Source organism: Shewanella sp. DNRA4 (genome assembly GCF_012843185.1).
In the GTDB taxonomy this organism is placed as follows: Bacteria; Pseudomonadota; Gammaproteobacteria; order Enterobacterales; family Shewanellaceae; genus Shewanella; species Shewanella xiamenensis.
This window is the reverse complement of the sequence record NZ_JABAIP010000003.1, coordinates 1-57,671: the sequence shown is the minus strand read 5'-3', so window position 1 is coordinate 57,671 and position 57,671 is coordinate 1. Positions and strand designations below refer to the sequence as shown.

Here is a 57,671-nt window from a genome sequence, read left to right as displayed (position 1 = left end):
AGGCACAGCCTAAATAAAAAGCGCAGGCAATATACAGATACAAATTAGCAGGCAAACTCCTTAAGTTAGCTGAATTTTCAAGATAACCCACTCAGTCTGACACAAAGGGATAGCCCTCTTGGCTTAAATTGATTAAAACCCGCAGCAACATCGCTGAAATTGTCGACTAACTGAGTTATTATTCGCGGCAAATAATGAAATTGACCTCAATGTTGAACCCCTAAAGGACCTAACATGCAGACTCTTGCCCAGCACTTAACCTCAAAGGCAGTGAACGAATCCCTCACGCAACTGATTTTGACCTTAGCCGACACCTCAAAAGCCATCAGCCATGCCGTGCGCCACGGGGCCTTAGCCGGTGTGTTAGGCGCGACCGAACAAGAAAACGTCCAAGGTGAAACCCAGAAGAAACTGGATATCATCACCAACGATATGCTCAAAGATGCATTAAAAGCCGACGGAACAGTGCGCGGCCTCGCCTCTGAGGAAGAAGATCATGTGGTTGAAGTCAGCGCCAATGGTCAATATCTGGTATGTTTCGACCCTTTAGATGGTTCATCGAATATCGATATCAACTCACTGGTCGGCACCATTTTCTCTGTCCTGCCCGCCTCTGCTGGCGAGCTAACTGAAACAAGCTTTTTGCAATCGGGCCGCCATCAGTTAGCCGCAGGTTATGTGCTCTACGGCCCATCAACCATGCTCGCCCTCACCACAGGCCAAGGCGTGCAACTCTTTACCCTACACCCAGAAACCAACGAATTTTTACTGACCAACGCGGCCATGAGCATCAGCCCAGACACCCAAGAATTCGCCATTAACATGTCGAACCAACGTTTTTGGGAAGCGCCAATGCAGACCTATATCGCCGATTTACTGCTAGGCAAAATTGGCCCGCGCGAAAAATCCTTCAACATGCGCTGGATTGCCGCCATGGTGGGCGACGTGCACCGCGTACTGTCTCGCGGCGGTATTTTTACTTATCCAACCGACAATAAAGATCCGAAAAAGCCATACAAACTGCGTTTAATGTACGAAGCCAACCCAATGGCCTTGTTAGTCGAGCAAGCTGGCGGTAAAGCCTCTACCGGTTATGAAACCATTTTGGATATTCAACCAACGCAAATTCACCAACGCGTTGCGGTTATCCTAGGTAGCGCTAATGAAGTGGACGTTTGCCTAAGCTACCATGGTTCGGATTCTCGTAAATAAAGAGCGCGAAGAACCTGATTTAGACTAAGCCGAATCGCTTAGATTTTGATTTTTATGATAAAAGCCACTAACCACAGTGGCTTTTTTATTGTCGCGGAATGCGACATTTTGGTTTTTTATGCGGCTTTACCGCTGGATAAATTGCGGCCTGACGGCCGAGGTGAATCAAAGTCGTGGGGCTTCACCCCACACCCGACCAAGGAGGACTGCTCGTCCTATCCTCCTTGGATTCTCCAAGACGCCCCTAACGGAGTTGAAAGCCCCTTGGGCATTTGGCGTCCTTATGCTATCGCGTCAGACGCTCGTCCCTGATTCGACTGACGCTATCTCGGCCTCCATGCCTCGCTCACGCAACGAACGCAAATGCCCTGCGGCAACTCCGAGGGGATGGTAAACTCCTGCCGATACTGTATGGACTGTAAATTCAGAAAGAATTATGCCTGTCCGAACTTTCCTACTTATCAACTAAACTGCCAGCATCTGTCTTGTAAATCTTCCCAGACGTTAGACCTTTTTTATAATAATCATTCATAATTTTTAAAAAGTCTCTTGCATCAGACTCTGCATTTTCAGAAGAAAACTTAATTTTTCCATTTTCGATTTCAAAAGGGTCTTTTTTCATCTGTTCTGTGCGAACACGGTTAACCTCTTCGATATGAATATCCTGATGATTATTTTTTTCAGTGATACTAATCAACTGTTTTCTAATTGATGGCTTATGGGTAATAAGATTATCAAGAATACCCATACCATGCTCATCAATGACATTAGATGACTGAATTGTCTTCAATGTCTTTTTAGATACCTCAAGAAACTCCTCATCCATACCAAGGATACTTTCAAATGATTTTTTATGAAAAACATAAAATCTATCTTTTATGCATACACAATCAATTTTATCGTCAAAATTAATTAAGTTTCCATCAAAAGCCTTCAACTCTTTATGATTAATATCAAAAAGTGCCGAAACCCTATCTCTAATACTTTGATCGCTTGTAATTAATTTTCCATCAGCAATCTTTCTGAATGAGTAAAAAATCTCACTATTATTTATATTTTCCACACGTAAACAATATGCCCATAATTTAGGCCCAGCAGTCGAACTAGTGCTACTTTTTAGATCTGTAAGACTTTTAACTATTGAATACTTAGTATCATCTTCAATTTTATTGGTTACCACATCCGAAAATGATAAAGCATTATTTAACGCATAAGAGTAAATTTTATCCCCAGAGTCATCATCAATAACCCTATACTCACTAATTTCAACTTCATCCTTTGCAGAATGTTTCTCAATCTGAGTAGCAAGCAACCCCCTGAAGTGTCCAATCAATTCATCAGTCAAAGATGCTTTTACTAAGTTGAAGTTGTATTTATCCATCACTGGATCATTGGGTTTCACCCCTGCTTTTAGTTCACGCATTACAAAAAACAATGACAATTTTAGTGATTTACCCTTGTCATTTAGCAATTCAGTGTACTCAAGTAACTCTTCAGGCTTTAATACATCTAACGTTGCGATCCCACTATCCATTTGCTACCTCAACATAAAATAAGTTCTTATCTAAATCCAACATATTCAAACAAACATTTATATTCAAATCACTAGAAGAAGTTATGACCATCCCTTTTCTTGCAACTCCATTATTTTCATAAGAAACTTGGTAAATACTATATTTAAAAAAGCCCAGTACCGGATTAACAATTAACATATTAGAATTAACATAAATACGATAAGTAATAATCAAAAACGTAGATAAAATAACTACATTATCAGTTTTAGACATATCAGAGAATGAAAGTAAAGCAAGATATGTAAACAAATACAAAATCACATCACTATTTTTATTTTCAATTTCTATAATCTTACCTGTGAACCCATCCTTGAAAACTCGCCTCTTCATATTATTAATAGTTAAGAACAACCCTAAAACACCAACCAAACTCACCAGCAACAAAACCGATGAAAATATTTGAGGCAACAAAAACGACCCGCATAGTTCAGGATGTGAAATATTTATATTACCTCTATAAAACTGCAAAAAAACAAGCAATAAAAATAGAGGTAAGAATGAAACAACAAACAATGAAAACTTAGCTCCAATGTTTAGTTTTGTTGAATTCATAATCTTCCCCATTATAAATATCCATTTTCGCATTATACAGCATTCAATGATTTTAAAAAGAGAATAAACCACCTGATATTATTAGAAATTTATAACCTCTAAAGAAAATCTCACTCCACTCGTCACAGCCAATACAGGTAAGATTTTTTGAGTCGAAACCCACCAATGAAAGATAGAAGTGGGGTAACTCTTTTGAGATGAACAGCCAACACTGGGAACTAAAGAAGTTCACCTTCCCCGGCGAAGTTGCTGAAGGGCGTTGAAGACTCTTTATTAAAAGGATAGCGCGAGACGCAGACAGGATGTCTGCGTAGCTTTCGGGGAAGGGAAAGATGGGGCAGGCGCAACTCTTTCGAGACTAACAGCAAACGCCGAGTTCACAGAAGTTCACCCTCCCCTCGGAGTTGCCGCAGGGCGAATAGACAAATTGCGTGAGTCTCGCCATGGATGGCGAGCTAGCTTTCGCAGGTGCAGGGATGCATCCTTCGGAAGCGATAGCAAATTTGGCTATGAGCACAAGGGGCTTTCAACTCCGCTGGGGGCGGCAAGGGAGATCCAAGAGGGAATTGCTGTTGATCCCCTCTTGGTCGGGTGTGGGGTGAAGCCCCACGACTTTGATTTACCTCGGCCGTTAGGCCGCAATCACTAAACTTCTACATAAGGTATGGGTTAAAGACCCACGACTTTAATCTACCTCGGCCGAAGGCCGTATTGCTCTTCTACACGTCAGTGGAAACTGAAACGCCCAACTAACTTGCAACACAAAGATTTTGCTGAATCTTCCAACGACGTTCCATGAGTGGAATCGAGAACCCATAACATACCACCACAATCAAAGGTTGAAGCTGAAAACTCAACTCAGGCCACAACATAAAGGCAGCCACGCAAGCCACAGTGCGCACAATTGCATGTACAATCGCCACCTTTTGCGCCGCTAACACGCCGAAAACCAACCACATTAATCCTGTTTGCACTGCAAGGGCGAAGGGCAAGGCTAAATAGTTTTCCATAAAAAAGGGAATACTGATGCTAAAGGTTAAAAAACTCATCCCCATGGCAGCCAAAAACACAGTCTCAAACCAATTACGATCAGTGCTTTTCTTGAAGGAGATATTTTCACCCGTGAGACGCGAGACTCCCATAGCAAGATAGACAATAGAACCTGTGCCGATAAATGTTGCCATCACCATTTGCGATGCTGACAGAATAAAACTCAAGATAAACAATAGCGTCCATACAATCATGCCTGATAAGGGCATAGCTAAAGCACGTTTTTGGCGGTATTCGATAAGTTGTTGATCCAGTGATTGATGTTGCATGATTAAGCCTCCTTGTTGGTATGGCTTAAGTATCCCTGCATCTGCTAAATCACGGCAGTGTGAGTTGTCAGCAATTACGGATGACAAATGTCATCAATGGCAAATTTCTTAGGAAAGTGAGAAGAAAGAATCTCACAGGCATAACTTTTTTGGGATTAACAGCCAACACCGAAGTTACAGAATACACCATCCCCTCGGAGTTGCCGCAGGGCATTTGTGTTCGTTGCGTGAGCGAGGCATGGAGGCCGAGATAGCGTCAGTCGAATCAGGGACGAGCGTCTGACGCGGTAGCATAAGGACGCTAAATGCCCAAGGGGCTTTCAACTCCGTTGGGGACGCCGGGGGATATCCAAAAGGGGAACAGGCGTTTTTCCCCTTTTGGTCGGGTGTGGGTTGAAGACCCACGACTTTGATTCACCTCGGCTGTAAGGCCGCAAAACCAAATCAGCTATGACCCGAACCTTGGGCTTAGCCGCATATACCTCACGCCTTTGCGATTGGCTGATAGCGCGGCGTTAACCCAGTATGTTATTGTTTTAGCATCATAGATTCTATTTTTGTGCTTTAACCACTAAGGGTTTACTCCAAATGGAAAAAATATTTGAAAGACTCATGTATGCATCACGCTGGATTATGGCGCCGATCTATTTAGGGCTGAGTCTAGTGCTATTGGGCTTAGGCATTAAATTCTTCCAAGAAATCTTCCATATTCTGCCAATCATTTTTACGATGACTGAAGTTGATCTGGTGCTGGTGACCCTGTCTTTAATTGATATCACCCTCGTGGGCGGCTTGATTGTGATGGTGATGTTTTCTGGCTATGAGAATTTTGTCTCGCAACTGGATGTGGGCGAAGACAGTGAGAAGCTCAGTTGGCTGGGTAAATTAGATTCAGGCTCACTGAAAAACAAAGTGGCGGCGTCAATTGTGGCGATTTCGTCGATCCATCTGCTGAAAATCTTTATGGATGTGAAGAACATCGATAACGACAAAATCATGTGGTATCTGTTAATCCACATCACCTTTGTGTTATCCGCCTTTGCCATGGGCTATTTGGATAAAATGACGCGCAAATAAGCATGCAATACGGGCGGGAAGTGAACATCAGTTCCCGCCCCTTTCACTCCAGCCTAGGTAAAACCTAGTATTAACTTAGCAGCACCATCAACATTTATAGTTATCAGCCCTTTATAACCTAAAACGACTCAGAGATATTTTCATCTCATTAGCCATTTTCCGTAGTTGATGGCTAGCAGTCGATAATTCTGAAGATTTGATATTGGTGTTTTCTACCGCCTGCGCAATATTTTCCATATTCTGATTAATCGTCCCCGACACAACGGCCAGTTGTTCTGTTGCGCTAGCAAGTTGGTCATTCACATCGGTAATGCTCGACACTGCGGCGTTAATACGCGTTAGTGCCTCATTGGCCCGTTGAGAACAGGCAATTGTTTGTTCTGTTTCGGTTCGGCTTTGCGCCATTGATTGCACAGCGTTGACTGAGTCTTGCTGAATACCTTGAATACGCCTATTAATGTCCTGAGTTGACGCTTGAGAGCGGCTAGCAAGGGTGCGAACTTCATCTGCCACCACCGCAAAACCCCGCCCCATTTCGCCTGCACGTGCCGCTTCTATCGCAGCATTTAAAGCCAATAGATTGGTCTGTTCCGCAATAGCACCAATCACATCGGTGACCGCGCCGATTTCATCACCACGTTTAGATAACTGCCCGATCACATCAGAGACTTGCTCCAGTTTCAGTTTAAGCGCATCAATCGCTGTTATCGTTTGCCCGACGGACATTACCCCATTTTGAGCTTCATTGTCGGCGTCCCTTGTCGCTTTAGCGGCCATAGTCGCGCTGCGAGCCATGTCCTCACAGGTCGAGGTCATTTCATTTACCGCGGTGGCGACTTGGGCAGTTTGATCCATCACATTTTGTAAAATGTGCTGTGTCTGTTGGCTGGTATGATCTAGCGCTTCAGATTGCTCGACCAATTGCTCTGCCATCGACGACTGTTGACCGATAATATTGCGTAATTGCTTGATAAGACCACTTAATGCCGCTAACAGGCTATCGTGATCTCCCGCTTTCAAGCCAAAGTTCACCGAAAAATCCCCTGCTGCAACCTGCTGTACCAGTGCTTTTGTTGTCGCCAGTTCTCCGCCGAGTGCCTGTAATAACCAGCGACGGATAAATAACGACACACCTATGGTCAGCGCCATAATAACCACGACAACTAATCCAACTCGGATAGCCACCGCCCAAAAGGCCTCCTTAACATCATCAATATAAAGACCAGAACCCAGCACCCAACCCCATTTATCATCCTTAGCCACGTAAGACAACTTAGCGTAGCGCTCCTCGGTTACTCCCCCGCCTTTTATGGGTTTAGGCCATTGGTATTCAACAAAGCCATTGCCATAACGGGTAATCACGTCAACAAAACTGACGAACAAGTTAGCATTATTGAGGGGCTGTTGTTGGCTGCCATCACGGTTACGCATTAAAGTGGCGTGATAAAAGTTGGGCCGATCCAATACGGTACCGTCCAGAGCCGATACCGTTGGATGCATAACCATTTTGGGTATAGGGCGACCGGTATCGTTAATCCAAATATATTCCGCGCCATCATAACGAATGGCCTTAATGGTCGCCATGGCCTGCTGCTGCGCCTGTTCAGTGCTTAACGAACCGCTTTGCTCCAGAGCTTGATAATGTTTAACGACGCTCAGGCCACTATCAATAATCGCCACAACACGATCTTCCCTCCCCTTAATCAAACTCTGGTTAAGGGTATTTAGCTCCATTAGACCCAATACCACAAAGCCCAACAATGCGAGTAACGGAATGCTGAGTAATCGGCCTCCAACTGTCTGCCAAAATCCAGCCATGGTGCCTCCTAATATTCCAAGTGATTCAAACTTATAAATCAGTATGGTTGAAGTTTCATTTATTTAGCCACTTTTAATTTGATAAAAGAACTCTATGGATTTGTAACAACTCACCTTGGGACTAGCTACTTTTTAGCTCAAATAAAGGCCGTATTTAGGCTGAACAAGCTCAGGGGATTGATTGTTGTCGCAACGACAAAAGGCAAGTAATAGACCAATATAAACCCTGATTTATTTAACAAAAAAGCCACTTTAATCAGTGGCTTTTAGTATTTAGGAAGATGCTTGAGGACGTTAATTCTTGGCTAACTCAAGCTCATGCACTTTTTCGGTTTGATCGACTATGGTCAATACCGCAGTATCGCCAACTACGTTGCAGGACGTCAGCACCATATCGATGATACGATCCAGCGCCGCCACTATCGCAAAGGCTTCAATCGGCAAGCCCATTTGATGGATTAACACCCCAATCATCACCATGCCGCCACCGGGTACACCACCCGCGCCCACCGATAATAAAAAGATACTAAATAGCAGCGATGGCAGTTGCTCGCTGGTGATTGGCATACCGAAGGCATTGGCGACAAAGAAAATCGCAATGGTGATATAAATCGCCACGCCGCCCATATTCATGGTCGCACCGAGCGGTACGCCAAAGCCTGCCACAGCGCGGTTAACCCCGAGTTTTTCAGTCAAGGTACGCATAGTCACAGGAATCGTGGCATTGGAGCTGGCGGTAGACAGTGAAAACAGCACTTGCTCCTGCGTCTTCGCCCGAAAGGTCTTGGCCGAAATCGGTGTAAACATACCGACCGCCAACGGATACACCACAAAAATCCACAGTAATAACAACGCTAAAATCAGCACTAGGTATTCGAGCACACTCATAAATACCGCTGCATCTAAGGTGGCGCCCAACTTAAACATCAGCGCAAACACCCCGTAAGGCGCGAGACTCATCACCACAGAAATCAGTTTCATCATGATTTTATTGGCAGTTTGAAAGCCCTGAACCGCACCAGCCACATGCTCACCGAGGGATTTCATCACTCCACCGAGCATCAGTGCCATAAAGATCACCTGCAACATATTACCCGACATAAATGCCGCTACTGGGTTGCGCGGCACTATATCAATCAGCAGCGCCATTAAGCTGGGGAGTTCAGTCGCGGTAATGGCGACACCATCGGTGCTACTCATATCGACACCTTTACCAGGGTCGAGCAATAGCACCACTAACAGGGCGGTTGAGATAGCGACCACGGTATTAACGATGTAAAAGCCGAAGGTTTTGCCGCCAAGGCGCCCAAAGCTTTTTAAGTCCTGCAGCTCACACACGCCGCAAACGATACTGACAAACACCAGCGGTACGACCAACATCATAATCATATTGACGAACATAGTGCCGACACCGCCAGCCAGTTCGACTAAATTGCCAGAAAAGAAGCCAATATCGTTTAAAAAATATTGCACTAAGGTGCCAAGAATAAGTCCCGCAAATAGACCGATAAAGATCCGTGTCGAAAGTGATTTCATCATGCTGATCGTTTTCCCAGATAGCTCATCTTTTGATATTCATCTTCCCTAATGAGCAACATCGCCATTCCCTTTTAAGTTCAGGCGGGGATAGTGAAACATGCTGGCAGCAAATTCAATGAATAAATTTACTTATTTCATTTTCAATTAAGCCAAACTCATCACAAAAATTTTGTATTATTATGATTTATATCAAAAATAAAATCACCGATTAATAATCACGCTATTAATACATAAGTTAAAAAAATCAAAAATTAAACACTATTTAAACCAAAAAAACACAATTAATCGATTGATATCGAATAAGGCTAGATTTAAAAACTGAATAAATGCTTTAAATAGTATTAAAAACTACAGATATCGAACTTAACAGAGAGATGGGGAAGGATAACGACTAACAATATGCCAGTAGCACTAGCTCAAGCCGATGCGACAGCAGGTGCTGCTGTTTAATGCTAATTCGTTGCTGAGTTAACCAACGGCTTAATTGCCGCCAATTTTTTAAATCGGCTGACTGTAAATATTTAGTCTGAGACGCTTGTTTGGCAAAGTCATCAGCGGAATTAATCTGTGGGATAGCGAGTAACTCGCTGGGCGCAAAAAGCGCTAACTGCGGCACGATACAATGGGTCATGCCCGTTAAGGTATGGGCAATTTGCAGCCCTGCGGGGTCGAGATCGGTAAAGGCAATAATCGGCATTTTACCCGCCATCGCCTTCAAAAACTGCCGCACACCAATGGGGGAATGGTGGCCGCTACCACGGTAAATCACCATAATGCGGCTAAGCTCTTCAGGTAAGCGCGCTTGGGTTATTGCATCGAATATATCTAGGTTTTCAACCACTAAGATGGCGTTAACATCAAGCTCATCGCAATGGCTTTGCGCCTCATCTAAGGGAGTACGTAACGAGGCCCGTGCAGACATTCCCAAGGGCGGCGATTCAAAACCGAGATACTTCAACAAAACATACTCGGCTTCGGGGCGGATGTTCGCCAGCTTTTCATTCTGGCTTTGGGCGGACATGGTGATGCGGTCTAGATTAAAGTCCAGTGCCTGTAAATCCACGCCCTCTTTTGCCAATACGCCTTGGCGCAGCAACTCAAAATCCCTTGGCGCAAAACACAAATATTTTTCCGCACCATCCAGCTCGCCCACTTCTAACTCACGGTAAATCGTTCGCCAATTCGGGCTAAGTTTTACCCTTGAAGAGCGATTAAGATAAACGCTCTCCAAGAGTTGCAACTGCTGTTTACCTAGGCGAGCCATAATTCCACGTCGCGGATAATAAAGTTACCGCTGTAGATGGGGTGAGGTTCGCCTAAGGGCTCTAACTCGAAGTAAGCCTTATGCTCATCGGGCAGGCCTTCGTAGCCGCCAATCACTTGATAAATCCAGCTTTCGGCATCCCACGGCAGGGCTTTTTCGACTAAGTAATCGAGCGCCGATTGACGTAAGCCCGACTCAATCACATCGACAAAGTAAGTATCGACCGCTTGCTTGAGTGGATTATCAGGAATATCAAAGTCTTCGCTTTGGGTAAGCGATACACTGACATCATGCTCGCGCACAGTCTCAACTATGCCCTGACGACTAATCGACTTGATATGGGCGACGATATTCATCAGCTCAAGCTCTTGGCTGGCGTTATGCACATCCACAGACGCTGGTGCCAATAACACTTCGGCGCGATTGAAAAGACTCGGGATTTCCTTGTGGGACACATGGTCCGCAGGGCGGTAATCCGGATGCAAATCGGTGTACAGTAACCAGCCCTTAAGCAAGCGGGTACGACCACGAATTTGCCTAAAGCGACCGAGAAGTTCCAGCAACCGTCCCTGCACCACACTGAGCTCCTGGGCGCAGTCGCTCATGGTTTCCTGCAAGGTGGTCACCAGCAGCTTACGCAGCTCACGAATATCACCGGCGATTTCGCCTAATTCGCTAAACTGGAACATCTCCAAACCATTAAGTAATTCAGACACTTGGCTCTGGGCGAGTTCGTTTTCGCGGATCTTAGCGTTAATGGTACCGACATAACCGAACTCGTTGTTGATCCGCCCCCACAACACGCGGATCGAATAGCGCAAACTGTCGGCAAAGCTATACACATGCTCACTTAAATCAGACAGATACGCCTCGGCAGCGCTGTAATCTGAGCTGTGGCGCGCTTCTTTATAATGGTCGGCCAAGGTTTTAATGGTGGCGAGCGCCGAGCCGACGTTGGAGTCGATTTGGCGATTGCGCTCATCACTTAAACCTTCTTCGAGCAAGGCACGCACCGAGCGTTTAAGGCGCAGCTCTTGGTCTGGCTCTGGGCGCCATAAAATCCCTGCCTGTTTGAGTTTTTCAACCACGGCAGGATCATGGGCATCTTCATTGAGCGAGCCCGCTAAATAGGCGTCCATAATGATGTCAGCATGGCGGCCTAACTGCTTGAGTAGCTTAACCCCAGCCTGATGTAAGTTACTGCTCATCATGGCCTCCTTGGTTTACACCGCGGATGATTGTCCAAAGCATCATAGTAAATCCCGCTGGGTCGCCGTTTCCGCCTGCGCCTCTAGGCTTAGGCCTTCAGTTTCGTCAATAAAACGGATCACTTCGTACAGATAATCCAGCTTGCCCGTCGCGATATAAATTTGCTTTTCAACGTTAGGGCGCACTATATAGCCAAGCTCCACTAAGCGTTTGAACACTAACTTAATTTGCGCATCACTATTGGTACTGGTTGAGCCGAATAAGCGGTATTGGCTGAGTTTGGCCAACTGCTCACGAAACGCGGGCGTATCTTCAATTCGGCTTTGCAGCTCGGTTAACCGTACTGGCGCACCTTCGCTTAAGGGGGCATCTTGGCCGCTGGCTTCCTGCACTAATACCAGCCACTCCACCATGGGGATAAGTGCCTGACAAATATCCTTAAACTGCGATGAAATCACCTTACGCTCGCTCTCGCCTAACTGCAAATAACCGCAGAAAAACACATCGCCCTCGGCGGCCGAAGCCACGGTGCGGTTGATTTGGTTCAGATAGGCTTCAACCCGCTCTCGAGTGCTGTTATTTTTCAATGCGCGCCAGCCATCTTCATTGGTGGTGCGGCAAATAAATTCGCCCTTGAGCAAGAGTTCGATAATGGCGCCAGTGCCGACTAAGACGGTTTGGTTAGATTCGTTCATGGCACTCATTAGATGGCCTCCTTGCTCAGGCGTTTACTCAACAAATCGGCAATCGGATTGGCTTTGGGCTTCACCACCTGCAACTTCTTAGTTTGTTTATTAATAATGTAACGGTGCTCAAACAGGTTCAGCACTTCTGACTCTGGGTTCGGGAAAGCGCCTAACACGCTGATATTGTTGTTACCACAGGCATCGAAAATCTTCTTCACGTTGGTGTGGTGCAGCGTGCCAAGTTCGTCGATCGGCCAGTGAATGGTCACATCGGCACGGCCACGTAACAAGCGCGTAAATGCCAACAGGAACTTACATAAAATCAGGTAAGCCATACCGTGGCTCGAGGATTCGTTCAGCTGTCTGTCGGTGCGGATAATCAAATCGCTATTACCCTCTTTGAGGCGCAGCTCGATTTCAAGCAGCTTTGAAATGCCACCCGTCAGTGCCGCGCGGCCAATAATATCCAAGGCGCGGCGCATGCTGTTGGTGTATTCCTCATCGGGCAGACCATTAAAGCCGTCGGCTTTCCAATTTTTGAAGGCTTTAACAAACTGCTCAAGCTCGGGCCAAAACTCTAATTCGCTGATCTTAGAACGAATACGAACCGCAGATTCCGATACGCCATCGAGGAATAACTCCTCGCCCACTTCGCGGGTAATGCGCGCACTTTGCGAAGCGATACGACGGTCGATATCGGCCAGCACATCGTAAAAGGCGGTTAAATCAACACCGAAGATCCGCCCCTGTTCACGCAGCGCCATAATGGATTGCGGCACAATCACATTGAGTAGCTGTTCAAGCTGCGGCACAAGCTTGCGGTAATCCAGCAGACGAATACCTTTATCGTTGATAAAGCTCGACTCTTCGCGGGCACGCTCCCAGGTTTCGGCTAAGCCTGAACCTGACTTGCTGGCAATCACAGAGTCGAAATGCTCCACATATTGCTTAACCGAGCCCATCAGATAATCGCGTTTTAGCAGTAAATCTTCGCCCTGACGCAAACGCTCGCCGAGGCTACCTTGGGCTTCTTCATTGTTGGCGGGCAGTTTCAGCTCCGCCAACTTACGCATCACGGCGCGCAGTTTAGTTAAGTTTTCAGAGGCTTCAATCTGCGCCGCATCCGAGGCCTTACGCTCGGTCTCGAGTTGTTGGCGACGGGTTTTCACCTCTTGGGTCTTGGCTTTAAGCTGCTGATCGATTTCCGAGGCGGCGCGTTTAACGTCGCTTAACTGGGTTTGCAGCTTGGGCTTACGGATAAGCCAAGTGTGTTGATACCAATCGTCAAAGCGCAATACTTCGCTGCGGCGCTGCTCGGCGCGGCTGATTTTGGTTTCAAACTCACGGATTTGTTGCTTGAGTTTAAGGATATTGTCCTCATCCACACCGCGGGATTTAAGCTCGTTTTTGTACCAGGTTTCACAGGCTTTTTGCTCGGCCTTAGCGCTTTCGCGGCGAGCGTCGATAGTCGCCTTGATTTGCCCCAGTTGATTGTCGAGCGCGCCAATGACTTCCTGCCAGTAGGCTTGTTTTTCCATCCGCGCTTCGAGCGCCTGCTCTTTTTGCTCTTCGAGCCAGAGCTGATGTTGATGCTTAAGCTGCTTTAACTCGCCATCGAGTTGAGTTAAGCGCTGCTGGGCAAAGGCTTTACGCTCGGCCAGCGCCTTGTTGATTTTATCCTGCTCACCGCGTTTTTCATCGAACAGACGACGTAAATCATCGCGGCTATTTTTATAAGCCGTGCGGGCAAAGGTGAGTTCGCGGCTGAGTTTATCTAGCTCACCGTTAATCGCCACCAGCTGTGATTCGGCCTCGGCCTGTAATTCCTGCGCGCTTTGCAGCGCTTCTTCGGCCTTGCTTAAACGAATACGTAGCTCCTGCTCGGAGGCGGCATATTCAGGCACATCAATGGCTTTAAGATCTAAATGCACCCCAAACACAGTGTCGCTCTCGCCCATCACACTTGGGTGTAAATCGGTGCGATGAAGTAACTCTGGCGCAATCACTTTACCCAGACTTTGCTCCCAACCTTGGGCTTCCTTACGCAGGAACTCAAGTAAAGTATGGGACTGCGGGAACAGCATATGGTGCAGTTCATCGAGCGCAGTTTGGCGCTCGTTAACCCGCAGGCTGGCGATACGCAGTGCTTCGTTGGCTTGGTCGCGTTTGGCGCGCAGCTTACGCTCATCGCTAGTTAAGCGCTCCACCTTGGCATTGCAGCTTTCTTGCTCTTCATCGGCGCGGTGAATCCGCTCGTCGAAAATCGCAAGGCTTAACTTTTCTTCCTCGGTGTAGGTTACGCCATCGACACGTAACTTAAGCTCGGCGGCATTGAGTTTGAATTGATATTCCTGCTCGCTAAAGCTCGCCTTGCCCGCATCCATTTGGCGGCGCCATTGGGCTTCGAGGGCATCGAGATCGGCTCTTGCCACTTCACGCTGCTTATCGCGCGCTTCGCGCTGTTTGTCCTGTTCGGCGTGCAAACCTTCAAGCTCGCGGTTTAACTGCTCGCCAATTTTGCTGCGACGGGCATTGTAAGCCGCTTCAATATCTTGGTGTTTTTCGGTTTGTAACTTATGGCGCTCGCTTAAGTTTTCCATGTCAGCGCGCCAGTTTGGCAGCATATCCAGGTCGGCCTTAGCTTGCTCGATATTGGCATCTAAAAAGGCGCCGTGCTGATCTTCAATGGCATCTAACTCGTACTCGCACTTAGCCACGTCACCCTTGGCAGCGGATAAGTCGAGGTTTAACTCATCACGCACTTCTTTCCATTCGTCATCCAACATTCGAAGCTTTAAATTCAGCTCCTTAGACAGAGTTTGTTGGATCTCTAACCGATCGGCCTCTAGGGTTTCGTCATTGCGATAGCCACGGGACAGGCTCGATAGGCGCATCTCGGCGCTGAGCAGTTGGTTAAATTCCTGCTCGAGCTTTTCAAACTCGGGGCGGATCACTTCAAAGCCTTGGATTAACTGGCTTTCGCGGATCCACGCCTCAACGCGTTGTGGGTTTAAGCGCGAGCTGGGCGGATTCACCCCGTCTTCTTCTAAAATGGCGGCGATCATGGATTTGACCGTTTCCATTTTGCCTTCTTTGGAGTGCACCGCTTTAGCGAGTTTTTCGATATGGCGCAGTGAATGCTCACCTTCACACAGGGCAAATTGGCGCGCATAGGCTCGCAGTTCGCTGCGGTTGCTGCCGGTGCTTAACAGGGTGCGATCGTTTTGGATAATGGCGCGGTATTCGCGGGTGTTGAGCAAGTTGGTGGTGGCAATACCTTGACGTTTTAAATCGCGGCCAAGTTCCGCCATGGTGTGGCAGAGAATAGTGTCACCATTTTGCGATTTAATATAATCACTTAACTCAAAACCCTTGGCGATAAAGCGGTAGTTCACGCCTTTGCCATCGCCCGCCGAGGCGAGCACGGCTTGATAGAGCAAGCCATCGGCCTTTTGGTATTCGTAAATGATGTAGCTTGAATCGTGTGGCAAGTACCAACGCTCGAAACTATCGCGGGTTGAAGGCACCACGCGGCTAGGATATTCGCCATAAAATACTGGCACTAAACGTTGCAGCGTGGTTTTACCCGAAGCGTTAGTGCCACAAATATTGGTATGGCCATTGAGGGCGAGTTCCACAACGCCCGGAAGGTGCGTATCAATCAGCACAATACGAATCAAGCTTGGCATTTCTTTCCTTATCCAAACGGGAGCTCCTTCTGTAAAAACAAACAACAAGGTCATCCCAAAGCGGCATTCGACTTCAAAAAACGTGATGTTAAAAGTCTTGGCCTTAAAAGTAAGCCCCTAAAATAAGGCAATCGTCGAGCCTTGGCAATTAAGCACCTAGGGCTGAATGCGTTAGCTCACATCAAACGACCAAGGATACGCCAATTCGCCCTAACAAAGAGTAGTTTTATGCGGGGGGAAGGCGATCGGCAATCCGGCCGTAGATTAACATCATCTCGGCGAGCGAGCTGACCTGCATGCCTTTCATCAAGTTCGCACGGTGAATTTCGACTGTGCGCATGGCGATGCACAGCGTATCGGCGATCTCCTGATTCTTATAGCCTTTGGCGATCAGAGTGAGGATTTCCCGCTCCCGCGGTGTGAGCGACTGATAAGTCTGAAGATATTGATTATTTTGATAATGCTCCTTAGCATTCGCCAAGGCTTTTACCACAGCGTCCGCGAGCTTAGCACCATCGGCGGGCTTTTGGAAAAAATCCACCGCCCCGAGTTTTAGCGCCTCCACCGCCATGGGCACATCGCCATGGCCAGTCAAATAAATTACCGCCAGCGGACTATTGTGCTGCACTAATTGCGCATGTAACTGCGGCCCACTTAAACCCGGCATACGTACATCGACTAAGGCGCAACCCGGCTGGCTTAAATCGATGGCAGCAAAAAACGCCTCGGCGCTATCAAAGTCACGGATATTCAAGCCATAGCTTTCGAGCATAAACCGCAGCGAGCGGCGCACCGACTCATCATCATCGATTAAATACACGGGCAATTCGTGGCTCATGCTGGTGCTCCATCAAACTTACGGGGTAAGGATACCTGCGCTTGGCAGCCGCCACTTAAAGCGGTTTCTAGGCTAAAGCGGCCACCATGACTCTCGGCGATATCACGGCAAATCACCAGCCCTAGCCCTAAGCCCTCCGACTTAGTCGAATAAAAGGCTTGCATCAGCAGATTGGCATCCTCAGTTAAACCTGTGCCATTGTCTGTGACCGTGAGCAGTAGCTTGTGTTCTTGGTAACGCAGGTCGATATCAATCGTGGGCTGATAGGGTTTCGACGCATCGACCTCGCTCTGTTGGCGCTGCACACAGGCATCGGCGGCATTTTTCAAAAGGTTGAGCAATAGTTGCTGCATGCCCACTTCATCTAAAGGCAATTGATAGGCTTCGCCGCTCACATTGGTTGAAAGCTGGATATGGTGCTGCTCCAGCTCATAGGCGAGCAGCGGCGCAGTATCATTCACTAACTGATGTAAATATAAAGGCTGTTTAGACACAGGCCGCTTTTTCAATAAATTACGTAAACGGCTGATAATACTATCGGCGCGGCTGACTTCTTGCTGGATTAAAGTCAGCACGGATTGTAATTCTTCAGGGCTGGTCCCACGCTGTAAACGTACCTCGGCGCCATGGCAATAATGGCCAATAGCGGCAAGGGGTTGATTGAGTTCGTGGGAGAGGCTCGCCCCAAGCTCCCCCGCAATCGCAATGCGCTGAGCGTGCTCCAACAGGGCTCGGTTTTCACTGAGTTGCCTCTGGGTATTGATTAACTCTCGGCCGCGGCGGCTAAAGCGGTATTCGAGCCAGAAATGGTAGACATTGAGCAATACCAATATGGTCAACGCAAACCAAGCCCAATGTTGATGCAGTTTTACCCATTGCCATGCCCGCTGCCACCAAGGCGCTTGCAGTGGATGCATATCCAGATCTTTAAGCAGTTGATCTATCGCCAATTGACTCACGGCCGTGGTCCAACCCGCAGATTCGGCGGCTTTAGCGGCGGGACTGTCTTCGGGTAATGCGAGTAGGGCTTGAGTCACCTGTTTTGCGAGGGATTGGGTCGCACGGTTGGTTTTAGCCATAGACCAGTTGGGATATAACCGACTCGAGACTTGGCAATGAAACCCCGCAGGCGCCTGATTATCGAGCACCCGATAATCTTGCAGCTTGATCAAACCTTCGGCCTGCATTTGCTCAAGCTGACATACGGGCACAATTGCCGCATCTAAACTTGGGGATTTATCGCTTGGCTTATCTGTCGCACCGAGCTGATAAATAAGGTTATCGAGTGGAAAACCTAAGGGGATAATTTCTCCTACAAAATGGGGTAAATCTACCCCCTTAAGCTGCGCCTCATAAACTAAAGTGAGATAACCGCCGAAGGCATTTTTAGAGACAATCCCGAGTCGCTTGTCCTTAAGATCTTTTAAGGTCTGATAGGGCGAATCGGCTCTGACCACCAGCGCAGACCCCACCTGCATCGCAGCACCATTATTGATTGGGCTTCGAAGGGTTGCGAGCCAAGACAGGGAAAATTGCCGCGCCAACATTACCGACTGCCCAGGGTTAGTGATAACAAAGTCAAGAGCTTCGGTTTCAACGCCTTTGGCTAATTCTTCAAGGCTTAAGGGATGCAATCTAAAGTAACTGTTAGGTATTTGCGACTCTAGCCAGCCCATCAAAGGTTGCCAACGATTGACTGTGCTCTTATAGCCCCGTATTGCCAATACGCCGACATCGACCACTTGATAGTTAGCGCCAGCTTCATCCATCAACTCTCCCGCAGGAGCAACAGTTAATGCGCCTACAGTTTTATCTTGAGTGGCCAAAACTTCTGCCATGGCTGAGATACTCAGTAGGCTAAACAGTACGATGACGAGTTTCACCGCCATTCGCCAGCCATTGGTTGATACGACAAAACCCAACACTGTATCCATTCTCCTAAGCTTTAAGATTCAATCCTAAACAATAACCCCTAAACTCTTAAAGGTCATTCTAACTGATATTTATTGCGCTAGATCAAGTCCCTATCCGATATGTGGAAAACCACTATAGAGATGCCGCCTCCCCTTTTACAGAATGCGCTTAACGCTAAACCCGCGGTCTTCGACCCGTTTTATCTGTAAGAGTGAAGGAAATCCTATGGACAAGAGTAAACGTCAGTTTCTCGGAAAAATGGCCAGCGTGAGTGTCGGCGCCGCGCTCATTCCCGTCGTGCAAGTGCAGGCACAACAGACTGAACCTGCACCTACAGGCAAACGCTACGGTATGGTCATCGATTTGCGCCGCTGCGTCGGCTGCCAAGCCTGCACCGTGGCGTGCACCTTCGAAAACCTGCCACCCTTGGGGCAATTTCGTACCACGGTACAGCAATACGAAGTGTCACAACAGGATGCTACCACGCCACCCGCATTTTTAATGCTGCCAAGACTTTGTAATCACTGTGAGAACCCGCCTTGCATTCCTATTTGTCCCACGGGAGCCACTTTCCAACGCCCAGATGGCATTGTGGTCGTCAACAACGAATGGTGCGTCGGTTGCGGATACTGTGTGCAGGCTTGCCCCTACGATGCCCGCTTTATCAACCATGAGACCAACAGTGCCGATAAATGCACCTTCTGCGCCCATAGGCTCGAAGCTGGACTACTGCCCGCCTGTGTCGAAACCTGCGTTGGTGAAGCGAGGGTGATTGGCGATCTAAACGATCCTAATAGTCAAATCAGTCAGTTACTCACAGCCAATAAGACAGATATCAAGGTACTCAAGCCCGATGCCAATACGGCCCCCAGAGTATTTTATATCGGCATGAACAGCGCCTTTGAAGATCGGATCAACGGCCAAGCCCCCGTTCGCACCCTACTGACTGACACTGGCGAGGAGATCCACCATGGTCATTAAAGAAATCTTTACCCCCGATATTGCCATCACTTGGCTGCCTTGGGCGGTGCAATACTTTTTTCTGATGGGTTTGGCCTACGCCAGTGTGTGGGTGGCGACCATCCATTTATTCAGTGCGAAACAAACCGATGCCAGACTGCTCAAACTCTGCGCCTGTTTGATACTTACCGCCGGCATAGTCGCGCCGATTGCGCTACTTGCTGACCTGCACCAACCGCTGCGGGCATGGCATTTCTATGCTCAAATCAGACCGCATTCGTGGATGTGGTACGGCGCTTTTTTACTGCCGATATTTTCGGGCACGAGTCTAGTGTTTGCTTGGTTGTTACTGCGGCCCTACTTGCCTCAGGCACACTCTTCTCTGGCAAACTCTGCTCAAGAAGCGGATTGGTTAAGCCGTATCGGTCAATGGCTCAGGTTCGGTAATTGGAGCAGTGATAAATGGCTGAAACCCATTGCGCTAATCGCCACATTAAGTGCGTGTTCCATTGCGCTTTATACCGGAATGGAAACCATGGCGATCAAAGCACGGCCGCTCTGGCACACCTATTGGTTGCCGCCATTGATGGCGACCAGCGCCCTGCTCGCCGCCTGCGGCACACTCGCCCTGCTCAATCGTGTTTTGCATGGTTATCAAGCCAGCACCCAAGACAGATTGTTGCAATGGGTTAGGGCAAGCTTTGGTCTCTTCGCCCTGTGTCTTATCGGCTGGGCCTTATTCGATAACGGCTCGGCGCACGAAGCGGCGCTGTTATTAGACACCAGCCCAAGCTGGCAACTCGCCGCTATCTGGGTATTGGTTACCCTAGCTCTGCTGGCATTGGTATTGGCGCTGCGCCATTTACCACAAACGCTGATGCTCCTCGTTAGCCTCACAGCGGTGCATCTGGCATGGGGATTTCGCTGGATTGTACTTATCCAAGCGCAAACCGACCCCAAATACGGCGCGGGCACTTATTTCTATCAATTGCCTTGGGGGCCAGAGGGGCTATTAGGTATTGCGGGCACCTTTGGTCTCTGGATCGCATTGATGGTGTTAGTGTCTGAATTTATTCGCCATCAACCTCGCTCAGCCCATCAGGCCTTGTGAGCCACAGCACCGTTCATATTAAGAGAAGTTACCGCATTAAGGAGTCCATAATGGATAAGAGTAAACGTCGTTTTATCAAAGGCGCAGCTGTGACGGGTGGCGTGGGATTATTTGCCGCAGGTTACAGCCATACCTTAGCGCAAATGGGCAAAGGGGTCGTGAATGGCAGTTCGGGAAAAACCACCCAAGATCCCATCCATGGCAATTCGCTAGCCCCTGAATATAAAGTAGATCTAACCTCAGGCCAGTTGATTGGCAACGATGAACAACGCATCGCCAATACCATGTGTCTCGGTTGCTGGACCAAGTGTGGCGTGCGCGCCCGTATCGATAATAAGACAGATAAAATTCTCCGCATCAGCGGCAATCCCTATCATCCGCTCTCGGCGCGGGAACATATCGACTTCGATACCCCGATCAAAACCGCCTTAGTCGGCTTAAGCGCCTATCAAGAGCAGGGCTTACAAGGGCGTTCCACCGCCTGCGCCCGTGGCAATGCCATGTTAGAACAACTAGATAGTCCCTATCGCGTCACCCAATGCCTTAAACGAGTAGGGCCGCGCGGCAGTGGGCAATGGCAAAGCATTAGTTTCGAGCAACTGCTGACCGAGGTTGTCGATGGCGGTGACTTATTTGGTGAGGGGTATGTCGAAGGCTTAAGGGCAATTCGCGATATCAGTACGCCACTCGATGCCAATAATCCTGAATATGGCCCCAAGGCCAACCAGCTATTGGTATCGAATGCCTCGGATGAAGGCCGAGATGTGATCATTAAACGCTTTACCTTCAATAGCTTCGGCACGCGAAATTTTGCCAACCACGGCGCCTATTGCGGCTTTACCTATCGCGCAGGTGCGGGTGCCCTGCTCAACGATTTAAAAAAGTACGCTCACCTTAAACCCGATTGGGACAATAGCGAGTTTTTGCTGTTTATCGGTACTTCACCGCAGCAGTCGGGCAACCCTTTTAAACGCCAAGCACGGCAGTTGGCCAACGCTCGGGTCAATGGGCGAGAATTTAGTTATGTGGTGGTATCGCCCATGCTGCCCAACACCTCGAACCAACCCTGTGCAGGTAACAATACTTGGCTGCCAATCCGCCCCGCGACCGACTCCGCCCTCGCCATGGGCATGCTGCGCTGGATTATCGATAACCAGCGCTACGCCAGTGCCTTTTTAACCGCGCCCAATGCCGAGGCGGCGAAAGCAGCAGGCTACCGAGGCTTTAGTAATGCCAGCTTCCTAATCATCAGCACGCCAAATCACCCCAGATATGGCCAATATTTGTATGCCAGCGATCTCGGCCTGCCCTTCGAAGGTAAAGCCTATGGCGAGCAGGACTCTCCACTGGTTGTCGATGCCGCTACTGGGCAGATTCTACCACCGGGACAATGCGCCAAGGCGCAACTTGAGGTTGAGCAAAGCGTGAATACGCCAAAGGGTGAGCTGAGCGTGAAATCCAGTTTTCAGCTACTCAGTGAAGCCGCGCGCAGTGTCGAGATGGCCGACTACGCCAAGGAGTGCGATATCAGCGAGGCGCAAATTGCCGCACTCGCCCACAAGTTTACTAGCCATGGCACTAAGGCAGCGGTGATCTCCCACGGCGGCACTATGAGTGCAAACGGTTTTTACAGCGCATGGGCGATCATGATGCTTAACGCCATGATTGGTAACCTAAATCTTAAGGGCGGCGCGATAGCTAAGGGCGGCACCTTCCCCGCCTTTGGAGCTGGCCCAAGGTACAATTTGCAGGACTTTGACGGCATGGTCGAACCTAAGGGCGTATTCCTTTCCCGCTCTAAGTTCCCCTACGAGAAAACCTCTGAGTACCGCCGTAAAGTCGAGGCAGGAGAATCACCCTATCCGTCGAAGGAGCCTTGGTTCCCCATCTCATCGCCCCTGCTGGGCGAACATTTAACCGCGGCGGTGCACGGTTATCCCTATCGACTCAAGGCGTGGATCAACCATATGGGCAACCCCATTTATGGTCAGGCGGGTCTCGGCGAAGCCATTGGTGAACAATTAAAAGATCCCAAAGTATTACCGCTATTTATCAGCATCGACAGCTTTATCAATGAGACCTCTGCGCTGTCGGACTACATAGTGCCCGACACCTTAACCTATGAATCTTGGGGCTGGAGCGCCGCGTGGCATGGCACGCTCACCAAAGAAGCCACCGGCCGCTGGCCGATTGTCGAGCCGAGGGTCGCCAAAACCGCCGACGGCGATGTGATTTGTATGGAGTCTTTCCTGAGCCAAGTGGCGATAAAACTTAATCTGCCCGGCTTTGGCCACAATGCGGTCAAGGCCGCCGATGGCAGCTTGCATCCCCTTAGCCGCGCGGCTGACTTTTCGCTCTACGGCGCGGCAAACGTGGCTTACCTGGGTAAACCAGTTGCCGATATCACTGCCGAAGATATGTACTTCAGTGGTGTTGGGCGCATTCAAGCGGAACTCAATGCCAGACTCAAACCCGAAGAGGTCAAAAAAGTCAGTTACTTATTTGCCCGTGGCGGCCGCTTTGAGAATATCAGCGCGGGTCGCGACGAGGCGGGCAACCCCAGCAAGGTGTGGCCAAAACCCTTAATGCTGTGGAACCCAGAGGTAGGCAGTCGGCGCAACAGCTTGAGCGGCGAATATATGAGCGGCTGTCCACGGCGTTATCACCCTGCGCTCGCCAACGGCACGCCCTTGGAGCAAGCATTCGATAAGTCACAGTGGCCGCTGCTGATCAGCAGTTATAAGTCGCACACCATGAGTTCGATGAGTATAGGTTCGGACCGTTTACGCCAAGTGCACCCCAATAATCCGGTGCGCATCAATGAGCAAACCGCCAAGCGCTTTGGTATCAAGACCGGGGATACGGTCAAGATCAGTACGCCTAATGGCAGTGTGGTGGCTTTGGTGGAATGTGTGGCGGGCGTACATCCCGACTGCATTGCCATCGAGCACGGTTATGGCCATAAGGAGTTAGGCGCGCGGGATATAGTCATCGATGATAAAAAGATTGCCGCCAATCCGCTGATCCGCGTCGGAGTCAATATGAACGACTTGAATCTGTTCGACCCAAGCCGCCATGGGCGCTATCCGCTGGTGGACTGGGCCAGCGGCGCCTCGGCGCGGCAAGGACTCCCAGCCAAAATAGACAAAATCGCTTAACCCCTAAGCCAAGGTAACAAGGAGGTTATCTTGGCTATCAATTTATCCTGCCCCGTTTTATAAAAAATGATCTAACCCAACTCTTTGGGAGTATTCTACTTGTTAATAAATGACTCAGAAATCAAGCAACGACTAAAATCCTAGCTATATTTAACACTATCCATGTGGTTCAGATTTTTGGGCATTATGTCGCATAGCCGTTTTTGAGTTTGCCAAACTCATTAGGAGTACTTCAGTGTTTAATTCTTCATTACGTAAAAGCCTTGAAATCAGTGAAACTAAACGCAAGGAAGCTGAAGCCACTATTGACTCAATAAAGGATTGTATTGCCACTATCGAATTCTCGCCAGAAGGCGTTGTTATTGATGCTAACCATATATTTTTGAATGAAATAGGTTATAGCCTGCATGAGATCGTCGGCAAACACCATAGATTATTCTGCTCCTCAGAATTAGCCAATTCACCTAGCTACCAGCAGTTTTGGACAAGCCTAAAATCAGGCCAACCTAAAGAAGGCAATTTTCAACGGTTCCGTAAAGATGGCGAAGAGGTCTGGTTAAGGGCAACTTATTTTCCGATCAAGATGGACGGTAAAGTCATCAAAATTATGAAAATTGCCTCTGACATCACCCAAGATAAACACAAACTCGATGATCAAATGGCCATTTTTACTGCGCTTAATCGTGCCCAAGCCATTATTGAATTTAAACCCGATGGCACCATTTTGCAGGCTAATGAAAAATTCTTAAAAACCATGGGATATCAAGCTGCGCAAATCGTAGGAAAACACCATCGAATATTATGTTTCGATGCCTTTTATCAGCAGAATCCGCGCTTTTGGGATGAACTCAAACACGGTAGATATCAACAAGGACTCTTCGAGCGTAAAAATGCCTATGGGAATTCTGTATGGCTAGAGGCCGTGTATAACCCTGTGGTGGATGAAAATGGCAAAGTGGTTAAGGTCATTAAATTTGCGAGTGATATCACTAAAAGAATTGAGCAAAGTCATGCTGTACGACAAGCGGCGGATATTGCACTTGAGACATCCCAACTCACAGTAGAGCAAGCTATTGAAGGTGTTAAATTACTGGATGCAACTGTTAATACTTCAAATGCGATCGCGGAACAAACGGTAAAAACCACTAAATCTATTACCCAACTCAATGAGCAATCCCAAAGTATTCAAGCGATTGTCGCTACCATAAGCTCCATTGCTGACCAGACGAACCTACTGGCACTTAATGCAGCAATAGAAGCGGCCCGTGCCGGCGAACAGGGACGAGGCTTTGCTGTGGTGGCCGATGAGGTACGTCAGCTTGCCGCAAGGACCAGTAAATCCACCAATGAAATTGCCGCAGTGGTTGAGAAAAATAGCCAGCTCACCGCCAGTGCCACCAACATGATGAACGAGGTGGAGCGAATCGCTGAACAAGGTAAACAGCAGTTAGTAGAAGTGACAACTGTGATGAGCCATATTCGTACTGGCGCGGAAAATGTCGCCAATACCGTATCCCAACTGTCGATTGATGAGCAACATCGTTAGCATTAAAACGCCTTGGTTTGGGATACAGTCAATCATGATCCCAAACCACTGTTTATCCCCAATTATCTCGCCCTAGAGACCTGACCGATAAAGCGGGCCTTAGATCAAATTAAAACTCGGTTTTTCGCCCTTCGTAGGCGGCACACATCTGCTGCATTTGCGCCTCTTCGTAGGGGCGAAGGCCACTCATCACTAAGGTTTTAATTCCGGTACCGACTAAGATATCGCCGCTGTGCAGTTCAAAGTGCAGCGTCACATCGCCACGCTTGCCATCAATCTTAAGCTCTTGTTCTACAAGCGATAGGTTTACTTCAACAAAGTCGAGTGTCGTCAAGTCGAATGACATGCTTTCGTAGATTACTAAGGGACGCTCAGGATTGATCATCACTTGATGTTGTTTCATCAAGGGCATCAGAATGTCGATAAAATTGTGTCCCGAGAAGGCCACATAATTACGAATAAAAGATTCGGTTTGTGCGTCACAACGGCTAGCATCACCTTGGCGAGTGACATGTAAATAGGTTTTATCGCGGTTATCGCAAATCGAAAAGCTGTCGTTCACTTGTTCAGGAAATTGCAGCTCAACCCCATCACCGACCATGCCAGCAAAGGTAAACTTCATGCTTTGGCTTAGCCCATATTGGGTTAAGACTAAGGCAAATAACAAATCGCCAGGCACACAAAAACGTTTTGCGCCCACATCGTGGATAGGGTTAAAGTCTTGAGCGATTTTTTTAGCGAAGTCACTGGCTTGTTGTGCAGAAACAGAAATTGATTGATTTTGCTTTGAAAAATAAGGCGATAGAAACATATTCACTCGTTCTTTAATGGCTCAACATTGGGCTAACAACATAATGGTCACGAGTCTACCTCAGTTTTGGCATTTCACTCACCCGATGACTTAAGCAACTAGATACAAGCTAGAGTCATGGCACTCGGCTGTACCATGACCATATTTGTTAGGACTAGACTCGCTTAAATTCACGCTTTAATTGAAAACTATCATCGGTCACTAGCTGCTCTAATACTTCAACCCTTTCGCGAAGTTTATCAAGTTCAATATGTAACAACTGGTTATCTGCCTGAAGCTTATTATTGGCAGAACTACCGCGCTCGCGGATTTTCATAATCGCGACCGCATATCCTCCCACAATGGCAAAAATCGGGATAAGTAATGCAAGGGTTGCTGGGTTCATAATGCGTCCTTTTACAATCGAGCTATTGGGTTCCAGTATGAGCAACATAACCTAAATGCACCAGTGACAAAAGTCATGACATCAGCCCACACTTATTCCTTATCGAAGCTATCCACCACAATCGCTCCCATAGAAGCGGGCATGCTAATCACGATAATCCGTTTAAAGGAAGTCATGGTGTCGTCAATTAAGGGCAACTTATCGAGACACAAGAGCACTAAACTGACGACACAAGCACTTATCAAATAGGCAATAATAATCCGGAAAATAAATACCGGCAGGCGGTGACGAATATTCTGCTGGAACACACTCTGGTAAGTAAACGCTCCGAGAAACAGCAACGACAAACCAAATAACATCAGCAAATTCAGTAGTGGTAAGGTTTCTCCGAGTTGCCATGCCTCTTCAGAAAAACCGATGGGCACCGCGAGCGCAAAGGCACCTACACACACTTGAATCGCATCTTCGGTATTAAAATGATAGGTATCAAATTGAAAAGCCATAGCTTAATCTCCCTGTCTTGCCTATGACTTGAATAAGCCTGTTATCGAGTTATCCCTGTTAACTTAGCTACAGGCGCTCTTCAAGGGATTTGAGTCTTTCTTTCGCTTGAGCGGCATAATCATTTGAAAAACGTTCAGCCAATACGAGACTTTGCTGGTACAGGATTTGTGCACGCTTAGGATCGGCATCGCCGCCCTCTCCAGCATCGAGTAAACTGGCCAATTGAAAATAAGCCTTACCAAGCACATCTTGTTGAATACCTTGCTTTTCACCTTGAGAGGCAACCTGATCAAGCCAATAACGAGCTCTTTGTGGGTTGCGCTGCGCTGGTTTCAATAAGATATCGGCATATTCTGCGGCAGCATACAAATCCCGCTCGGCGGCAATCTCCCAAAACTCTTGGCTTTGTTCAAAATCCTCTAGCCAATAATAGTAATCACTGGCAGCGCTAAGGGCCAAAGCGGGGTCAGCCTGCACACTCAAGCGATAATTGGCTAATGCCGCCGTTGCATCATGGTAGGGCGACCAAGGCAATACTTGGTAGAGAGCCATCATACTCATAGCCTCTGGCACACCTTGACTAACCAACTGTTTTAACTGCTCCCAAGCCTTAACTTCTGCGCTTTTTGCCTCGGCGGTATTTGACTTGCCTTGCAGTATGGTCTCAAAGGGCTTACGAATAAGTGCCATTTTGGCATCCATATCCCCAAGCCTAGCAGCACGTTGTAACCAATATTGGCTCTGATCAACCTCCCCCGCATAGGCGGCCTGTGATCGCATCCACTGAATAGCAATTAAGTCATCACCCTCGGCCGCCTCTCGGTAGAATTTACGCGCTTTTTCTTCATCCTGCGCCAGTGCATGACCTGCCCAATAGATGTGCGCTAGCAATCGCTTATCTTCGGCCTTAGTGCTTGCGCTTAAGGTATTGAGCATAGATTCAGGCTTACCATAGGCATAGAGGCGCGCATCCCCGCGTGGATAACGATATTCGGTACCATCGGGGTAATGCACCGAAATATCGTCAGGCTGGAGCCACACATTCACTTGATAATCAGGCAAAACCTCTGGATTAAACTGCACCCGCAGCACAGCCTCTTTATCGAAACGCACCATTTGCGTTGCACTGCTCGACCATAAACTGCTGGTCGACTGCAAATTACTCTTAAGCTTTACCTCAAAGGGGCTATCTGTTTTGGGGCTATAGATAACCACTGGGTAATACACAGGATTAAGGGTAAGCGGTAACGCGGCAACCAGATGAGTATCTTCTTCACTGCCAGCAAGTATGGGTTCGATAGTTAGCTCTTGGCTTAAATAAAATCCATCATGGGGCGAGGCTTTGGCCGGTGGCTCGCTCGATGTTAATAATGGTGACGTATGTAAATAGTTATCTTTTAATGACTTAACCCTTTGCCATATGGGATGACTTGGCATCAAGTTAAGGTCAAGGACTAAGTCCTCCAACTGCCAATCGCAATCTCCGCCCCCTTGCAAGGCTAACGTAAGGGTGAATGGTTTAGCGACAGCGCCACTTTCAAGCGATTGACGCAATACCGAGCTTTTATTCAGTGTGGCGCGATAGGGATTAGCAATATCACCATTCGGGAAACGGATTTCTTTGCGGGTACAAATAGAAGAAGTGTAATAACCCACAAGTTCTAGTTGGGTATGAGCAGGTAAACTCCCCATAAACTCAAAACGCTGTGCATTCTTGGGTGGTGTAGTTTGGTCAACAGGCAACTCTCGCTGCCACAGGCTATCCCAAAATCCCGCCCAAACGGGCGCCGAGAGAAACGAGCTTAAGCATAAGCTTAGCCAAACCAGTTTTGAAATCGAACTCATAATGCCAGCTCTCCATTGCTGATGAGATTTAGTCGCTCTTGATTAAATGTCTCTGCGTTGGTTTTCACCCCGTGATCCCTTGCATTTGCTGCATGCCACATACGTAAACTTAGCGCAGTGCAGCTAATGTCTTCACGATATCACTAAAGCGTGGGCGACAAGATAACGCCGGCTGCATACAGTGTGCTTTTAACTGCCGCAGTTGAACTCGCAGCGCGTCGTCTTCATCGTTATCGACAAAGGGCAATAAGTCATCAAGTAAACACCCTAGGGCGCGCACCTCAATAGCCTGCATGGCATCACGTTCCGATGTAGGCAATTTTGCTAAGTTTGAGGCGGCACCAAAGTCACCGAACAACAGCTCCATTTGCTGATTAACCATCATATTATGGGCATAGACATCACCATGGCTCACTTGTTTCCCGTGCATATGCGCTAGGGTGTCAGCTAATTGCAAAGCGATTTCAGTTATGCCCTTCAGGCTAAATTCGGTCCCCGCTTTAAAGGTGTCTCGGGTACAAGTCGCTAGAGATGGCGGTAAACCTAAGTTACTAAATCCTTGAGGAATCAGTTCCATCACTAAACCAAGTTGATCCTGTTGACTAATATGGGCTAAGACTTTGATGAGATTTGGATGTGCGCCAGAGGTTAAACAACAATCCAGCTCATCGGCAGGATAGCCATCACTGGTCACCTCTCCCTTAAATAACTTAACCGCAATATGTTCGCACCCAGTAGCAGCCACCATAGCAGGATTTAACCAACGTCCTTGGTAAATAATGCCAGAAGCCCCTTCACCTAGTTTTTCACCGAGTTCAATGTCCGCTAATGTCACATTTGGCATACTCGCCACATCGGCATGGGGATCAACCAAGGTATGGCTAAAGGGATTACCCGCAAACGCCAGCCAAGTGAGTTTGGGTAGCTTAAGCAACCAGTTTGGCAGCGCTTGCAGTTGATTAGCCGACAAACGAACTAATTCTAAGTTATGGCATTGGGCCATAGATGCGGGCAGCGAAGTTAAACGATTGCCTGCCAAGGCTAATTTTTGCAGACGATGCAACTGCCCCATGCGCTCGGGCAAGGTGGTGATTTGGTTATCCGTTAAAATCAACCAGCGGGTTTGTGGGGGCAACGATGCCTCTGGCACAACACGAATTTGGTTAGCCTTAAAGCCAATCATCTCCAGTTTGGGGCACTGACCTAACACTTCTGGCAGCACTTCAAAGCGGTTATTGGAGGCAAACAAAATCTTTAGATGGGTTAAACGATATAAATCATCGGGCAGTGAACTTAACTGGTTATTGGATAAATCGAGGATCTCCAGCGTATCGGCTAAATCAAAGATTTCCTGCGGAAATTCAGTGAGGTTTTCAACCAACTGTAATCGAGTAACCCCTTGTAATTGTCCTGCTTTTAACTGCGTTAACGTCTGCACTCTCTAACCCACATCAATGAAAAATCGCTGCTATGTTAGCTTATTTAGTGGTAAATCTAAATGTGACCTAGGTGGTCAAATTATCAGCAAAGCTATCCAGAAACCGCAAAACAGATTAGCATGTGCAACATTATCTATACCCAAGCAACCTAAAGATATCAGTTTCAGAGCGCCTAGGGTGCTCTCATTCAAGGTGCATCAAGGACAAATGTCGACCACATTTTGAATTGCTGCAATACAGAAATGGCGTACACAAACACTCCGTTTCGGCAGTCTTAAACACAGAAGCCTGCATCGAGTTAGGTTGTTTGGGTATAACGCCAAGTTAGCAAAAATGACAGGATAATCATGCGGAAAACCTTTCGCCAACCGAGTGCATTAGCAGTGCTAATGATCGCCATGTTGACAGCCCAACTCAGTGGCTGTGCGACAACATCGGCGCAAACCTCGCCCATGGAATTTGCCACCACAGCTCCAGAAGCTGAAGGTGATAGCGGAGATACCACACAATCTCATCATGATAAAAAAGAGATTGTCGATGAGCGCTATGCCGATGTATGGGAAAAAATTCAACACGCCCGTACTATTGATGTGCATGACGATGCAGAAGTACGCAAACAGCGTAACTTTTTCGATGACAAGCAAAAGTTTATGACTCAGGTGACCCAGCGTGCCGAGCCATTTTTATACTATATTGTGAGTCAACTCGAAGCCCGCAATATGCCACTAGAACTGGCACTATTACCAATTGTCGAAAGTGGTTATAACCCGCTGGCGCAAGCAAATGGCCCCGCCGGACTTTGGCAAATGATCCCCGCTACGGGCCGAAACTTTGGCCTAACGATCAACTCAGCCTACGATGGTCGCAAAGATGCATTGGCCTCGACCGATGCCGTACTCGACTATTTGCAGCACTTACACGACACCTTAGGTAACGACTGGATTAACGCCGTTGCGGGCTACAACAGTGGCGAATTAGTGATTAAAGCCGCTATCGATAGAAACAAAGCTAAAGGCAAACCTACGGATTTCTGGTCGCTGAATATTCCTGCTCGCCAAGTACAAACCGTGCCTAAGTGGCTGGCGTTTATCCAAATTATCCGCGCCCCAAGCCATTACAATCTCAAAGTAATGCCGATTGCAAACCGCCCATTTTTGGAACGCTTACCCGCTCCCAATGGCGTTGAAATAAGCCAAATCGCCAATGCTGCGGGACTCACTAAAGCGGAGTTCAAAACCTATAACCCAGGATACCGTCAAAACGTGATCCCCAGTAAAGGCAAATACCAAATTGCCCTGCCGATTGAAAACATTGGCCACTATCAAGAAAATCAGCACAAGCTCTATGCTCAAAAACGTTACGACAGCCAAACCTATGTCGTGAAATCCGGTGATAGCTTAGGTTCGATCGCGGCTAGATTTGATTTATCAGTCAAAGAGTTAAAACAGGCAAATAATCTGACCTCTGATCGCCTAAAAGTCGGCCAAGAGCTCACGCTATTAACGCCAATGGCGGCCAATGATAATGAGCCAGAGCCCGCAAAAGCTAAGGCTAAAACTGACAAATCATCGACCAAAGCAAATGCGAGTAGCACTAAAGCCGCCACCTCAAAATCGACCGAGAAACCAGCGGCTAAAGCCAAAACCTACAAAGTAAAATCAGGGGATTCACTGGATAAAATCGCGCGTAAAAACAAGGTGAAACTCGCCGATTTAATGAAGTGGAACCAGCTCAATGCCAAGAGCATTATTAAACCCGGCCAAGAGCTAAAACTGTCAGAATAGAGACTGTTAATACGAAAAAGCACTACCTAGGTAGTGCTTTTTTATTGCCCAATTTATTTACAGCTCAACCGCTGCGATTAAAGCTTAACTAGGTTATAGCCAAAGCTAGTTGAGGCATCCTTATTCAGCACCATAGTGACGTTGTCTTGATTATTAAAATCGATCATATCAGAGGCGTAAACCACCGTTTTTGAGCCATTTTCTACCGAGATGACCTTGATAGAATACTCACCTTTAGGCACCACTAATGATTGCGGTGCTGTCGGATTAACCGCACTGATCTTATAGGTTGCCGTATCAATAGTGTCGTTCGCCTTTAAAAAGTACAACGTAAGGTTACTCTTATCGGCAAAACTGACGATATCGAACTTGAAGCTGTAGGGACTTGGCGTTTGAGTTTGTTTCATCTCCATCGCCTTCACTTGGCTGCCCTGCTCGTAAATAAAGATGGTTTTAATATCATCTTGATTAAGGGTGATTAGCACATTGTCGAGTAATTTCGCTTGGCTAGTATGGTCGAATACGCTCACGCCAAAGTCATTAAACTCGGCGCCTTTATAGGCCGTTACGCCAAAGGGAGCCACATTGCTAAATAGCGCTTCTTGTTTACTACTCACCACTTTCACATCAACATTATGTGTAGCCAAGCCATTGAACACTCTAAAATCAACACTGCTTTCGAGGGCGACATGGTTACGCACATTGGTGGTTGAGTCGACGCTGTCTAAGCTGATTTTAGCCGCTGATGCGCCAAAGCTTTCCCTTAAAATCAACTTATAGGGCACCTTGGTTTTAAAGTTAATGCTTGCCGTGGTGTAGCTGATGTTGGTCGTACCCGCCGCGGTCAGATAAATTTTGTAGTCGCCCGTATCCAAAATTTGTGGCGTTGAAACCTCAGCATAGGAAACGCTGCCAAGCATCACTGCATCGGCAAAGCCTTTATCCGCCTTGGCAATATACGCATCATACGCTGGTGCATTGGTTGCGGTATGGGCAATCAACAACTGCATTTTGCTCTTGTCTGCCTCGGCATTTTGTTTATCAAGCTCGGTGCGCGAGTAATTGATATTCAAAAGGGCTGGCGAGGCAAAATCCCCATGCAAAACAAAGAAATGATCCGTTGCCGTTTTTAAATCGATATTCTCTTTGTAGAGCGAAATATCTTTATTTGCCGCATCCTTACCCATCACCTCGACAGCACTCACGCCGGGAGTTGATGTAAAGCGTGGCATCGCATCGGCGTAACTCACACTTTCATAGGTTTTATCGCCAATCTTCAGCGCGGTATCAGTGCTGCCTACTGTCGCGTTGTAAAATTGCACATAGGTATCGGTTTTGGAGGTATCCTCATCCTTGTTATTATCGGAGCCACCGCAAGCAGTAACCCCTAAACAGGCGAAGGTCATTACTGCGAATCCTTTGAGTTTATTGTTAAGCATTGTATCCCTCATTTGCAGACAAAATTTCAGTTCAGTCTACGCAGTTATACAATGACAACAATGGCAATTTCCACCCAAAACAAAAACAAATATTTTACAAACTCAAACACTTAACAAACATTTCAGCAACCAAGCCAATATTGATACAAATCACATTTTTCGAGCGCTGAATTGATACAAATACCTTTTGCGATACGTTTACTTACAACTCAAATAACTTCTTTTACGCTAAAAATTATTTGGCTTTAAGCACAGACGTTCGGACTTTAACCTGCTTTGGCTCCATCCCAAGATACGCGACAACCTTGTTCGTCTTATACGATTGGGTTACTCTCGCATCGCCAATTAAGCCTTAGGGATGGATAGGGTTTGCAAGGGATTCTTAACTACTACAAACAGTGTTTTCAACACGATAGTGCTGAAATTAACCTTTGGTCTAGCCACAAACTTGCTGAACAAGAAAAGCTATTGCTCCAAGGTGAAGACGAGTTAAGCAGTGGCTTTCTGCCTCGCTTACCGGTGCCATTTGCTCCCGCCTCGGTATTAATGGCGCGTAGTGCCTTGTATCTGCGAGAAAAAGTATTATTGCACTGTTGTCTGTTTTTCTGCGGCACTGTCGAGCTTAATGGCGAAAAACGTAAAGTCGTCACGCCACTGCTGTACCGTGAATGCCTGTTACAGGCCGATGGCGATAACATTTACCTCGAATCTAATCACAGCTTCTCTGGCGGCGGATCATTCACCATCAATGAAGCCCTGTTAGAAAAATTAGTCGTTGAAGGACACAGCTTAAGTCAAGAGTTACGCGATAATCCAACGGATGTCAGTGGCTGGATAGCTTGGCTGCGGGCAGGCCAAGCCGATGTTGATACCAGTCATTTATTGCATTTTCCCAAGCTGATCGATGAGGCTGAATTCACTGGCTTATGCCGTAAACGTGGGCAGTTTATGGTTAGTCGCAGCCAAATTATTCTTGCAGAGCGTTCGCAGGCCAGTCGCGGCATATTGCACGAACTCGACAATCTCATTACAGCACCCTCACTCTCTGCGCCGCTTCAAGCGCTATTTGAGCAAGCGCCAACTCGAGATTCAGTTAATCACAATGTCGACACCCAAGAAGCTTATCTTCCAGGGCTATTAAGCCGCGCGCAAATTCAAGCCTTAAAGGTGGCGGCCAATCAAACTTTGGGGCAGATATCGGGCCCACCGGGAACGGGTAAAAGTTACACCATCGCCACCGTGGCGGCGGAGCAGGTATTAAGGGGTAAATCTGTCCTCATCGTAGCCCATACCGATGTTGCCGTTGATGTGATTGCCGATAAATTGCAGCAACAATTCCAGCTTGGGAGCAGCCTTATTCGCGCCGGCTCGCCGCAATTTATTAAAGTCCTTAAAAACCAGATAGATGAAATGCTCCATGGTCAGCATCCAGCGACTGCTGAAACCATCTCGGATAGGTTGCTACTAAGTGCAAAACAGCAACTTAATACTGTGACTCGTCAGCAAACTAAAATGGAAGTGGGTTTTATACACCATTGCCGCAATGCCATACGTCGCGGCCAAAAACTGGCGACCTTACAACAAGGACAATCCCGTTGGCGCTTAGGATTTTACAATTGGGCTTACCGTGCCGGGATCAAACAGTTTGCTCAGCAATGGGATGTGCTCGATAAATTAACCGCCCTCATCGCCCAAAAAGAAGACTTAAGCCTCAAATACTTACAATTGGCCACTCACTATCGATTAAACCAATTGCTCAAACATAAGCGCAGTACGCTGGTGAGTTTTGCCAGTGCACTTCGCGCTCGCCAGTCCGCTAAGCAACTCGACGGCTTCTACAAGACGGATTTTGATGCCTTAAAGCAAACCTTTCCCATTTGGTTATCGAGCCTTGCCAGCTTGCATAAAGTGCTGCCCATGGAGCAGCAAATGTTTGATCTAGTGATTATTGATGAAGCCACCCAAGCCAATATTGCCGCCTGTTTACCGGCCTTGCAGCGGGCAAAAGCAGCACTGGTGGTGGGTGACAGTAAACAGCTGCGCCATTTCTCGTTTTTATCCCGCGCAAAGCAAACCCAAATCCAGACCCAACTTGGACTTGCTGCGGAGTGCCGCGGCCTAATGAGCTACCGTGATGCCAGTATGCTCGACTTAGTCTCGCAATCCCTTGCGAGCCAATCCCAAGTAGTATTTTTAAATGAGCATTTTCGGAGTAAACCTGAGCTGATCCAATTTAGTAATCAGCAGTTTTATCAAGGTATGCTGAAGATTATGCAGCACAGACCCTGCACAAGTTCAGGGCACTTACACCGAGTCCAGGTGACTGGCAGCCGTGATAGTAAAGGAATTAACGCCATAGAAGCGGAGGCATTAATTGAAAAGTTAGCTCAACTGATTGATGAACAAGAGAATGCATTAGTGCCCGCCAGCATTGGAGTGCTCTCCTGTTTTCGCAATCAGACGGAGTATTTATCCCAGCAAATCCTCGCACGCTTTAGCACGCAGCAAATAGAACGTCATCAATTACGGATTGCCACGCCCTTTGGTTTTCAAGGGGAAGAGCGCGATATTATGCTGCTGTCGTTTAGCATTACGGCCAACGACAGCCGCGCCGCCGTGTATTTAAATCGCGAAGATATGTTCAATGTCGCCATCACCCGCGCTAAACAAATGCAGTGGCTATTTTTATCGGTACAAGCGCATGAGCTCCCCAACAATAATTTACTGGCAACTTACTTAGCATCGGCGGGCCAATTTCAAGCGGCACACAATTATGTCGATGCCCTCGATAGCTTCGGCCAGTCGGTGGCACAGGCGATTGAAGCAAAAGGCATAACAGTCTGGCGCGCCTATCATATGGCGGGGCTAGAACTGGATATATTGTGCCGCTATGGTAACCAATATTTAGCAATAGATTTAATCGGTTACCCAGGGCCATGGGCGGACTTTTTCGATATTGAACTGTATAAGCTGTTACAGCGCGCGGGGATTCAACTTATCCCCGTCAGCTACGGATTATGGTGTCAGCAGCAAGAATTGTGCATCCAATATATTTGCCAGCAATTGGGTATAAACCAACCGAGTTAATGCTGCAAATAACAGCCTTAATCACACCCACGCGGCTGATAAATCGCTTTTATCTTGCTTCGCAGCCAAGTGATTTTGGGGTTGTGGCTGTTTCTCTTATGCCAAATCAAGGTGAAAGGAATGGCGAGTTTATTAAGATATTCGCCACTTATCGGGATCGGGCGAGTGACTAAGTCAGGGTGTAATTGGCGGGCATATTGCTCACAATATTGCGGCGCAATTGCTATCATGCTGTGGTGAGGCTCTGCCGCGACAAACAGCGACTGCTCAAAACTGGCCAAGGTCAGCACAATATTACGACTTAACCCAAGCTCGATAAGCACATCATCTAAGGCCCAGGTTTCACTCTTTTCCCACAAGATATTGATATGCGGATATTTTAAGAAAGTGTCTATATTCCACTCATCCTGTAAGGCGGGATGATCGCGGTGCAAATACACCTGAGGAAGATCGGTAAATAAAACCTCAAAATCGATAAAATAAGGCAATAAATCAAGGGACTCCTTGGAGCGAGGATGACTTTCTCGGCCAGTAAAACCTATGTCAGCCTCACCGCGAATAATGGCCTCTAGTGAATCATAATCCCAATTTCGCACCTTCACTTTTGCATCAGGATAGTGTTGGTAAATCGCCTGCGTTAATTGATTAAGCATAATGAGCGACAAAGGTGACTCAAGCATTAGCTCAAAACTAAGCCCTTTCGCCATATCATCCCCGCGCTTGCCCATAAGCTGTTTGCCCCTTTGCAACCAATCGGCTAAGTCTTGCTCCATGCTTTGGGCCAATGGCGTTAACTGCAATCCCTGGGGCGTTTTAATGAATAGTGGGTCGTCAAACCAATCGCGCAATTTCGCCAAGGATTTACTCACGGTCGATGGCGTCACATTGAGCTTTTTAGCAGCCTTAGACACGCTCAGCTCCTGCGATAGCAGCTGAAAAGTAAACAACAGATTGAGGTCAAGCCGACTCAGGGATTTGCTCATTCGCTACCATTTCCGACATTTTAGGTACCGCTAACATTAGCGTGATACTTACCAGCGCACCAACGCTGAGGATAGCTAATAATATATTAATCGCGCTCACGTCGAGCAGACCCATCACCCAAATATACAACGCAGAAGTACACACTTGGGCAATCCCCAGTAATGAGCTGGCCACCCCTGCCCGAGCCACAAATGGGCTAAGTGCCTGACTCATGGTCACCCCAAATCCAATTGAAAAACCAGAACAAACAAAAGCAAACCCTAAGAGATTGAATGAATGACTAACCCCGCCCAATTGAGTCAAGATAAACACTAAGGCGGCCGCAACGAATAACCCTTGGGAGAACAAAATTAATGATTTTTCTTTAAACTGGTTAAGCAAAAAGGGCGTCGAAAATGAGGCTAACATACTCACCAATGCCATCATTGCCATGGTATTGGAATATTGGCCACGGTCAAACCCCATCTGCCCCATAATCAGCATAGGTGACACATTCACATAGCTTAAAATCGTGGTCACACCTAAGGTTGTTATGACCACGCGACTGATAAAAAAGCCTTGTTTAAAGGATTCCCTTTGCACACCTGGCAAAGCTTGCGTGTGAAATGCTGCTTTAGAATGGGTTTCACGTAATACCAATAGACAAAGAGCAAATACCAGTAACCCCATCGCCGCCATAGTGTAAAACAGGCTAGGCCATGGAAACTTAAGCATGATTAAATGGCCAATCACAGGCGCGATCACAGGGATAATACAAGTCACGCCATTCACCATTGAGAGCACTTTGGCTCGGCGCTTATCGTCTAAGACATCACGCAAAATCGCGAACGCGACAACATAACAACAACCCGCACCAATACCTTGCGCAAAGCGCGCGATTAAAAACATATCACTGGTCTGTGAGCCCGCTGCAAAATAGGAGGCTAGCGCGAACAGTAAGGCGCCAAAAAGTGTAATGGGTTTACGCCCAATCCTATCGGCTAAACTGCCCGCAAACAGCATAGTCGTCGCCATGCCAGCAAGATACACAGAAAAAGCAATGTGCAGCTGCGCCTCACTCGCCCCAAGTTGACTCGCAATTTGCGGCAACCCGACTAAGTACATATCTATCCCCGTCGGATACATTAGGACTAAGCCAAAACTACATAACAGATATCGAAACATCACATCACCACTCACATCACCACTCTACAAGAATATGGCGCTTAGCCTAATGCGGGTTTCGCTTAAGCGTGAGTGGCATTTTCGACAACGGTTATTTCCAATTGCGACCGACAAATATTTCAATCACCAATAAAAACCAAACCTCCTGTGACACGAGTATCACAGGAGGTAGGTCTTCAGATAAATTGCGGTTTAATGGCTCACGGAGCCGTGACGGGTGCAGGTAAGGTTTCGATAGTTAACCGCTTATCATCCTTGAGGTATTTCTGCGCCAATTGGCTTAACTCGGCTGGCGTGATCTGCTGTACCAACGCCAAGCGTTGGTTAAAGGTCGCAAAACGCTCCGGTTGGCTTTGGGCGGTTGAGGCCAAATCTAACCAGAAGTTATTACTTTGCGGCGCTATCTGCATCCACTCCAGCACTGGCTGGCGGGCGCGATTGAGCAAATCCTCACTGATCCCCGAAGGCATTTTAACCTGCTTAACTGCGGCGGCGTAATACTTAGCCACCTCAGGCAACATGGTAGTGGTGGTCACACTAAATAGGCCGAGATAACCATATCCCGTTGGATTTAAATCATTATATGAGAATGCAGAAGGCGAATAACTTGCCCCCGCTTTCTCACGCACATTCTCGGTAAGTAAGATGCTTAGTACCTGCTCGAGCAAACCTAAACCCACCAGCTCACGGGGATTGCTCATATCCGCTGTCGGCCACACCTGCGCGAGCGCCGCCATATCGACTTGACCATAATGCGTCAGGCTCATTTGTGCTGGCACGTTGGGAAACACAGGCACGATAGTCTGCCCCTTAGGGATCGGCTGACGGGAAATCGCTCCTAAGGTTTGTGCAACCTCAGCAATGGCTTGGTTTTCATCAAAATCACCCACGATGGCCAGCTCAATCGCCCCTTGCTGCACCGCAGAATGGAAGCTGGGTGCGAGTTCAGTAAACTGACGCTTGAGGATTTCATCAGGGTTGCCGTAGCCATAACGTTTGTCGCCATTATGGGCAATTCGCGCAAATTGATTCGAAAACTCCAGTTGTGGATTGCTATGAATGCTCTGCTGCTCGGCAATCACTTGCTCACGGAATAACTGCTCGGCTTGCTTATCCATCCCCGGGTCGACTAGATAAGCCGTTAGTACACCTAATTGGGTGCGAAGCTCGGCAGCATTGGTGCTGATCTCGCCACCAAAACTCTGCTCACGTAAACTCAAACTGACCGAGATATCTTGGCCTGCAAAAATCTCCTGCAAGCTGTCTAAATCGTGAAGTCCCAAACCGCCCTGCACAAAGGCGCTATTAAACAGGTAAGACAAACCATCTAGCTCGGGGAATGGCACCTCACCAAAGCCGATATTGAGACTCACCAACGTCAGCCCCTGATTAAAGGATGTAGGTTTTAAATTGAGACGCACACCGTTAGCAAACTCTAGCTTTCGTATGCCAGTTGTGGCATCGCGCTGATCGGCCACAATCTGTCCAGCCTCACCAAATTGACTATAGCCAAACTCGGCAATACTCTTGGTTTCGGGCGCTTTTACGGCTTGCTTTTGGCTCGCGTTGTAGGCGGCTAAGAGTTGCTTTTCAATACTTTCAATGGGTTTGTTATTGGTTAGATACAGATAAGGCGTCCCTTCCCAAGTCTGTTTAAACAACTGATGCAGTTTTTGCGGCGTGATACTCGGCATCAACTTTTCAAACAGAGCCAATTGCCACTCTGGCTCCACAGGCACGCGCCTGCTCGCTACCGCACTCACTAAGCTGTCGGCAATGTTCACACTGTGGATAGTGTTACTGCCTGCGGCACTGAGCTGATAGCCCTTGTGAATTCGTTTAAGTTGCTGATCGATCTCTTGTTGGCTAAAGCCAAATTCCAGCGCCTGACGTAGTGTTTGTTCCAACAACGCAAGCCCTTGCTGCCAGTTGTTTTCCTGCGTTCCCAGCGTCATTTGCGTGCCGTAGGCAATATTGTATTGCGGGCCGATTTGTAAGCTCACGCCATACAAACCTTGGCTATGGAGCAACTGTGACTCTAAACGACGATACAAAATACCGTGGGCAATATCTAATAACATCTCCTGCTCACGCAGTGCAGGCGTATCTGGTAGCGGTGTTTGAGGTGTTAACATGCCTAACGAAACCGAGGTTTGCAGGCTTGGATCAAAAAATGCCGCCGCCTCAACAGCGGTTTTAGCCTGTACCACACCGATGGATTGTGCCTTCACCCCAGCAGCCTGTGGCGCAGCTTTCCAGTCGATAAATTGCTGCTTGATCTTTTGCTCGATACGACCGACATCGATATCACCCACCACGATTAAGGTGGTGCGAGATGGCGTATAAAAACGCTGATAAAGGGACAATAACGTTTCACGATTTGCATTTTGAATGCTCGTCGCCTCACCTACAGGAAAGCGCTGCGACAGCAAGGTTTGCGGCATTAAAAAGGCTAACTGGTGGCGATAGTTTTCTAAATCGGCACTACTGCGTTCACGCAGTTCAGATAAGACCACCGCCTTTTCGCGCTCGATAAGCGCGGGGTCAAGCAACAGATTACTGGCGATTTCACGCATTAAAAACAAAGCGGTATCGACTTTATCTTGGCTATTGCTCGGTAAATTAAACTGATAAACCGTTTGCTGAAATTCAGTCACCGCATTGGTATCAGCACCAAAACTTAAACCTATGCGTTGTAAGGTAGGGATCATCTCCCCCGCCGCGAGTCCCGTAGATCCATTAAACGCCATATGCTCTAAAAAATGCACCAGCCCCTGCTCGGCATCCGTTTCCATCACCGAGCCTACATCCACCCGCATACGGACAATCACGGCTTGCTCTGGGGTTTTGTTGTTCACTAACAGGTAGTGCATCCCATTAGCAAGCGTGCCACTGTGCACTCGTTCGCTTAAGGGCAGGTTGGCCGACTCAGGCCACAGAGGCGCTTCAACCGCACTTAATGGTAAAGCCATGCTGATAAGGAACAGCCATAGCCATAGGCGTTTAAACTGGATTTTCTTGAAATTGCTCATAAAAATTCACTTTCTCTCCAACATTCGATTCATTAACCGGAGAAAATGCTTACCTCAATACTGATAAATTGACTTTTCACTATAACCACAAAAACGCTTTAAGTCACAAAATCAATACCTTACAGCGTACTTAAAATATCAAAAAACATGCATTAATAGAGAAAACGACATTAGAAATTGAAAGTATATGAGGGAAAGCTCGTTGTTAACTTTATAAAAAGATATTCCTCTATCGCATATTCTTAATTCAGAACAGGCTTAATTAAAGCCTGTTCTATTCTAAATTAAGCTAGTCTGATTAACACAGTTAATGCATAGATAACCATAGCCCAATAAAAACCAAAAAGAACAATCCAAACCCAATTCAACCAAGTTAAACTTGAATTATCCTCGTAGTCTAAAGGTTCAAGCGCAAAGTTAATTGCTTTTTGAGCTTCATACAATGGATACAAAACGGCTAAAGGTATAACAATAGAAATTAAAATCAAAGATGTCGGTAAAGTCTCAATTTGATTGAGAACACTAGAGACTACGACAAGTAAAACGTAAACTGTCGCCAAAGCAGAATGATTCCAACGATAACTTCTATTATCTTCTTTAATATATTCATTAACATAAACAAACAAAGAGTGTGTAAAAAATACCGTAAAAATGCATCGAGCAATTGGCCATGCATCTAAATCATAATACTCTTTTAATGCCTGCCATTGCTTATAAAACCAGTATATTTGATATAGACCAAAGGTAGCAAAAAACATAATAACAAATTTAGCAAGTGAAACATGAAACAGTGGTACTCTATGAATATTGCTATCTACTGTTATTTGTTTTTCATCGCTCTTTAATGGATTATTTTCCTGACTTATTACATCTTCCATGGAAGAATTCCTTTCTTTTAGTAGTCGTCATAACGTTAATTTATTTTCAAAAGTTCAAGCCCTTTAGCGGACTCAAAACAATCTACCCTAAACCGCAACAACTGTTAACAATTAAGCAAATAAAATTATTCAAAGGAAAGATAAGCCACATATAAAAAAAAGCCCTGCAAAATATTGCAGGGCTTTTAAAAACTATGTTTCCACTGTAAAAGTTGGAAAATTAGAACGGGATATCGTCGTCCCAACCATCATCCAAATCTGGAGTGAAGTTTTGTTGTGGCTGTGGCGCTGGACGCTGCGCAGGTGCAGCTGGCGCTTGATACGCTGGAGCTGCCGGTTTAGGCGCATAACCGCCCTGCTGTGGCTGAGCGTGAGGCTGCGCCTGTTGCTGACCATAGCTTTGCTGAGCTGGCTGCTGATTGTAGCCAGATTGAGGTTGTGGCACTGGTGCTTGGTAAGCTGGAGCCGCTTGCGGTGCTGGCGCGTATTGATTTTGCGCAGGAGCAGCTTGTTGTGGGGCTGATTGGTAACCGCCGTTTTGTGGCATACCACCCATTGGGGCACCTTGGCCTTGACCTTGGTTACGGCCGCCTAACATTTGCATGCTACCGCTTTGGTCGATAACCACTTCAGTGCTGTAACGATCTTGACCGCTTTGGTCTTTCCACTTACGCGTTTGCAATTTACCTTCGAGGTAAACCTGTGAACCTTTACGCAGGTACTCACCCGTAATTTCAGCCAACTTGCCAAACAGAACCACACGGTGCCATTCAGTACGTTCTTGCTGTTGACCTTGTTGGTCTTTCCACGATTCGCTGGTCGCAACGGTGATGTTTGCGACTGCGTTACCGTTTGGCATATAACGCACTTCTGGATCTTGTCCCAAATTGCCAACCAAAATTACCTTGTTAACACCACGACTGGCCATTGAAATCTCCTGCGATTCTTTAAATAATCTGTTAATTCAGTATGTTGTTTATAATTGTTGCCGCAAGGGAAAATCCGCATCCCTAAGTATTCGCGGCAATAACACATATTATTGAGCAGAGCCTAACACAGCTCGGGCTTCTCTTAAATCGAAATGCTCGTCAACTTTGAGATAAGCGACTTTCTCGTCTAGCACCACAATCGCTTCAACCACACCCATCAATTGTGACAGTTGCGCCGCCATATCACGGGCTTGGGTTTTGTCTTTAACGGCAGCCTCTAAGGTGTAACTCTTAAGCAGTACAGGATTTTCCATCCCTAAGGTGAGCAATAACCAAATGCCCATTAACACCAACGCGACAATAAACACGCCCACTGCACCGACTAATTGGTACGCACCGCCACCGAGCATACCGCCACAAAAGGCCCCGAAGAATTGGCTGGTCGAATAAACACCCATCGCCGAGCCTTTTTCACCCACGGGGCAGAATTTCGCAATCAAACTCGGCAGCGACGCCTCAAGGTAGTTAAAGCCAGTAAAAAACAGCAGCACGGCCACGCTCAATACCCAGAGGTTGTTCGAAAAAATCGCCATGGCCGCAAGGGCAAACATCATGATCACTAAAGCAATTTGAAACATCGCCTTAGTATTCTTGCGCTTCACCCCGATGATGATTAACGGCACCATCAAGAAGAATGCGCCCACAAACGCAGGGAAATACAGCATCCAATGTTTTTCTTTCACCAGACCCGCATCGACTAAGTCGAGTGGCAAGGCGACAAACACGGCGGTTAACACTAAGTGCAGAATAAAGATCCCCGCATCGAGCCTAAACAGCTGCGGATCGGTCAACATGCGCTTAAGCTTCGCGGGCGCCGCTAAGGTATCGCCCTTAGGTGCGTGGGAAATGGGATTGGGCACCAATAACTGCACAATCAACATGCCTAACACCGCAAGCCCAGCAGTTAAAAAGAATAACCCTGATAAGCCTAAATGCTGCGCCACAATCGGGCCAACCAGTAACGACAGTGCAAACGAGCCACCGATACACATACCAATAATCGCCATGACCTTGGTACGTTGCTCATCCCGTGTTAAGTCAGCCGCAAGCGCCAGCACAGCGGCCGCAATCGCGCCCATTCCTTGTACAGCACGGCCAAACACCACGCCATAGATAGTCTCAGCATTGGCGGCAATTAAACTGCCGATGGCAAACACCACTAAGCCTGCAAGAATGACAGGTTTACGGCCATATTTGTCTGATAAAATCCCCATAGGGATCTGTAAAATGGCCTGAGTTAAGCCATAAGCACCGATGGCAATGCCCACCCAAAGGGGTGAAAAACCTTCTAAATGCCGACCATAAAGTGCAAAGACGGGCATGATCATAAACAAGCCCATCATGCGTAAACCAAATACACTGGCTAAAGAAAACGCGACTCTTGTCTCGGTTCCTGAAAGTCCGTTGTTACCCATGATTTTGCCTTGGATTGAAGTCTTTTAGGGGGCGCATGTTAGCACACCACAAAGCATTTGCTCAAAAGGAAAAACCGTCCTAAGCACTCGTAGTTAACGGGTTGTCCAGCCCCATCGCGACGCCGTTTAAAAGGCACAGTTACGGCCTTAGGTCTTTATTTTAAAGGCTTATCTAAAAGTCGATTCGCTACAAATAGTTAACTTGATACTTACAGAGATAAGCTTAGGCTTGCCCTCATACTTGGATTAATCTTAGTTAATTCGCTAGGTTCATCACGATTATATCGCCCACGGCCAAGCATTGGCTTACCGCCAACCCAGAATAGAGATCACAGAATCGACTAAACTCAGCCGCCGAACTGTGCGATACTTAGGCTCATTTTTTTAAGCATAAGACTTGAGCGATAGATGGATAAGATTGAAATACGCGGCGCACGGACCCACAATCTCAAAAATATCAACCTGACTATCCCAAGGGATAAGTTAATCGTTATCACAGGGTTATCGGGATCAGGCAAATCTTCCCTAGCATTTGATACTTTATATGCCGAAGGCCAACGACGTTACGTTGAGTCTCTTTCTGCCTATGCCCGCCAATTCTTAAGCTTGATGGAAAAGCCAGATGTCGACCATATCGAAGGCTTAAGCCCGGCGATTTCCATCGAACAAAAATCAACCTCCCATAACCCACGTTCGACTGTGGGTACAATCACCGAAATTTACGACTATCTACGTCTGCTGTTTGCCCGCGTGGGTGAACCGCGCTGCCCGACTCATGGCCAACCGCTGGCGGCGCAAACCGTGAGCCAGATGGTCGATAAAGTGTTAGAAATGCCCGAGGATAGCCGCTTAATGCTGCTGGCGCCCGTGGTCAACGGCCGTAAGGGTGAGCACGTTAAATTACTCGAGGGTTTATCCGCTCAAGGTTATATCCGCGCCCGTATCGACGGTGAAGTCTGCGATTTAACCGATCCACCAACCCTCGACTTACACGTTAAGCACACCATCGAAGTGGTGGTCGATCGCTTTAAAGTCCGCAGCGATATCCAGCAGCGCCTCGCCGAATCCTTTGAAACCGCGCTCGAACTCTCGGGTGGGATTGCCGTGGTCGCCAGCATGGATGAAGGCACCACTGAAGAATTAATCTTCTCGGCCAACTTTGCTTGCCCGCACTGTGGTTACTCGATGGCCGAGCTTGAGCCACGGATTTTCTCCTTTAACAACCCAGCCGGTGCTTGCCCAACCTGCGATGGTTTAGGGGTACAACAGTTTTTCGATCCTGACAGAGTGATCACCAACCCTGAGTTATCCCTGGCTGGCGGCGCGATTCGCGGCTGGGATAGACGTAACTTCTATTACTTCCAGATGCTAAGTTCGCTGGCCGACCACTATAAGTTCGATGTCGAAGTTCCCTTCGAACAGTTGTCGGATAAGGTGAGAAAAATCGTTCTCTACGGTTCAGGTAAAGACAGCATCGCCTTCAAATACATCAACGACCGTGGTGATGTGGTGGTGCGCAATCATCCCTTCGAAGGCATCTTAAATAATATGGACCGGCGTTACCGTGAGACCGAAAGTAACGCGGTGCGCGATGAGTTGGCCAAGTTTATCAACACCCAAGCTTGCCAAAGCTGTGGCGGCTCGCGTTTGCGTGAAGAAGCCCGTCACGTGTTTATTGGCGATCTTAACTTGCCGAAACTGACCGTTTGGTCAATTGGTGAAGCCCTAGATTATTTTGACAAACTCGAGTTCAACGGCCAAAAAGCACAAATTGCTGAAAAAATCCTCAAGGAAGTGCGCGACCGTTTAGGTTTCCTCGTCAATGTCGGCCTTAACTATTTAAGCCTATCACGCTCGGCCGAGACCCTCTCGGGCGGTGAAGCGCAGCGTATTCGCTTAGCCAGCCAAATTGGTGCCGGGCTTGTTGGCGTAATGTATGTGCTCGATGAGCCTTCTATCGGCTTGCACCAGCGGGATAACGAGCGTCTGCTGCAAACCCTGATCCACCTGCGGGATTTAGGCAACACAGTGATTGTGGTAGAGCACGATGAAGACGCGATTCGTATGGCGGATCATATTATCGATATCGGCCCAGGCGCTGGCGTCCATGGTGGTGAAGTGATTTGCGACGGTCCGATTGAGAAAATTATCGCCTGCGACGAGTCCGTCACTGGGCAGTACATTTCGGGTAAACGCAATATTCATATCAGCACTCCACGTACGCCGTTCGACCCGAAACAAGTGATTGAGCTCTACGGCGCCCGCGGCAATAACCTGCGTAATGTAGATTTAACCATCCCTGTGGGATTATTCACCTGTGTGACTGGAGTATCGGGCTCAGGTAAATCGACGCTGATTAACGATACCTTCTTTAGAATTGCCCACAAACAACTCAACGGCGCCACCGTCGATGAGCCCGCGCCTTACGATCGGATTGTCGGCATGGAGCAATGCGATAAAGTGGTCGATATCGACCAAAGCCCGATTGGCCGCACTCCGCGCTCAAACCCCGCCACTTATACTGGCATCTTTACCCCAATTCGGGAGATTTTTGCCGGAACGCAGGAATCCCGAACTCGCGGTTATCAGGTCGGGCGCTTCTCCTTTAACGTCAAAGGTGGCCGCTGCGAGGCCTGCCAAGGCGATGGCTTAATTAAAGTCGAAATGCACTTCCTCCCCGATGTGTATGTACCTTGCGATGCCTGTAAAGGTAAACGCTATAACCGCGAAACCTTAGAGGTGCGCTACAAGGGTAAGAACATCCACGAAGTGCTGCAAATGACGGTGGAAGATGCCCGCGAATTTTTCGATGCCGTGCCTGCGATTGCCCGCAAACTGCAAACCCTAATGGATGTGGGTTTGTCTTACGTGCGGTTAGGTCAGAGCGCGACGACGTTATCTGGCGGTGAGGCCCAAAGGGTAAAACTGGCCAAGGAACTCTCTAAACGCGATACGGGTAAGACCTTGTATATATTGGATGAACCAACCACAGGCCTGCACTTTGCCGATATCCAATTGCTGCTGGATGTACTGCATCGACTCAAATCCCACGGCAACACGATTGTGGTGATTGAGCATAATCTGGATGTGATAAAAACCGCAGACTGGATTATCGACTTAGGCCCTGAAGGCGGCGGTGGCGGCGGTACAATCCTCGCCACAGGCACACCAGAAGAAGTAGCCTTGCATCCTACCTCACACACGGCACGCTTCTTAAAGCCGCTGCTGGAGCGGGATGCACAACTAGCAACGCAGTCATAATCAGGTAAGGCTTCAACCTCAACGACGCCTTGGGGGGAATACTCCCAAGGCGCACTCCATCGAGGAGGATATTTTGTTAGAACATCGCCCCAACTTAACCAGCTTAAGTCGCGTTAATCTCATGCTCATTACCTGTTTAGGACTAATGCTATTCGCACTTGCTATCGCGGCTATCGATCCGATTATCGGTCAACCCACTCGTTTACAAGTTACTGTCTTAGATAGCACCGCAGAAAATAGCCTACTGGCATTACCCGATGGCCGAGTCACCACGCTTGCCCAAGGTGGACTCACCAAAAATACTCAGGTCACCCTGTGCTCGCGCACACATTTGGTCTCAGGCTTAGAGCACTTTAATTTAAGCCCGCACCAAGAGGCGGCGCTCTCCCCCGAGATCCAGGTATTAGATTAAATCCACATTAGGGCCCATGCACTCTAGCTAAAGCCCTGTTAGGCTTAGGATTGATCGTTCCTATTGCCAACCTTAAGGATAATCATGGGCAATTTGGCACACGCACTCACTGCAATCATCCGCTCATGGTCTCCATGCACGGGCTTATTGCGCGTTTTTACACTTAGCCTATGTATGGGACTCATAGCCTGCACTAGCCAACCTGCCGAATATACTTGCTCGCCAGAGGCGATTCGATTGAATTGGGCTGCCCCCGCAGATCTTAAGCAAACAGTAGCAACACTCAGCTCAGCAGAATTAATGGGGCGTAAAACCCAAACGGAAGGTGCTGCCAAGGCGCGCGACTATTTAAACCGCCAGTTTCAACAACTAGGCCTTAAGCCTTGGGGAACAACCTTCGAGGTTCCCTTCGAATATTCCACCCTATTTAGCCAAGAGGTGGGAAGCAATCTGGTCGCCTTAGCGCCAGCGCGACAACCTACGGATAAATGGCGTATTGTAGTCGCCCACTATGATCATCTCGGCATGAGTGGCGGCAAGGTTTACCACGGTGCCGATGACAATGCCTCCGGCGTTGCCGCATTACTCGCCATCGCCAACCACTGGCAACGCGCTGCACCCGACTCACTCCCCAACATTAACTTAATGTTTGTCGCGACCGATGCCGAAGAACCTGGACTGTTTGGCAGTACTGCCTTAGTGGAGCAACTCAAGCAGCGAATGCCTGAAGCGCAATTTGAACTGATGCTCAATCTGGATATGATTGGCCACCCAAGTCGCCCTTACGCGATTTACCTTGAGGGCAGCCGCAACTTTTATCAATTTCCTCAATTTAGGCCAATGTTGAATCAATCTAACGGCCTGTGCATCAAACTCAGTCACCCTAAGCCTGTGGGGAGAAGTATCCAGAGCACCAATTGGCTAAGAGCATCGGATCATTATCCCTTTCATCAGGCTAAAATCCCTTGGCTATATTTTGGTGTGCCCACCCATCCGCAATATCATACGCCGGAGGATACCTACGAGACCTTGGACTATGTTTTTCTCGCCGCTGTAGCGGAATCGGCTTTTGAATTAATTAAACTCGATGGCAACTTTTTGAAAAATTAGCCGAAGTGGCGCGTTTCTTGCTCAGTTTTTGCGAAAAAACCTTCCCAAACGGTGGATTTATCCTTATCCGGATTGGTAAAGCGGCTTATATGCTGCTATAATCCGTCGTTCGCGGGAAATCGACACGGGGTTGATTTTCTGTCTGTGAAACTTAAGCGCCAATCCGCGCGCATCCACAAGGCTACAACTCAATGTCATCCGATGAAAGAACTTTCCGTGAACTCGGCCTATCCGAGAATTTGTTGCGTGCTCTTGACGAGCTAGGTTATGAAAAACCAACGCCAATCCAATCAGCCAGTATTGATCCACTTATGGCTGGCAAAGATATTTTAGGTCAAGCGCAAACTGGTACAGGTAAAACTGGCGCCTTCGCGCTGCCGCTGCTGAATAAAGTCACCAGCCAAACCACACCACAAATTTTAGTATTAGCACCAACGCGTGAACTTGCAGTTCAAGTTGCTGAAGCGTTCAGTAGCTATGCCAAATTTATTAAGAATTTCCATGTACTGCCGATCTACGGTGGTCAAAGCATGCAACAACAGTTGAATGCCCTCAAACGTGGTCCACAAGTTATCGTGGGTACGCCTGGTCGTGTAATGGACCATATGCGTCGTGGCACGTTAAAACTCGATTCATTAAAAGCACTCGTGCTCGATGAAGCCGACGAAATGCTAAAAATGGGCTTCATCGATGATATCGAATGGATCCTTGAGCACACGCCAAGCGAGCGCCAATTAGCACTATTCTCGGCCACAATGCCAGAGCAAATTAAACGTGTTGCTAACCAGCATTTACGTAGCCCTGTACATGTGCGTATCGAGTCTAGCCAAACGACAGTTGAATCAATCGAACAACGTTTCGTACAGGTATCACAGCACAATAAATTAGAAGCGTTAGTACGCGTATTAGAAGTTGAAAATACTGAAGGTATCATCATCTTCGTTCGTACTCGTAACTCATGCGTTGAATTAGCTGAAAAACTTGAAGCCCGTGGCTATGCATCATCACCTTTACATGGTGATATGAACCAACAAGCCCGTGAGCGTGCAGTTGAACAACTCAAAAACGGCAAGCTAGACATTCTGATCGCGACTGACGTTGCGGCCCGTGGTCTAGACGTTGAGCGTATTGGCCACGTAGTAAACTACGATATTCCATACGATACAGAAGCTTACGTCCACCGTATCGGTCGTACTGGCCGTGCTGGTCGTAATGGTATGGCAATTCTGTTCGTCACTAGCCGTGAAATGCGTATGCTGCGCACTATCGAGCGGGCGACTAACAGCCGTATTTCGCCAATGAAAGTACCAAGCCCAGAAACCGTTGCAGAACGTCGCCTGTCACGCTTAGGTGAGCAGCTTGCTCAAACCATGAACAACGATCTCGAATTTATGCGTGAAGCCGTTGCTCAGTTATGCCAGCAACTTGAAGTAGATACCGATCTGCTCGCGGCAGCCCTGCTGCACCAAGTTCAACAGGAACGTCCACTGCAATTACCTGCGATTCAAGAACGTGTTCGTGATGAACGCAGTGAGCGCAGCGAACGTGGTTCAGACCGCGGTGCTGACCGTGGCGAACGCCGTAGCCGTGAATCTCGTCCAATGCCAGCAAGCTTAGGCAGCGCTGAAGCGTTAAAAGACAATCCAGACCTGAAAATGTGCCGTTATGTGATCGACGTAGGTCGTGAAAATGGCGTAGGTGTAGGCAATATCGTTGGTGCTATCGCAAACGAAGCCAATATCGACAGCCGTTATATCGGTGCAATCCAACTTTATGATTCAGTGACAACTGTTGACCTGCCAGACGGCATGCCAAAAGATGTACTACAACACCTGAAGAAAGTGCGTGTGTGTGGTAAGCCATTGAATATCCGTGAAGCTGGCGACCAAGTCTTTGTTGACTCTGGCCGTGGTGCCCGTAGCGACCGTCGTCCACGTAGCGACCGCCCAGCCGGTGATCGTAAGCCACGTGCAGCGTCGGGTGACAAGCCGTTTGCAGACCGCAAACCACGTTCAGACAAGCCAGCAGGCGAACGTAAACCACGTAAACCACGCGAAGAGTAATCCGCAAACCTAAACCCTTAGGTCAAGCGCATTAAAACAACGCATTAAAAAGGAGCCTCGGCTCCTTTTTTGTTATCCAATATTTTCCAAATTAACTCATACTTGGCCCAAATTAACTTGCACTTAAGCCAGCATGTCTATTAGTGTCGGCGTAGTCTTTAGCAATGCAATTAGCATATTTCGATGAAAAAAGCTCTTAGCGCTGGCCTTTTATCCGCCTTTGTCGCCCCTGGCAGCGGCCATTTTTACCTAAAACATAAACGCACTGCACTGGTATTTTTTAGCTTAGCGGTCGTGAGCCTTGTGCTGCTACTCATGCAAATCTATCAAGTGGCGCAAGTCATCGCCTTAGATATTCAAAACGGCACCTTACCGCTTGATATCGGCGTGATTTCTGCCGAAATCACCCAACAAACCCAGACCACAATTGCCAATGCCAATGAACTGCTCTATGGCTTTTTACTCTGCTGGTTAGTGGCATTACTCGACAGTATTCGGCTTGGGCTTAAACAAGATAAGCAAGATTCCCTAACCGCAAACACATCGAGTAAGAATTGACATAAAGTGATATAAAACCTTATCAATCTGGCATCGTGTGCACTTAGTCTTTTGGGATTGCCACTGCCCAAGCTTCAATAAAACTCTGATAATTGCCAATGAGTAAATCCGCAGCTTGGGCATAGTCGGGCACCTCTTCTGGGCAATAGAGGGCGCAGCGGCTACCGGCGTTTTGCGCGGTTTGCAGATCAAATAGATAATCCCCCACATACAAGATATCCGCCGGACTCAACTGCCATTGCTCGCAAATCAAGTGGATCCCCTGCGGGTGAGGCTTTGGCTCGGCATCGTAACGGGTCAGCACTAAAGGGATATCAATACCGAGTTTTTCGATGGTGATTTTGGCCGCCTCGGGCATATTGCGGGTCAAAATCGCCAGCGGCAGTTGTCTTGCCTTTAAAAACGCAATCAACGCCTGCGCGCCTTCAATCCAGCTCGCTTGGCGCGAGCTGGCAAGCTCGTAGTCATGGACAATTTCCAGCGCCTGCATCTTGGCCATTGCGGTCTCAAGACTATGTATATGCTCGAGAATATCGGTACCCGATCCAATACCTAATGCCGCTCTTAAGCCTTTAAAGTCAGGGTTTGAATGGGCAAGCGTACCGTCGAGATCGAAGATAACCCCGCGGATCTGTTCTAATTCAATATCGGTCTGGCGTGTGATCACTAGGATACCTATTCAGCTGCCAGTTAAATGGGTTGTAAACGTCTCGCGCGGCGCTGGCGATACAGGGGCAGCAACTGCACCACCATCACAGAGACAATAATCACACCTATGCCAAAGAGCGATAAAGCATCTAACTCATCGGCCTTAAACACGTCAGGCCACCAACCGATACTCACCACTAACGCCGTGGCACTAAAGCTAAATACTGGCGTTAACGCCAACATGGCGCTCACCTGTGCCGTCGGCCAATACTTCATCGATTGCCCAAAACAGCCGTAGGCAATCAAGGTATTGGCGGCGCAAAACAGTGCCACTTGCCAGTCAAAGCTATCCATTTGCGCAAATTGGCTAAAGTCGCTAAAGGGCGCCATCGCAAAAATACCTAAGGCATAGATAACCAAGAGTACGTTGGCGGGAGACAAACGGTTCAACAGTGACTTTTGCAGCAGTGCGTAGGTGGTCCATGACAATGCCGAAAACTGCACTATCATCACCCCAAGCCAGATCTCATGATTATCGGTGGCGGAAAAATCTAAAAAGGGATGGAAAAACATTAACATCCCTAAGGCTAAAGCGGCAAAACAACTGAGCTGCACCGCGTTCAAGCGTTCTTTAAAAAATAACACGCCGCCAAAGGCGAGGAAAAATGGCGAGGTTTGAAAATTAAGTTGCGCCGCGCCCGGGGCTAAATAGTCGAGGGAATAGACGAATGACACATAGTTAAGCATTAAAAACAGTCCGGCGAGGATAAGCCTGAGCCAAACTTTGGCATCGAGCGCCGCAAACTGTTTCAAACTCCCGGCACTCCACTGCACCAAAATACTGACCAAGAGCGCCACCAAAAACCGAAACCAAGTCAACGTCACCGGGTCGATAAAACTCCCCGATAGCTTAAGTGCTATAGGTAAAATCCCCCAAAACAGCACGGCAACAGAAATAAACAATAACCCCAATTGAGCGTGGTTATTTGCCAAGGATCCAGAGTGGCTTTGATTCACGGAAAAGTCCCAGTAGTACAGCAGAAAGGAACGCCATTCTGGCACCGCACCGCGCTAAGGTCTAGCGTAAGCAACGATTAACTTATCCGCCTGTTTGGATAGTTAAGCTGACACTCAATCAATCTTGCTCAGCGATAAATGCTCAGCATTTCAAGATAAGTTTTATCAAGCCTTTGCCGACACAAAAAGGTATATTGAGCGCAATTTCTCTTTTGGCCCAGATTGGATTTACAGAGTCAATTGATACCTTATGTACACATTTATTGCGGCATAAGCCACTCTATATAAGTCTTTAAAAATAAGTTAGTTAGGATAAAAAATGTCACCAATAGACACGAAAGCACAGCTTGAGTCCATTAACGCAGCAGCACAAGAACTCGCGCAGCGCCGCGCCAAAGGTGAAGCGGGCGACCTGTTGCAAGAAGCGTTAAGACCCAAGGATTTCCCCCACGCCTTTGCTATCCAGCAAACCATTGCGCAGCAATTTAGCGCCCAAGGCAACCCGATTGCGGGGTGGAAGTGTCTACTCCCGACGGCGGAAAAAACCGTAGTGGCGCCCATCTATCAACATGATGTGTATCTGCAAACCGCCGAGTGCCCGCTTTACCCTTCAAGTAAAGGGCTAGCCCGTGTCGAACCTGAGCTCGCCTTTGAAATCGGCAACGATTTACCGCCACGTGCCACGCCCTATTCTGAGGCAGAAATCGACGCTGCCCTAGGTAAAACCCGCCTCGCCTTAGAACTTATCAAAAGTCGCTACCAAAACCCAAGCGAAGCTAATCACTTCGATGCCCTCGCCGATGGGTTAGTCAATCAAGGTCTATGGTTAGGGCCAGAACTACTTGCACCAGCCAAGATAGAAACAGGCCATTTCGCCCTGAGTGTTGAAATTGCTCATAACGAGCAGCAACAGAGCGAAACACTGCAAAAAGCAGCTGTTCATCCAAATGGTTTCGCTAAGGCCGGACTCTACTGGTTAGTCAACTTTTTATCCGCCCAAGGGATTGGCTTAACCCGAGGACAATATGTGATCACTGGCTCCTATGCGGGGGTATTAGATTTGCCACTCAATCAAACCTGCCAATTCCACTACGGCGAGCTAGGCCAATTTGATTTGCAGTTTGTGACTAAATAAGTCTCTGCCTAAAGGGTGCCAAGCCCATCGGCAAAGTAAGAAGGTAGGCAAAGGCTTACCTTCTTAGCGTTCCCCTAGCGACCAACTGCCGAAAACAAACTTGTATCAAGAGTGAAACATTTGTACTATCCGAAGAAACTAAACATAAGGATATACAAGATGTTAGACGGAAAAATATTACCCTTAGCCAGTCTATTTGCTTTAGCCTTAAGTACTTCGTTACCTTTAACCGCCTCGGAAAACAGCTTTCCCCAAGCCTACAGTGACTACCAAGCCGCACTCAAACAAGGTGATAACGACCAAATAGAAGCCAGTGCCAAAAGGGCCTTCGAATTGGGCGAAGCTCAATATGCCAAGGACAGTGTCGACTTAGCTAACCTCGCCATGAACTGGGCTGGTGCGATAGAGAAGCAAGTCGCCCCTTACGCATTTGAAGAAAAGAATTTGCCAAAAACAGCTAAGGCGAATGAGTTATATCAACTCGCATTAAGCAATTATAAAAAGCATTACGGCGAGCATGCCGCTGAGCTTATCGACCCACTACTCGGCGCAGCGGAAACCTCTGTCGAAGCCAAAGATGCAAAAAATGATTTGCTTGATGCAATCACAATTGCTGAAAAATCCGATAAAAAGAAACTGATCGCCGATGTAAAAATGGCCGCTTTTAACCGCTTATCCAATACTGAGCTATATACAAGAAGCGTAAGAAGCTATGCCTTTGACGCATATGGTATTTACAAAGAAATCCTGCCCGAAAATGCCCTCGACAGAGTCAAAGCCACCTATGTCGTCGGTGCCGTTGAATATGCCGAAAAGCATGATGACAAGGCGATTCCGTTGCTTTTAGAAGTGGTTAAGCAGTTTGACGCCCTTAACTTTAGCCATCCCTATGCCTTAAGCGCCCACGCTTATTTAGTCGAACTGTATGAGCGCCAAGGAAAGCGTGACGAGTCCACCGCCCACTGTATCGCCATCGGCAAAATGCGCCCTTGGGCCGACACACAGGAACAGCAACCGCTATTTCGCACGGTGCCCAAATACCCTAAGTCCTACCTCATGCAACGTAAAAGCGGCTATGTGACCCTTAACTTCACAGTTGATGAGATGGGATTTGTGAAAAATCCTGAAGTGCTCGAATCCAAAGGCGGTGTACTATTTGAAAAATCCACACTGAAAATGATCGAAGAATGGCGCTATGCGCCTAAGTTTGAACATGGCAAGCCCGTGCCAGCACAAACGACTGTGCGTATAGACTATTTCACCGATAAGTCTTAATCGGTTACTTCACCTCATATCCCAGCCCATCGTCTAATCCCGATGGACTGTTTTTATTTTCTGAAGTAACTGAAACAGCTAGCTCTCGCTTTATTCGGCTTAAACAAGTCTCACAAATACAAGCCGTTGCAGGCTGCGATAATAGTTGCGCTAACTTATCAGCACTCAGCCCTACTGTAGCGTCTGTTGATAAGCCTGCCGCCAAATCGCCAGATAGCAATTGAGTCAGATTAGGAAACCTCTGCTTAGCACACCAACAGTCACTAATATCAGCGCCAAGAGTCATTGCACACTGATTCGCCCCTTGGCATAAAGGGCACAGCTGCGTGGTATCGAACTGAACGTCTTGTAAGTGCTTAGGCACGGTAATCCTTATGGCATCGGAGTGATAACGCAGAAATAATAATGGTTTTTTGCAACTCAGGCTGAGTTGATTTACACCAAAGTTAGACTTTAAAGCTTTTCAAACTACGTTTGAATGCTTTAGTTTACAAGTCGTGGGGCTTTACCCCTCAGGATAATATCGATGCTGTTTAGCACAATGCAATATTGATTGCGGCCTTACTGCCGAGGTGAATCAAGGTCGTGGGGCTTCACCCCACACCCGATAATAATGCTGGTTTGTTTAGCGTTTGAATTGGCAAGGTTATCGCTGTAAGTATGTGAATCATTGCGGCCTTCGGCCGAGATAAGTCAAAGTCGTGGGTCTTCAACCCACACCCGACCAAGGAGGACTGCTCGTCCTATCCTCCTTGCCTATTGTTTTCACATCAGCCAAGACGCCCCTAACGGAGTTGAAAGCCCCTTGGGCATTAAGCGTCCTTATGCTATCGCGTCAGACGCTCGTCCCTGATTCGACTGACGCTATCTCGGCATATATGGACCCATCCGGTTTGCAAGACATTCGATAACGATTTTGAGAAGAGTTCATTGCACCCATATATCCGGCCTGTTATTGAGGGATCCCTCT

41 protein-coding genes are annotated in these 57,671 nt (G+C 47.7%); 15 read left to right on the top strand and 26 right to left on the bottom strand.

Going from position 1 to position 57,671, the window contains the following annotated elements:
- The first annotated feature begins 234 nt into the window (after nucleotides 1-234).
- Entirely contained in the window at nucleotides 235-1,212 is a 978-nt protein-coding gene (locus HG547_RS03895) for a class 1 fructose-bisphosphatase (RefSeq protein WP_169547067.1), read from the top strand.
- Nucleotides 1,213-1,666: 454 nt separating this feature from the next.
- Here HG547_RS03895 and HG547_RS03885 read toward each other — a convergent pair whose 3' ends face one another.
- The 3 genes from HG547_RS03885 to HG547_RS03875 form a co-directional block, all read right to left on the bottom strand.
- Nucleotides 1,667-2,746: a Kiwa anti-phage protein KwaB-like domain-containing protein gene (locus tag HG547_RS03885; RefSeq protein ID WP_099457460.1), complete on the bottom strand. Its 1,080-nt coding sequence runs from the start codon at nucleotides 2,744-2,746 to the stop codon at nucleotides 1,667-1,669.
- Nucleotides 2,739-3,350, bottom strand: a complete 612-nt coding sequence (locus HG547_RS03880; protein ID WP_169547066.1) for a hypothetical protein — start codon at nucleotides 3,348-3,350, stop codon at nucleotides 2,739-2,741. The genes HG547_RS03885 and HG547_RS03880 overlap by 8 nt, the downstream gene beginning before the upstream one ends.
- Nucleotides 3,351-4,087: 737 nt before the next feature.
- The gene (locus HG547_RS03875; RefSeq protein ID WP_169547065.1) at nucleotides 4,088-4,657 is read right to left on the bottom strand and encodes a hypothetical protein; all 570 of its coding nucleotides are present in this window, start codon (nucleotides 4,655-4,657) and stop codon (nucleotides 4,088-4,090) included.
- A gap of 588 nt (nucleotides 4,658-5,245) precedes the next feature.
- Between HG547_RS03875 and HG547_RS03870 the strand changes: the two genes are divergently transcribed.
- A complete protein-coding gene (locus HG547_RS03870; protein WP_037429841.1) occupies nucleotides 5,246-5,734 on the top strand; it encodes a TIGR00645 family protein in 489 nt (162 codons plus the stop codon).
- 111 nt (nucleotides 5,735-5,845) lie between these two features.
- Here the strand turns inward: HG547_RS03870 and HG547_RS03865 are convergent, their stop codons facing one another.
- The 8 genes from HG547_RS03865 to HG547_RS03830 all read right to left on the bottom strand — a co-directional run bounded on the left by HG547_RS03865 (nucleotide 5,846) and on the right by HG547_RS03830 (nucleotide 18,711).
- The gene (locus tag HG547_RS03865) at nucleotides 5,846-7,552 is read right to left on the bottom strand and encodes a methyl-accepting chemotaxis protein (protein ID WP_069454263.1); all 1,707 of its coding nucleotides are present in this window, start codon (nucleotides 7,550-7,552) and stop codon (nucleotides 5,846-5,848) included.
- 294 nt (nucleotides 7,553-7,846) lie between these two features.
- A complete protein-coding gene (locus HG547_RS03860) occupies nucleotides 7,847-9,091 on the bottom strand; it encodes a dicarboxylate/amino acid:cation symporter (protein ID WP_169547064.1) in 1,245 nt (414 codons plus the stop codon).
- Between the two features lie 391 nt (nucleotides 9,092-9,482).
- On the bottom strand, nucleotides 9,483-10,355 hold the full coding sequence (locus HG547_RS03855) for a Wadjet anti-phage system protein JetD domain-containing protein (RefSeq protein WP_169547063.1): 873 nt from the start codon (nucleotides 10,353-10,355) through the stop codon (nucleotides 9,483-9,485).
- Nucleotides 10,343-11,563 carry a hypothetical protein gene (locus HG547_RS03850; protein WP_037421933.1) on the bottom strand — a complete coding sequence of 407 codons (1,221 nt, stop codon included), beginning with the start codon at nucleotides 11,561-11,563 and terminating at the stop codon, nucleotides 10,343-10,345. The genes HG547_RS03855 and HG547_RS03850 overlap by 13 nt, the downstream gene beginning before the upstream one ends.
- A gap of 42 nt (nucleotides 11,564-11,605) precedes the next feature.
- Nucleotides 11,606-12,259 carry a hypothetical protein gene (locus tag HG547_RS03845; protein ID WP_169547200.1) on the bottom strand — a complete coding sequence of 218 codons (654 nt, stop codon included), beginning with the start codon at nucleotides 12,257-12,259 and terminating at the stop codon, nucleotides 11,606-11,608.
- A gap of 8 nt (nucleotides 12,260-12,267) precedes the next feature.
- Entirely contained in the window at nucleotides 12,268-15,939 is a 3,672-nt protein-coding gene (locus HG547_RS03840; protein ID WP_169547062.1) for an ATP-binding protein, read from the bottom strand.
- A gap of 226 nt (nucleotides 15,940-16,165) precedes the next feature.
- Nucleotides 16,166-16,777: a response regulator gene (locus HG547_RS03835; protein ID WP_169547061.1), complete on the bottom strand. Its 612-nt coding sequence runs from the start codon at nucleotides 16,775-16,777 to the stop codon at nucleotides 16,166-16,168.
- The gene (locus tag HG547_RS03830; RefSeq protein ID WP_169547060.1) at nucleotides 16,774-18,711 is read right to left on the bottom strand and encodes a PhnD/SsuA/transferrin family substrate-binding protein; all 1,938 of its coding nucleotides are present in this window, start codon (nucleotides 18,709-18,711) and stop codon (nucleotides 16,774-16,776) included. The genes HG547_RS03835 and HG547_RS03830 overlap by 4 nt, the downstream gene beginning before the upstream one ends.
- A 205-nt stretch (nucleotides 18,712-18,916) precedes the next feature.
- On the opposite strand from HG547_RS03830, the gene dsrO reads away from it, so the two are divergent.
- From dsrO to HG547_RS20900, 4 genes are all read left to right on the top strand, one after another.
- Nucleotides 18,917-19,672: a sulfate reduction electron transfer complex DsrMKJOP subunit DsrO gene (gene dsrO, locus HG547_RS03825; protein ID WP_037421925.1), complete on the top strand. Its 756-nt coding sequence runs from the start codon at nucleotides 18,917-18,919 to the stop codon at nucleotides 19,670-19,672.
- Complete coding sequence (nrfD, locus tag HG547_RS03820; protein ID WP_169547059.1) at nucleotides 19,662-20,762, top strand: NrfD/PsrC family molybdoenzyme membrane anchor subunit; 1,101 nt, start codon at nucleotides 19,662-19,664, stop codon at nucleotides 20,760-20,762. Before dsrO ends, nrfD begins: the two co-directional genes overlap by 11 nt.
- A gap of 50 nt (nucleotides 20,763-20,812) precedes the next feature.
- Nucleotides 20,813-23,920 carry a tetrathionate reductase subunit A gene (locus HG547_RS03815; protein ID WP_169547058.1) on the top strand — a complete coding sequence of 1,036 codons (3,108 nt, stop codon included), beginning with the start codon at nucleotides 20,813-20,815 and terminating at the stop codon, nucleotides 23,918-23,920.
- A gap of 235 nt (nucleotides 23,921-24,155) precedes the next feature.
- Nucleotides 24,156-25,466, top strand: coding sequence for a PAS domain-containing methyl-accepting chemotaxis protein (locus HG547_RS20900; protein WP_088586667.1), 1,311 nt, complete (start codon nucleotides 24,156-24,158; stop codon nucleotides 25,464-25,466).
- Nucleotides 25,467-25,575: 109 nt separating this feature from the next.
- Here HG547_RS20900 and HG547_RS03805 read toward each other — a convergent pair whose 3' ends face one another.
- From HG547_RS03805 to HG547_RS03785, 5 genes are all read right to left on the bottom strand, one after another.
- Nucleotides 25,576-26,277, bottom strand: coding sequence for a DUF3581 family protein (locus HG547_RS03805; RefSeq protein ID WP_037421914.1), 702 nt, complete (start codon nucleotides 26,275-26,277; stop codon nucleotides 25,576-25,578).
- A gap of 154 nt (nucleotides 26,278-26,431) precedes the next feature.
- Nucleotides 26,432-26,662, bottom strand: coding sequence for a hypothetical protein (locus HG547_RS03800; RefSeq protein ID WP_169547057.1), 231 nt, complete (start codon nucleotides 26,660-26,662; stop codon nucleotides 26,432-26,434).
- A 92-nt stretch (nucleotides 26,663-26,754) separates the two neighbouring features.
- Entirely contained in the window at nucleotides 26,755-27,165 is a 411-nt protein-coding gene (locus HG547_RS03795) for a DUF2391 family protein (RefSeq protein WP_055647846.1), read from the bottom strand.
- 67 nt (nucleotides 27,166-27,232) lie between these two features.
- Nucleotides 27,233-29,011, bottom strand: coding sequence for a sel1 repeat family protein (locus HG547_RS03790; protein ID WP_169547056.1), 1,779 nt, complete (start codon nucleotides 29,009-29,011; stop codon nucleotides 27,233-27,235).
- Nucleotides 29,012-29,120: 109 nt separating this feature from the next.
- Nucleotides 29,121-30,449, bottom strand: a complete 1,329-nt coding sequence (locus HG547_RS03785; RefSeq protein WP_169547055.1) for a leucine-rich repeat-containing protein kinase family protein — start codon at nucleotides 30,447-30,449, stop codon at nucleotides 29,121-29,123.
- Nucleotides 30,450-30,797: 348 nt separating this feature from the next.
- On the opposite strand from HG547_RS03785, the gene HG547_RS03780 reads away from it, so the two are divergent.
- The gene (locus HG547_RS03780) at nucleotides 30,798-32,234 is read left to right on the top strand and encodes a LysM peptidoglycan-binding domain-containing protein (RefSeq protein ID WP_169547054.1); all 1,437 of its coding nucleotides are present in this window, start codon (nucleotides 30,798-30,800) and stop codon (nucleotides 32,232-32,234) included.
- A gap of 77 nt (nucleotides 32,235-32,311) precedes the next feature.
- Here HG547_RS03780 and HG547_RS03775 read toward each other — a convergent pair whose 3' ends face one another.
- Complete coding sequence (locus HG547_RS03775; protein WP_169547053.1) at nucleotides 32,312-33,673, bottom strand: DUF4397 domain-containing protein; 1,362 nt, start codon at nucleotides 33,671-33,673, stop codon at nucleotides 32,312-32,314.
- 369 nt (nucleotides 33,674-34,042) lie between these two features.
- Here HG547_RS03775 and HG547_RS03770 point away from each other — a divergent pair, with 369 nt between their 5' ends.
- Complete coding sequence (locus HG547_RS03770; RefSeq protein ID WP_169547052.1) at nucleotides 34,043-36,760, top strand: DEAD/DEAH box helicase; 2,718 nt, start codon at nucleotides 34,043-34,045, stop codon at nucleotides 36,758-36,760.
- Between the two features lie 17 nt (nucleotides 36,761-36,777).
- Here the strand turns inward: HG547_RS03770 and yidZ are convergent, their stop codons facing one another.
- From yidZ to HG547_RS03740, 6 genes are all read right to left on the bottom strand, one after another.
- Entirely contained in the window at nucleotides 36,778-37,743 is a 966-nt protein-coding gene (gene yidZ, locus HG547_RS03765; protein WP_169547051.1) for an HTH-type transcriptional regulator YidZ, read from the bottom strand.
- Nucleotides 37,718-38,908, bottom strand: a complete 1,191-nt coding sequence (locus HG547_RS03760; protein WP_169547050.1) for an MFS transporter — start codon at nucleotides 38,906-38,908, stop codon at nucleotides 37,718-37,720. Before HG547_RS03760 ends, yidZ begins: the two co-directional genes overlap by 26 nt.
- Nucleotides 38,909-39,108: 200 nt before the next feature.
- A complete protein-coding gene (locus HG547_RS03755) occupies nucleotides 39,109-41,940 on the bottom strand; it encodes a M16 family metallopeptidase (protein ID WP_169547049.1) in 2,832 nt (943 codons plus the stop codon).
- Between the two features lie 284 nt (nucleotides 41,941-42,224).
- Nucleotides 42,225-42,818 (bottom strand): hypothetical protein, encoded by a 594-nt coding sequence (locus tag HG547_RS03750; RefSeq protein ID WP_047536355.1) that lies wholly within the window; start codon nucleotides 42,816-42,818, stop codon nucleotides 42,225-42,227.
- Between the two features lie 220 nt (nucleotides 42,819-43,038).
- Nucleotides 43,039-43,746, bottom strand: coding sequence for a single-stranded DNA-binding protein (gene ssb, locus HG547_RS03745; RefSeq protein ID WP_099457435.1), 708 nt, complete (start codon nucleotides 43,744-43,746; stop codon nucleotides 43,039-43,041).
- A gap of 108 nt (nucleotides 43,747-43,854) precedes the next feature.
- Nucleotides 43,855-45,222, bottom strand: coding sequence for an MFS transporter (locus HG547_RS03740; RefSeq protein WP_037422579.1), 1,368 nt, complete (start codon nucleotides 45,220-45,222; stop codon nucleotides 43,855-43,857).
- Between the two features lie 408 nt (nucleotides 45,223-45,630).
- Here HG547_RS03740 and uvrA point away from each other — a divergent pair, with 408 nt between their 5' ends.
- From uvrA to HG547_RS03715, 5 genes are all read left to right on the top strand, one after another.
- Nucleotides 45,631-48,483, top strand: a complete 2,853-nt coding sequence (uvrA, locus tag HG547_RS03735) for an excinuclease ABC subunit UvrA (protein ID WP_047536350.1) — start codon at nucleotides 45,631-45,633, stop codon at nucleotides 48,481-48,483.
- A gap of 73 nt (nucleotides 48,484-48,556) precedes the next feature.
- Complete coding sequence (locus tag HG547_RS03730) at nucleotides 48,557-48,895, top strand: hypothetical protein (RefSeq protein ID WP_211164541.1); 339 nt, start codon at nucleotides 48,557-48,559, stop codon at nucleotides 48,893-48,895.
- Between the two features lie 84 nt (nucleotides 48,896-48,979).
- On the top strand, nucleotides 48,980-50,005 hold the full coding sequence (locus HG547_RS03725; RefSeq protein ID WP_169547048.1) for a M28 family peptidase: 1,026 nt from the start codon (nucleotides 48,980-48,982) through the stop codon (nucleotides 50,003-50,005).
- A gap of 191 nt (nucleotides 50,006-50,196) precedes the next feature.
- On the top strand, nucleotides 50,197-52,068 hold the full coding sequence (locus HG547_RS03720; RefSeq protein WP_169547047.1) for a DEAD/DEAH box helicase: 1,872 nt from the start codon (nucleotides 50,197-50,199) through the stop codon (nucleotides 52,066-52,068).
- Nucleotides 52,069-52,251: 183 nt separating this feature from the next.
- Entirely contained in the window at nucleotides 52,252-52,626 is a 375-nt protein-coding gene (locus HG547_RS03715; RefSeq protein WP_169547046.1) for a hypothetical protein, read from the top strand.
- A gap of 43 nt (nucleotides 52,627-52,669) precedes the next feature.
- Here the strand turns inward: HG547_RS03715 and HG547_RS03710 are convergent, their stop codons facing one another.
- Together HG547_RS03710 and HG547_RS03705 are read right to left on the bottom strand one after the other, a co-directional pair.
- Nucleotides 52,670-53,293, bottom strand: a complete 624-nt coding sequence (locus HG547_RS03710; RefSeq protein ID WP_169547045.1) for an HAD family hydrolase — start codon at nucleotides 53,291-53,293, stop codon at nucleotides 52,670-52,672.
- A gap of 23 nt (nucleotides 53,294-53,316) precedes the next feature.
- A complete protein-coding gene (locus tag HG547_RS03705) occupies nucleotides 53,317-54,291 on the bottom strand; it encodes a DMT family transporter (protein ID WP_069454236.1) in 975 nt (324 codons plus the stop codon).
- Between the two features lie 319 nt (nucleotides 54,292-54,610).
- Between HG547_RS03705 and HG547_RS03700 the strand changes: the two genes are divergently transcribed.
- The gene (locus HG547_RS03700; protein ID WP_169547044.1) at nucleotides 54,611-55,426 is read left to right on the top strand and encodes a hydratase; all 816 of its coding nucleotides are present in this window, start codon (nucleotides 54,611-54,613) and stop codon (nucleotides 55,424-55,426) included.
- Nucleotides 55,427-55,585: 159 nt separating this feature from the next.
- Nucleotides 55,586-56,701: an energy transducer TonB gene (locus HG547_RS03695; RefSeq protein WP_169547043.1), complete on the top strand. Its 1,116-nt coding sequence runs from the start codon at nucleotides 55,586-55,588 to the stop codon at nucleotides 56,699-56,701.
- A gap of 4 nt (nucleotides 56,702-56,705) precedes the next feature.
- Here HG547_RS03695 and HG547_RS03690 read toward each other — a convergent pair whose 3' ends face one another.
- Complete coding sequence (locus HG547_RS03690; protein WP_169547042.1) at nucleotides 56,706-57,065, bottom strand: cysteine-rich CWC family protein; 360 nt, start codon at nucleotides 57,063-57,065, stop codon at nucleotides 56,706-56,708.
- Between the last annotated feature and the right edge of the window lie 606 nt (nucleotides 57,066-57,671).

Bases quoted from the DNA above. Each gene is read 5' to 3' on its own strand.
- HG547_RS03895 (WP_169547067.1), top strand. From the start codon at position 235: ATGCAGACTCTTGCCCAGCACTTAACCTCAAAGGCAGTGAACGAATCC.
- HG547_RS03885 (WP_099457460.1), bottom strand. From the start codon at position 2,746: ATGGATAGTGGGATCGCAACGTTAGATGTATTAAAGCCTGAAGAGTTA.
- HG547_RS03880 (WP_169547066.1), bottom strand. From the start codon at position 3,350: ATGGGGAAGATTATGAATTCAACAAAACTAAACATTGGAGCTAAGTTT.
- HG547_RS03875 (WP_169547065.1), bottom strand. From the start codon at position 4,657: ATGCAACATCAATCACTGGATCAACAACTTATCGAATACCGCCAAAAA.
- HG547_RS03870 (WP_037429841.1), top strand. From the start codon at position 5,246: ATGGAAAAAATATTTGAAAGACTCATGTATGCATCACGCTGGATTATG.
- HG547_RS03865 (WP_069454263.1), bottom strand. From the start codon at position 7,552: ATGGCTGGATTTTGGCAGACAGTTGGAGGCCGATTACTCAGCATTCCG.
- HG547_RS03860 (WP_169547064.1), bottom strand. From the start codon at position 9,091: ATGATGAAATCACTTTCGACACGGATCTTTATCGGTCTATTTGCGGGA.
- HG547_RS03855 (WP_169547063.1), bottom strand. From the start codon at position 10,355: ATGGCTCGCCTAGGTAAACAGCAGTTGCAACTCTTGGAGAGCGTTTAT.
- HG547_RS03850 (WP_037421933.1), bottom strand. From the start codon at position 11,563: ATGAGCAGTAACTTACATCAGGCTGGGGTTAAGCTACTCAAGCAGTTA.
- HG547_RS03845 (WP_169547200.1), bottom strand. From the start codon at position 12,259: ATGAACGAATCTAACCAAACCGTCTTAGTCGGCACTGGCGCCATTATC.
- HG547_RS03840 (WP_169547062.1), bottom strand. From the start codon at position 15,939: ATGCCAAGCTTGATTCGTATTGTGCTGATTGATACGCACCTTCCGGGC.
- HG547_RS03835 (WP_169547061.1), bottom strand. From the start codon at position 16,777: ATGAGCCACGAATTGCCCGTGTATTTAATCGATGATGATGAGTCGGTG.
- HG547_RS03830 (WP_169547060.1), bottom strand. From the start codon at position 18,711: ATGGATACAGTGTTGGGTTTTGTCGTATCAACCAATGGCTGGCGAATG.
- dsrO (WP_037421925.1), top strand. From the start codon at position 18,917: ATGGACAAGAGTAAACGTCAGTTTCTCGGAAAAATGGCCAGCGTGAGT.
- nrfD (WP_169547059.1), top strand. From the start codon at position 19,662: ATGGTCATTAAAGAAATCTTTACCCCCGATATTGCCATCACTTGGCTG.
- HG547_RS03815 (WP_169547058.1), top strand. From the start codon at position 20,813: ATGGATAAGAGTAAACGTCGTTTTATCAAAGGCGCAGCTGTGACGGGT.
- HG547_RS03805 (WP_037421914.1), bottom strand. From the start codon at position 26,277: ATGTTTCTATCGCCTTATTTTTCAAAGCAAAATCAATCAATTTCTGTT.
- HG547_RS03800 (WP_169547057.1), bottom strand. From the start codon at position 26,662: ATGAACCCAGCAACCCTTGCATTACTTATCCCGATTTTTGCCATTGTG.
- HG547_RS03795 (WP_055647846.1), bottom strand. From the start codon at position 27,165: ATGGCTTTTCAATTTGATACCTATCATTTTAATACCGAAGATGCGATT.
- HG547_RS03790 (WP_169547056.1), bottom strand. From the start codon at position 29,011: ATGAGTTCGATTTCAAAACTGGTTTGGCTAAGCTTATGCTTAAGCTCG.
- HG547_RS03780 (WP_169547054.1), top strand. From the start codon at position 30,798: ATGCGGAAAACCTTTCGCCAACCGAGTGCATTAGCAGTGCTAATGATC.
- HG547_RS03775 (WP_169547053.1), bottom strand. From the start codon at position 33,673: ATGCTTAACAATAAACTCAAAGGATTCGCAGTAATGACCTTCGCCTGT.
- yidZ (WP_169547051.1), bottom strand. From the start codon at position 37,743: ATGAGCAAATCCCTGAGTCGGCTTGACCTCAATCTGTTGTTTACTTTT.
- HG547_RS03760 (WP_169547050.1), bottom strand. From the start codon at position 38,908: ATGTTTCGATATCTGTTATGTAGTTTTGGCTTAGTCCTAATGTATCCG.
- HG547_RS03755 (WP_169547049.1), bottom strand. From the start codon at position 41,940: ATGAGCAATTTCAAGAAAATCCAGTTTAAACGCCTATGGCTATGGCTG.
- HG547_RS03750 (WP_047536355.1), bottom strand. From the start codon at position 42,818: ATGGAAGATGTAATAAGTCAGGAAAATAATCCATTAAAGAGCGATGAA.
- ssb (WP_099457435.1), bottom strand. From the start codon at position 43,746: ATGGCCAGTCGTGGTGTTAACAAGGTAATTTTGGTTGGCAATTTGGGA.
- HG547_RS03740 (WP_037422579.1), bottom strand. From the start codon at position 45,222: ATGGGTAACAACGGACTTTCAGGAACCGAGACAAGAGTCGCGTTTTCT.
- uvrA (WP_047536350.1), top strand. From the start codon at position 45,631: ATGGATAAGATTGAAATACGCGGCGCACGGACCCACAATCTCAAAAAT.
- HG547_RS03725 (WP_169547048.1), top strand. From the start codon at position 48,980: ATGGGCAATTTGGCACACGCACTCACTGCAATCATCCGCTCATGGTCT.
- HG547_RS03720 (WP_169547047.1), top strand. From the start codon at position 50,197: ATGTCATCCGATGAAAGAACTTTCCGTGAACTCGGCCTATCCGAGAAT.
- HG547_RS03715 (WP_169547046.1), top strand. From the start codon at position 52,252: ATGAAAAAAGCTCTTAGCGCTGGCCTTTTATCCGCCTTTGTCGCCCCT.
- HG547_RS03700 (WP_169547044.1), top strand. From the start codon at position 54,611: ATGTCACCAATAGACACGAAAGCACAGCTTGAGTCCATTAACGCAGCA.
- HG547_RS03695 (WP_169547043.1), top strand. From the start codon at position 55,586: ATGTTAGACGGAAAAATATTACCCTTAGCCAGTCTATTTGCTTTAGCC.